The sequence below is a fragment of the Arthrobacter sp. HLT1-20 genome (assembly GCF_054510895.1).
In genome coordinates this window covers 1-51,983 of sequence record NZ_JBTNDR010000027.1, presented here as the reverse complement: position 1 = coordinate 51,983, position 51,983 = coordinate 1, and the positions used below count along the sequence as shown (strand labels likewise).

Below are 51,983 nucleotides of genomic sequence, written 5' to 3'. Positions count from 1 at the left end.
CGTCCCGATCATCCCGGACGAGGCCCGCACCTTCGGCATGGACGCGTTCTTCCCCACCGCGAAGATCTACAACCCCAACGGACAAAACTACCTCTCCGTGGACCGCGACCTAGTCCTGGCCTACAAGGAATCCATCTCGGGACAGATCGTGCACGCCGGCATCAACGAAGCCGGTTCCGTGGCAGCGTTCACCGCCGCCGGCACCGCGTACGCCACCCACGGCGAACCGCTGATCCCGTTCTACGTGTTCTACTCCATGTTCGGCTTCCAACGCACCGGAGATTCCTTCTGGGCCGCCGGAGACCAAATGACCCGCGGCTTCATCATCGGCGCCACCGCAGGACGCACCACCCTCACCGGTGAAGGACTCCAACACGCCGACGGGCACTCCCCGATCCTGGCCGCCACGAACCCGGCCGTGATCACCTACGACCCCGCCTACGGCTACGAAATCGGTGCGATCATGCGCGCCGGCATCGAGCGCATGTACGGGCCGGACAGTGAAGATCCCAACGTCATGTACTACATCACCGTGTACAACGAACCGATCAGCCAACCCAAAGCACCCGCGAACATCGATATCGACGGCATCACCAAGGGCATCTACCAGCTCAAAGCCGCCGAGATCGACGGGCCCCGCACCCAACTACTAGCCTCCGGTGTCTCCGTGCCCTGGGCCCTGGAAGCACAAAACATCCTCGCCACCGAGTGGGGCGTCGCCGCCGATGTATGGTCCGTGACGTCCTGGACAGAACTCCGACGCGACGGCCTCGCCGCCGAAGAAGAATCCTTCCTGCACCCCGAACGCGAAACCCGGATCCCCTACATCACAGCGAAAATGGCCGACGCCCAGGGACCGGTCATCGCCGTGACCGACTACATGAAAGCCGTCCCGGACCAGGTACGCCAGTTCCTGCCCAACGACTTCGCCACCCTCGGCGCCGACGGCTTCGGCTTCTCCGACACCCGCCAAGCAGCACGCAGGTACTTCAAAAACGACACCCACTCCGTGGTCGTCCGCACCCTGCAAATGCTCGCCAAACAAGGCAAGATCGACCCCAACGCCGCCACACAGGCAGCCACGAAATACGACCTCCTCAACGTCAACGCCGGCACCACCGGCAGCGCAGGCGGCGAAGGCTAACAGGGTGAAGGCTGGGCCGGTGCCATACTGGGGGGATTTGGCAGCGGCCCAGCCTTCCTTCGTTTGGCTCCAGGAGGGGTCTCACGTTTCCCAAAGCCAATCGAAGTTCTGTCCTGCCGTCACTGGGGGGATACCGGCAGGGCAGGACGGGGCAATGCTGTCCACTGCAGCACCACCTACCCATAGGGAGAGCCGCAGCAGGCAATCATGACGCCGTTTGGCCCGGGAAATTCATGACAGGCTGCCCGCCCAAGCAACACAAAAGCCCAGTCGCATGAGCGGCTGGGCTTTCGTGTTGGGGACGAGGGCCCCGAGGATACTGGCGAAAAACTAGTGCCGGTTGAGCTCGTCGGAGATCACCTGTGCGGCCTGGCGCAGCACCGGAATGGCGCGCTCGGAGAAGGCCAGGTCCACGCGCTGCACGGGGCCGGAGACGGAGATTGCCGTGGGTGTGGGCGAGTTGGGCACGGCCATGGCGAAGCAGCGGACACCCAATTCCTGCTCTTCCTCGTCAATGGAGTAGCCGCGCTCACGGATGAGCGCCAGGTCTGCCAACAGTTCCTCAATGGTCCCGATGCTCTTGTTGGTGGGGCGGGGCATGCCCTGGCGGGCGATGATGCCGCGCACCACATCGTCGTCGAGCTGTGCCAGCAAGGCCTTGCCCACGCCGGTGTCGTGGGTGTGTGCCCGGCGGCCCACCTCGGTGAACATGCGCATGGAGTGCGGGGACGGCACCTGGGCAATGTAAATGACCATGTCGTCGTCCAGAACAGCCATGTTGGCCGTCTCGCCCAGTTGGTCCACCAACGATTTCAACTGCGGCTGTGCCAATGCCCCGAGCTGCCGGGTGGCGCCTTCACCCAGACGGATCAATCGCGGCCCCAAGGCGTAGCGCCGGCTGGGAAGCTGGCGGATGTATCCCAGGGACACAAGCGTTCGCAGCAGCCGGTGGATGGTGGGCAGCGGCAGGTCGGTTGAGGACGACAGCTCGCTGAGCGTCACATTTCCGCCAGCATTTGTAATGAGTTCAAGCAGTTCAAAGACGCGTTCCACGGACTGTACGCCGCCGCTCGCTTTTGCAGCCATGGGCCCGACTCCTAGGTGTTTGATGTGCCGCCTGTTATCCGCATGGTGACACGAATATTTCAATTAACCAACTTACCCCATGGTTGCACGCCGCAAGGAAAGTTGGCGGTGGGCTTGAAATTCCACCAGATAGATAATAATATCCATAATACGAAAACAATCGTAAATGTCGACAGCCCTCCACGGGCCCCTAGAGAAGGAATTTCAATGGCGAATCCCAGTCCCGGCAACTCGATTACCTTGCGAGTCATGGCCCCCTCAAACTTCACGGTCACCAGCGAACTGGCAACCGCCGTAGCCGCAGCAGGTGCGGCCGTCACGGCCCTGGACGTCACCGAGTCCCGCCACGAGAGCATTGTTGTTGACATCACCGCCAACACCACCGACGACGCTCACGCTGAGCGCGTCAAGGAAGCCCTGGACGCGCTCGACGGCGTCAAGGTCCTGCACGTTTCCGACCGCACCTTCCTCATGCACCTCGGCGGCAAGCTTGAAGTCGTCCCCAAGGTGGCCCTGCGCAACCGTGACGATCTCTCCCGCGCCTACACTCCCGGCGTCGCCCGCGTCTGCATGGCCATCTTCGAAGACCCCGAGGCGGCACGCAACCTCACAGTCAAGCGCAACACCATCGCCGTGCTCACCGACGGTTCGGCCGTCCTGGGCCTGGGCAACATTGGCCCGGCCGCGGCCCTTCCCGTCATGGAAGGCAAGGCGGCGCTGTTCAAGCAGTTCGCCAACGTTGACGCCTGGCCGGTCTGCCTGGATACCCAGGACACCGAGGAAATCATCATGATCGCCAAGGCCATGGCCCCCGTGTACGGCGGCATCAACCTTGAGGACATCGCCGCCCCGCGCTGCTTTGAAATTGAAAAGCGCCTGCGCGAAGAATTGGACATCCCCGTCTTCCACGACGACCAGCACGGCACGGCGATCGTGACCTTGGCCGCCCTCCGCAACGCCTTGAAGGTGGTGGAGAAGAAGATCCAGGACGTGAAGATCGTCGTTGCCGGCGTCGGCGCCGCCGGCAACGCCATCATCCAGCTGCTCATCACCCAGGGTGCCACCAACATTGTGGCGTGCGGCCGCAGCGGCTCCGTTCACCGCAACGAGACCCACACCGATGAGCACCGGACGTGGTTGGCCGAAAACACCAACCCGGAGAACTTCGAGGGAACCCTCCATGAGGCCATGACAGGCGCAGACGTCTTCATTGGCGTCAGCGGCCCCAACGTTTTGGGCGAAGCGCAGATTGCCGCCATGGCGGACAAGGCGATCGTCTTCGCCATGGCCAACCCCACGCCCGAGGTTGACCCGGTCATCGCAGCCCGACACGCCGCCGTCGTCGCCACCGGCCGCAGCGACTTCCCCAACCAGATCAACAATGTGCTGGCCTTCCCCGGCTTCTTCCGCGGACTCTTGGATGCGGGCGTGTCGGACATCACACCGAATATGCTGGTGGCAGCAGCAGAGGCCATCGCCAACCGAGTCTCTGATGACGAACTGAACGCCAGCTACATCATTCCTAGCGTTTTCGACCCGCACGTGGCCGGCGACGTCGCTTCTGCAGTTGCTGCCGCCGCTGCAAGCAACACCACCGAAAGGACCCAGTCTTGAGCACACAAACCGTCACCGTTACGGACCCAACCCCCGTTCCCCGGGCAGCAGAAATCCTCACGGATGAGGCCATCGCCTTTGTTGCCGAGCTGAACAGCCGTTTCAACCCGGCCCGGAAGGACCTGCTTGCAGCGCGCGGCGTCAAGCGGGCCAAGGTCGCCGAGACTGGCAAGCTCGATTTCCTGCCGGAAACCCAGGAGGTGCGCCAGGGCGCTTGGAAAGTTGCCCCCGCCCCGGCAGCGCTAACCGATCGACGCGTTGAGATGACCGGACCTGCTTCACCGGCAAAGATGGCCATTAACGCCCTGAATTCCGGCGCCAAGGTATGGCTTGCCGATCTGGAGGACGCCAGCACACCGCTCTGGGCGAACGTTGTGGACGCCGTGCTCAACCTGCGCGACGCCGCCCTCGGCACCCTGGAGTACACCTCCCCCGAAGGCAAGGAATACCGTCTTCGCACGGACGCCCCCTTGTCAGTGGTGGTGACCCGCCCGCGCGGCTGGCACCTGGAGGAACGGCACATCCAGCTTGACGGCGAACCCACCTCGGGCGCCTTGGTGGACTTTGGCCTGCACTTCTTCCATACGGCCAAGGCGCTCATCGCCAACGGCCACGGGCCGTACTACTACTTGCCGAAGATGGAAAGTTACCTCGAGGCTCGACTCTGGAATGACATTTTTGTGTTTGCCCAGGACTACCTCGGCGTGCCGCAGGGCACCATCCGCGCCACGGTGCTGATTGAAACCATCCCAGCAGCTTTTGAGATGGATGAAATCCTCTACGAGCTGCGCGACCACGCATCGGGCTTGAACGCCGGCCGCTGGGACTACCTCTTCAGCATCATCAAGTACTTCCGTGATGCCGGCTCCGCATTCACCCTGCCGGACCGCGCCCAGGTGGCCATGACGGCACCGTTTATGCGCGCCTACACCGAGCTACTGGTCAAAACCTGCCACCACCGTGGCGCCTTTGCCATGGGCGGGATGGCCGCTGTCATCCCGAATCGCCGGGAACCGGAAGTCACGGCAGCAGCCTTCGCCAAGGTCCGCAATGACAAGACCCGTGAAGCCAACGACGGCTTTGACGGCTCCTGGGTGGCCCACCCCGACTTGGTGCCGATCTGCCAGGAAGTGTTCGACGCTGTTCTCGGCGAGCGCCCCAACCAGCTGGACAAGCAGCGCCCCGAGGTTAGCGTCACGGCGGACCAGCTGTTGGACGTTGCATCCGCTGAAGGCGATGCCACGGAGGCGGGCCTGCGACTAAATCTCTACGTTGCCGTCGCCTACACGGCCGTCTGGATTTCCGGCAACGGAGCCGTCGCCATCCACAACCTCATGGAGGATGCCGCAACAGCGGAAATCTCCCGTTCACAGGTGTGGCAGCAAATCCGCAACCAGGTCACATTGGCCGATACCGGCAACACCGTCACCCGTGAACTCGTTGAAAAGATCCTCAGCGAGGAAACGGCCAAACTGCGCGGCGAGGTTGGCGAGGAAGCATTCGCCAAGTACTACCAGCCGGCCAGCGACCTGATCGCGGACATCTGCCTCTCCGAGGACTACACCGACTTCCTCACCATCCCCGCGTACGAATTGGTGGGCTAGAAATGGCTGCCCACCTTTCACTGTCCACCGCGGACCTGGCGCACATTGACGGCTCGCTGGCCGCCACCGATGCGTTGCTGGAACGCAACTACCCGGGCGACGACGGCAGCCGCCAGCCGGTTCACACCGTCTACGTACCTGCCGACAAGTTCACCCCCACCCTCGCCGCAGATTGGGGACAGGAGGCCCTGTCCCTGGTCAATGACCACGGTGGCTTGGAACGTCTTGGCTCCCTGTTGGGCCAGGATGACGAATTGGCCTCGGCCGTGGCCCCCCGGGTTGCAGCCAAGCTGGCCGCCGAGCCCATTGAGGACCTGCGCCTGGACTTCGAGGACGGGTATGGAAACCGTGGCGACGAGGCGGAGGATGCTGCGGCAGTCACCGCCGCCCGCGCCGTGAACACCGCCGTCGAACAGGGCATGGCCCCGCCGTTCATCGGCATCCGCTTCAAGTGCTTCGAGGCCCCCACCCGGGCCCGCGGCATCCGCACCCTTGACTTGTTCGTCTCCACCCTGGTGGAAACGGGCGGCCTGCCCGACGGACTGGTCCTGACTCTGCCCAAGGTCACCACTGTTGACCAGGTGCGGGCCATGGACTTTGCCGTGGGACGCCTGGAGCAGATCCACGGCCTTCCCGCCGGCCGGCTCCGTTTTGAGGTGCAGGTGGAAACACCCCAGCTCATCCTCAGCCACGACGGCACCTCACCGGTGGCACGCCTGGCCCATGAGATCCCGGGCCGGATCAGCGCTCTGCATTACGGCACGTATGACTACAGCGCCTCCTTGGAGATCTCCGCCGAGTACCAGTCCATGGAACACCCCGTGGCGGATTTCGCCAAGGAAGTCATGCAATTGGCTGTGGCCGGAACGGGCATCCGCCTCTCCGACGGTTCCACCAACGTCATCCCCATGGGCGACGGCGTGGAATCCGCCTGGGCTCTGCACGGCCGCCTGGTGCGCCGCTCCCTGGAACGCGGCTACTACCAGGGATGGGACCTGCACGCCGCCCAGCTGCCCAGCCGCTTCAGCGCCACCTACGCGTTCTACCGTCAGGGCCTGCCGGCTTCTGCCGTGCGCCTGCGCAACTACGTTGAACAAACCCAAGGTGCCGTCATGGACGAACCCGCAACAGCGCGGGCACTGGCCAACTTTGTCCTTCGCGGCGTTGTCTGCGGCGCCGTTGGCGCCGACGAGGTTGCCGCACTGACAGGCATAGACATTCCCCAACTGACAGCCCTGGCACACCCGCGGCTGGCACTTTCCACTTCCAAGTAAGGAGTCAACGATGACTGGCAAGTACTATTCACCCCAGGGCGGCCTGCCGCCGCAAACCCACCTCACCACTGAACGGGCCATCGTCAAGGAGGCCTACACGGTCATCCCCAAGGGCGTCATGACCGACATCGTGACCAGCACCTTGCCGGGTTTCAGCAAGACCCGTGCGTGGATCATTGCCCGCCCCATCTCCGGTTTCTCCACCACCTTCTCCCAGCTGATCGTTGAGATTGCCGCTGGCGGCGGCGCACCGAAGGCCGAATTTGAGTCCGGTGTTGAGGGCGTTGTCTTTGTCACCAAGGGCAAGGTCAACCTGACGCTCGACGGCGAACTGCACGCGCTGGAGGAAGGCGGCTACGCCTACCTGGCAGCCGGTTCCACCTGGGGCCTGGAGAACATCTCCGATGACGTTGTCTCCTTCCAGTGGATCCGCAAGGCCTACGAGCGCCTTGAGGGCTACGAGGCCAAGTCCTTCGTGACCAGCGACGCCGAGGTGGAGCCCACAGCGATGCCGGACACCGACGGCGCTTGGAAGACCACCCGCTTCACGGATTCCTCGGACCTTGCCCACGACATGCAGGTCAACATCGTCACGTTCCAGCCGGGCGGGGTCATCCCGTTCCCGGAAACCCACGTCATGGAACACGGCCTGTACGTCCTGGAGGGCAAGGCCATGTACCTGCTCAACAACGACTGGGTTGAGGTGGAGGCCGGCGACTTCATGTGGCTGCGCGCCTTCTGCCCGCAGGCTTGCTACGCCGGCGGCCCCGGCCAGTTCCGCTACCTGCTGTACAAGGACATGAACCGCCAGATCCGCCTCACCTAGAAACTTTCCGGCCACACTCTCTCGCCACTACGACGGCGTATGGCCGGTGAGGTAAAAGCGCCCGCTTGCGCTTTTCATACCCCGTTGACGAACGGCGTGTGGAAGGCGCAGGCGGGCGCTTTTGCTTGCCAGCCCTGCCTGAATCAACCATTGACAGTCCTGTTAGGGTCAGCCTATGGATGAAAATATGGGGACGTTCATGAAGGATTTTGGCGCGCTGGCCCGGCTGGCGCTGTCCAGCATTGACCGGGTCGAGGGCGGCGATGAGCTGTTGCGAACACTGTCCGGCCATCTGGGTTTCCCGCCCAGGGAACTCTCGGTGGTGGTGGAGGAGGTCCCGAACCACCGATTGGCCGATTTGGACATCCTGCTCGAGGACATCGCGGGAAGGGACCCCCACGCGTCCCTGGTGGGGATTGGTGGCGGCGAGCAACGCAACCACATGTCCCTCAGCGACCTGCTGCAGCAAGCGCAAATGTATGCGGCTTTCCCCCTGTCCCCGCCGGATTTCACCAACCAGCCGGTTGGTCCCGATGAGCAGCGCCAAACAGTGGTGCTGGGGCTGCGGCTTTTCCACTATGACGGAGTGGCCATGGCCGTTCTTCAGCGGGAGGCCAAGCCCAGCTTTGGCCGCCAGTTCGCCACCGCCGAAGTTCTTGCCGCAAAACCGGGCGCCACCACAACCTTCTTGGCGGAGGTACGCCGTCGGATGGAGCACGAAAGCGTGTTCAAGGGCCAGATCATCTCACTCCAAGTCAGTGAATACGGTCCCAGTATTGGCGGGGTGACGTTCATCCGCAGGCCCGAACTGACCCGTCCGGACATCATCCTGGCCAACGGCGTGCTCGCCCGGGTCGAAGACCACACCTTGGGGATCGGCCGCCAAGCGAAGGCGTTGCAGGCGCACGGCCAGCATCTCAAGCGCGGCCTGCTGCTCTACGGTCCGCCGGGAACGGGCAAGACCCACACAGTCCGCTACCTACTCAGCCAAAGTGCCGGCACCACGGCTGTGCTGCTGTCCGGCGGCGCCCTGGCCCGCATTTCCGAGGCCGCCAAATTGGCCCGCGCCCTGGCCCCGTCCATTGTGGTGCTGGAGGATTGCGATCTCATCGCCGAGGACAGGAGTTTTGGCCACAGTCCGCAGCCCCTGTTGTTTGAGGTCCTCGACGCCATGGACGGTCTGGACAGCGATTCCGACGTCGCCTTTGTGCTGACCACCAACCGCGTTGACATGTTGGAGCGGGCACTCGCCCAGCGGCCCGGCCGTGTGGATTTGGCCGTGGAGATCCCGCTGCCCTCCGAGCACGAACGTTTGGAGCTGCTGCAGCTGTATTCACGCGTGCTGCGCTTTTCCACCTCGGCCCTGCAGGCAGCCGCCGCGCAGACGGCCGGCACCACCGCCTCCCTGGCGAAGGAACTCATCCGGCGGGCCGTGGTGGCCGCTTCTCTGGCGGGGGAAGATCCCGGCGACTCCCACCTGGCCGTTGCCGTAAATCAGCTCATGGACGACGGCGCGGCCCTCACCCGAAGCCTGCTGGGCAGTGGCCCCGACACTGGCAGGTAGGAGCACGCGCCATGCACTCACGGCGCCCGGTTCCGCTTTTCGCACCCGTTCCGTCAACGGGGCGGGAAAAGCGGAACCGGGCGCCTTTTGTGTCACGCGCCACTTCGATCTACCGATCCCCCTTGACTACTGGCCCCACCTTGCCTAAACTTTTCATAAAGCAGAAACTAATTTCCATACAGTGAAAATGTGGAATGACGCACAACAGGAACATGGACGTTCCTTTGGAAGGATTTACCGATGACGTACACAGTGAATTGCTCCATCCTCCTCACGGAGTTGCCCTTGCTGGAGCGCGCGGCCGCGGCTAAGGCTGCCGGCTTTGACGCCGTCGAGTTTTGGTGGCCCTTCGCCAGCTCCGTTCCCACAGATGCGGAAGTTTCAGCGTTTGAGCGCTCCATCACCGATGCCGGCGTGCAACTGACGGGCCTGAACTTCAACGCGGGCGACATGCCGGCAGGTGACCGCGGACTGGTTTCCTGGATTGGCCGCGAAGGCGAATTCAAGGACAACATCGACGTTGTTGCTGGGATCGGCGGCCGCTTGGGCTGCAAGGCCTTCAACGCCCTCTACGGCAACCGCCAGGACGGCCAGAGCGCCGAGGCCCAGGACGAACTCGCAGTGGCAAACCTGGTGGCAGCCGCCCAGGGCATCGCCGCCATTGGCGGAACCGTCCTGCTGGAACCCGTTTCCGGCACCCCGGCCTACCCGATCAAGAGCGCCGCAGATGCGCTGGCCGTCATCACCAAGACCCAGGCGGCCGGCGTCGACAACGTCAAGCTGCTGGCCGATTTCTACCACCTGGCCGTCAACGGCGACGACGTGGCGGCAGTCATTGAAAAGCACGCCAAGGACTTCGGGCACATCCAGATTGCCGACAACCCCGGCCGCGGCGCACCCGGCACGGGCGAGCTTCCCCTGGGCGAATGGATCAGCCGCAGCCGCGAGCTTGGCTACACCGGAGCCATTGGCCTGGAGTACAAGTCCCCGCAGGCCGAAGCCTTCGCCTGGGCCATCCGCCAGTCCGCCTGAACCGCCCCCACACTCTTACTCCACCCAAAGGATTCATCATGACAAACGTTGCAGTTATCGGACTCGGAATCATGGGCCTGCCCATGGCGGTCAACCTGGTCAAGGCCGGCCACACGGTGACCGGCTTCAACCGCAGCCAGGGCGCCATTGACAAGCTCGTCGCAGCTGGCGGCAACGGCGCCACCAGCATTGCCGACGCCGTCAAGGACGCCGACGCCATCATCACCATGGTCCCGGACTCCCCCGACGTTGAAGCTGTTGTCAGCGGCGCCGCTGGCGTCTTCGCCAACGCCCGCAAGGGTGCCCTCTGGATCGACGCGAGCTCCATCCGCCCCGACGTGGCCAAGCGACTGGCGGCCGACGCCGTTGCCGCAGGCATCCGCCCCCTGGACGGCCCGGTATCCGGTGGTGAGCAGGGCGCAATCGACGGAGTCCTTTCCATCATGGTTGGCGGCGACGCACAAGATTTCGCCGACGCCGGTGAAGTCCTGGGCGCCGTGGGCAAAACAATTGTCCATGTGGGCCCCTCCGGCTCAGGCCAGACCGTCAAGGCAGCGAACCAGCTGATCGTGGCCGTCAACATTCAGGCACTCGCCGAGGCAATCGTCTTCCTTGAGGCCTACGACGTGGACACCGACGCCGCACTGAAGGTTCTTGGCGGCGGTTTGGCCGGCTCCAAGGTCCTGGATCAGAAGGGCCAGAAGATGCTCGATCGCAACTTTGACCCCGGCTTCCGCCTGGCCCTCCACAACAAGGATTTGGGCATTGTCACAGCAGCCGCCCGCGAAGCAGGCGTGACCGTCCCCCTCGGCGCAGCTGTTGCACAGCTCGTCACAGCAATGGTGGCCCAGGGCGATGGCGCCCTTGACCACTCCGGCCTCTTCAAGCAGGCCGCAGCACTCTCAGGGCGCAAGTAGCCCACCAGCAACACCCACCAGCATTTCCGCCCCGGCCAGCCAGGGCATCGACACATTATTCAAAGGAGAATCACATGTCCAAGATGCGTTCAGTTGACGCCGCAATCCTGATCCTGGAAAAGGAAGGCGCCACAGAGGTTTTCGGCCTCCCCGGCGCAGCCATCAACCCCTTCTACGCCGCAATGCGCGACCACGGAGGCATCAACCACACCCTGGCCCGCCACGTTGAAGGCGCCTCGCACATGGCTGACGGCTACTCCCGCGCGGCCAAGGGCAACATCGGCGTTTGTACCGGAACCTCCGGCCCTGCCGGCACCGACATGATCACCGGGCTCTACGCAGCATGGGCCGACTCCGTGCCGATCCTGTGCATCACCGGCCAGGCCCCTGTTGCCAAGCTGCACAAGGAAGATTTCCAGGCCGTGGACATCGAGACCATTGCCGCACCGTTGACCAAGATGGCCATGACCATCAAGGAGCCCGGCCAGATCCCGGGCGCCTTCCAGAAGGCCTTCTACCTGATGCGCTCCGGCCGTCCGGGCCCGGTCCTGTTGGACCTGCCCATCGACGTTCAGATGGCTGAGATCGAATTCGACATCGACGCCTACGAGCCGATGGCCCCGAGCAAGCCGGCCGCCTCACGCAAGCAGGCCGAGAAGGCTTTGGACATCCTGTTGGCCGGCAAGCACCCCTTGATCGTTGCCGGTGGCGGTGTCATCAGCGCCGAGGCTTCGGAGCGTCTGGTGGAACTGGCCGAACTGCTCTCCATCCCCGTCATCCCCACCTTGATGGGCTGGGGCTCCATCCCGGATGACCACCCCCTGATGGCTGGCATGGTTGGCCTGCAGACCTCGCACCGCTACGGCAACGCCACGTTCCTGGAGTCCGACGCCGTCATCGGCATCGGCAACCGCTGGGCAAACCGCCACACGGGCGGCCTGGACACCTACACCAAGGGCCGCAAGTTCGTTCACGTTGACATCGAGCCCACCCAGATTGGCCGCGTGTTCTCCCCGGACTTGGGCATCGTTTCCGACGCCGGCGCAGCCCTGGACGTTTTGTTGGAAGCCGCCCGCGACCGCATGGCAGCCAGCACCGTTCCGGACTACAGCCAGTGGGCCGACGACTGCGCCACCCGCAAGGGCAGCCTGCAGCGCAAGACCCACTTCGACAACGTGCCCATGAAGCCGCAGCGCGTCTACGAGGAGATGAACACAGCCTTCGGCCAGGACACCACCTACGTTTCCACGATTGGCCTGTCCCAGATCGCCGGCGCGCAGATGCTGCACGTCTTCGGCCCGCGCCGCTGGATCAACGCAGGCCAGGCTGGCCCCTTGGGCTGGACCGGACCGGCCGCCCTGGGCGTTGTCCGCGGCAAGCCCGGCGAGACCGTTGTTGCCCTCTCCGGCGACTACGACTTCCAGTTCATGATCGAGGAATTGGCCGTTGGTGCGCAGTTCAACCTGCCGTACATCCACGTTGTTGTGAACAACTCCTACCTGGGCTTGATCCGTCAGTCGCAGCGCGGCTTCAAGATGGAAGCACACGTATCCCTGGCCTTCGAGAACATCAACTCCCCCGAGACCAACGGCTACGGCGTTGACCACATCAAGGTCGCCGAGGGCTTGGGCTGCAAGGCCATCCGCGTTGAGCGCCCCGAAGATATGGCCGGCGCCTTCGCCGAGGCCAAGAGAATGATGGAAGAGTTCCGGGTTCCGGTTGTTGTTGAGGCCATCCTGGAGAAGGTCACCAACATCTCCATGGGCACCGAGCTGGACAACGTCACCGAGATCGAGGACATTGCCGAGTACGCAACGGATGCGCCCACAGCCATCCTGACCTTGCAGGGCTAGGACCGGCTCATGCGAGTCATCCTCGCCCCTGACAAGTTCAAAGGATCCTTGTCGGCTCCCGAGGTTGCCCAGTTCCTGGCAGCCGGCTTGCGGTCCACCCACCAAGGCCTGGACATTGAGCTGATGCCAGTGGCCGACGGCGGCGAGGGCACCATTGACGCCGTCGTCGCCGCAGGATTCACCCGGGTCAGCGCAACGGTCCAGGGCCCCACGGGCGAGACTGTGGACGCGGACTTCGCCATTCGTGGCACCGTAGCAGTGATCGAGATGGCGTCGGCATCAGGGTTGGCAGTGTTGCCCGATGGCCACCTGTCCCCGCTGGCCGCCTCCACCTTCGGCACGGGGCAACTGGTCAGTGCCGCACTTGACCACGGTTGCACGGACATTGTGCTTGGCGTGGGCGGCAGCGCCTCCACCGACGGCGGGGCAGGAATGCTCGCAGCCTTGGGTGTGACGTTCAAGAACGCTGCCGGGCGGCACTTGCTGCCCGGCGGCGGGGCCCTTTCCACCGTGACAAACATCGACGTCACGGGCCTGGACAAGCGCCTGGGCGGGGTCAAGTTCACCCTGGCCAGCGACGTGGACAACCCGCTCCTGGGTCCCGAAGGCGCTGCAGCCATCTTTGGCCCCCAAAAGGGCGCAACCCCGGAACACGTGGTGCAGCTGGAGAACGCCCTTGAACGGTACTTCCGGATCATGGCCAACGCCCTGGGCACGGCCGCAGTGGACGCCATCGACGCCCCGGGCGCCGGCGCAGCCGGTGGCACCGGCTACGCCGCATTGGCCGTTTTGAACGCCAAGCGCCGTTCCGGCATTGACGTTGTCCTCGGCCTGACGGGTTTGGCGGATCGGCTCCACGGGGCCGATCTGGTCATTACCGGTGAAGGTAGCCTGGACGAGCAGAGCCTGTTTGGCAAGGCCCCCATGGGCGTGGGATCTGCGGCCCGAGCAGCCGGAGTCCCCGTTGTTGCCGTTTGCGGACGCACCACCTTGGACGCAGGCACCCTGCAGGGCGCCGGTTTTGCCCACACACACGCACTTACAGATATTGAACCCGACACCAGCCGTTGCATGAAGAACGCCGGCAGTCTGCTAACCCAGATCGGCGCCCTCATTGGTTCAGAACTGGCCCGCACAGGCCACGAACAGGAGAATTCCTATGTCTAGCATCGAAGAAAGCGCCTTCCACGGCACCGTTTATGACCTCGTCTTCCGCGGCCAGCGCGTGCTCACCACAGCCGGCATTGTGCCGCGTGAAGTGGGCGTCCGTGACGGCGTCGTCATCGCCTTGGAACCACTTGGCAACAACCTTCAGGGCCTTGAAGTCATTGAGCTGGCCGACGACGAAACCCTGATCCCGGGCCTTGTTGACAGCCATGTGCACATCAACGAGCCCGGCCGCACGGATTGGGAGGGGTTCGCCTCCGCCACCCGTGCCGCCGCCGCCGGTGGCGTCACAACAGTCATCGACATGCCCCTGAACAGCATCCCGGCCACCACCAATGTTGCAGCCCTGGAGTTGAAGCGCAGCGTGGCGCTGGACCAGGCGTTTGTTGACGTTGGATTCTGGGGCGGGGCCATCCCCGGCAACAAGGCGGATCTGCGCCCCTTGCACGACGACGGTGTGTTCGGCTTCAAATGCTTCCTGCTGCACTCCGGGGTGGACGAGTTCCCGCCCCTGGACGCGGACGAGATGGAAATCGACATGGCCGAGTTGAAGTCCTTCGACTCCATCATGATTGTCCACGCCGAGGATTCCCGGGCGATCGACAGGGCCCCCACGGCCGCCGGCGACCACTATGACAAGTTCCTGGCCTCACGCCCGCGCGGCGCCGAGAACCTTGCCATTGCCGAGGTCATTGAGAGGGCCCGCTGGACCGGCGCCCGGGCGCACATCCTGCACCTGAGCTCCTCCGATGCCCTGCCCATGATTGCCAGCGCCCGGCGCGACGGCGTCCGCCTCACCGTTGAGACGTGCCCGCACTACCTGACACTCATGGCCGAGGAAATCCCCGACGGCGGCACCGCCTACAAGTGCTGCCCGCCCATCCGTGAGGCTTCCAACCGCGAGAAGTTGTGGGAGGGCCTGCAGGACGGAACCATTGACTGCATCGTCACCGACCACTCCCCCAGCACCCTGGATTTGAAGGACCTGGAAAACGGCGACTTCGCCGTGGCCTGGGGCGGCGTCTCCTCGCTGCAGCTTGGTTTGTCACTGATCTGGTCCGAGGCCCGCCACCGCGGCATCGCCTTGGAACAGGTCATCAAGTGGATGTCCACGGCCCCGGCCGAGCTGGTTGGCCTGCACAAGAAGGGCAAGCTGGCCCCCGGTTACGACGCCGACTTCGCCGTGTTTGCCGCCGACGACGCGTTCGTGGTTGACGTTTCCAAGCTCAGGCACAAGAACCCCATCACCCCATACGACGGACGTGCACTCTCCGGAGTGGTTCGGCGCACCTTCCTGCGCGGTGCGGAAGTTGACTTCGTGACACCCACCGGCAAGCTGTTGCGCCGAGGAGAGATCACCGTGGAGCGAGAGAGCCATGTCTGAGTCCGTGCTGCTTCCAGCCTTGGGCGAAAGCGTCACGGAAGGTACAGTCACCCGCTGGCTGAAGGCAGTGGGTGACCGCGTCTCCATTGACGAGCCACTCGTGGAGGTGTCCACCGACAAGGTGGACACCGAGATCCCGTCCCCGTTTGCCGGCGTCCTTGCCCACATCCTGGTGCCGGAGGACCAAATCGCAGAGATCGGCTCCGTTCTGGCCATCATTGCCTCTGAAGCAGCGGCTCCGGTGGCCGAGCCTGCGGTGGTAGCACCCCCGGTGCTCGAAGCTGTCCAAGCCCCAGTGGTCGCGCCACCGGCCCCGGTCGCCGCGCCGAACGTTGCCGCACCAACACCCGCACCTGCACCGGCACCGGCACCAACGGGTCTCTACTTCACCCCCCTGGTGCGGCGGCTCGCCCGCCAACACAAGGTTGACCTGTCAAGGGTATCGGGCACAGGAATTGGTGGACGGGTTCGCGGGGACGACGTACGGAAAGCAGCAGCCGCAGCTGTTGCCACGCCGTCGGCACCGGCGGCCATCGCTGCACCTGCGACTCAGGCCCAGGCCAAGGCCGCAGCCCCGGCAGCGACCACGCTGCGTGGAACCGTGGTGAAGGCGCCGAGGATTCGTGCCGTGATTGCCTCGCGCATGCGGGAATCACTGAACACCTCAACCCAGCTCACGCAGGTGCATGAGGTGGATGTGACGGGAATTGTCCGGTTGCGGGCGAAGGCCAAGGCGCAGTTCGCGGCTGTTCATGGCGTCAAGCTGACATACCTGCCGTTCATTGCCCAGGCAGTCGCCGAGGCGTTGAAGGTGCATCCCATGCTCAACGCCGCCTTTGATGAGGCCGCCGGCACCATCACCTACCACGACGCCGAACACCTCGCCTTTGCCGTGGACGCCCCCAAGGGCCTGATGGTTCCTGTGGTGCGCGATGCCGGCTCGTTGAATCTGGCCGGGCTGGCTGCCGGCATTGCCGATGTGGCTGCCCGCACTCGGGACGGTTCCATCAAGGCCGAGGAACTCAACGGCGGCACCTTCTCCATCACCAATATTGGTTCGGTGGGTGCTCTCTTTGACACGCCCATCATCAACCAGCCCCAGGTTGGCATTTTGGGTGTTGGCGCCATCGTGAAGCGCCCCATGGTCATCACCGGCCCGGACGGCGATGACCTGTTGGCCATCCGGCACATGATGTACCTCTGCCTGACGTACGATCACCGTCTGGTGGACGGGGCCGACGCCGGCCGGTTCCTGCAAACCCTGACAGCGCGCCTGTCTGCGGCCGCCTTTGAGGCAGATCTGGGCCTCTAGGAACAAACTCCGCGCCCGCATGCCGCATGCCTCGGGCCGCATGCCTCGTGAACGTACAGTAGATGTTGATGTTTGCCGCCAACATCAACATCTACTGTACGTTCACGAGGCACTAGCGGAGGGCGGAGGCCAGCTGCGGCGCTAGACGCTTTGCCATGATGGCGTAGCCAGCGGTGTCCGGGTGCAGCGTGTCGGGAAGCCTGTCCTTGGCCTCTTGCACCGTCAGCACGGAGGCGCCGTCAATGAGGTGCAGCGCGGTGTCGCCCTTGTCTTGGAGAACGGTGACCACCTGGGCTGTGGCCTCCCGGTACTCGCGCAGCGTCCAGCCAACGGCATTGACGGTTTCTTCGCGTGGCAGGGACAGCACAGCTGTGATGACAACAATGGGCACGTGCGGATGAGCGCGGCGAATGGTATTCAGGAATCCCTGCAAGGTGACGGAGTAAGTTCGCTCGGAGTACGTTGCTGCGTTGTAGCTGTTGATGCCCACGCACAAGGAGATCAGGTCAACCGGAGTTTGCGCAATGGTATCTGCCACCACCGGATCCAATTGGCACTCCCCCGCCAAGCCCAGGTTGACCAGCTCCCAGCTATTTTCAAACGCAACCAAGGCCGGCCAACTCTGGGTGGGGCCGTCCGCCTGCTGGCAGTGCGTGATGGAACTGCCGTAGGTGAGCCAACGCGGTCCGGCCTCGCTGGCTGTGCCCACGGTTTCGCCGTCGAACACGGCCTGGCTCAGCGTGAAGTCGCCAAAGTGCGGCAGCCACAATTGGACCAGTGAGTCGGGTGCAAGGTTGCCCAGGTCGACGGTGTATGTGTGGGAGCCTACGGCCGGCAAGCGGTGGGTGCGCTGGCCGTTGACCAAGATGTCGTAAGGTGCACAATCCACCGCACCGTGACCGGCAATGCTCAGCGTTCCGCCGTTGGTGCGCCAGCTGGCCCGCACCCCTGCAGCCATGGCCGCGCGGTTGGCCAGCAAGTCGGTGAAGGGTGGCAGGAAGCCGGACGGATCCAGCCGCAAGAAGCGTTGTGCGCCATCCTCTGCGGCTTCAATTTTGAACATTCCTGACCACTGCGCAATAACTGAAACCATGTCCAAATCCTATCGAAATGTCAGTGGATCCTTGGCCGACAAAACCTCAGGGCCGGTCAGCATGGATGATCAACGAAGCGGGGGCTGTCGGCGCCGTCGGCACCAACAACCCCCGCTCCTTTGTGTTTGGGTGTTCCGCTAGTGGCGGGCACCCCGGGTTGAAACCTTGCGGATGGCGAGCAGGCCGCCCAGCACCAGCAGCAGGCCGCCAAGCAGGCCCACCGGCAGCAGGCCGAAGCCGGTGCTGGCTAGGCCGCCTGTTGCGGCAACCGTTGTTGACACGGCGGGATCGCTTGATGCGGATCCGCTGGCGGAGGCGTTGCTGCCAGTCACCTTGACGGCGAGGCTGACCTCAACGGCTGAACCGTTGGCACCCGTGCCCGCAATGACCACCGTGTGCGCACCGGCAGGAACACCAGCAGGCACCTTGGCCGTGAGGGACACAGTCCCATCAGCAGCAACCACAGCCGATCCCAGAATCACAGGATCCGAGTGCAGCGTGAACGTCGCCGTGGTACCCGGCTTGAAGTTCTTACCCGTCACCGTCAACGCGCCACCGGCAGTGACCGTGCCAGCGCCCAAGGATCCGGAGGGCTCCTCAGTGGCCGGAGCCGTCGTTGCCGGAGTAGTAGCAGACGGGCCCGTCGTGGGCGTTGCGGTCGGGCTGGCCGACGGCGTAGCCGAAGGAGTGGCCGAAGGAGTGGCCGACGGGGTCGCTGAGGGGGTAGCCGACTGGGTCGCCGAAGGAGTAGCCGAGGGGCTCGGTTCCGGAGCCAGTGTCAAAGCAAACGCAACACCGGTACCGGTCTTGGCAACATCCTTGACACCATTCTTTGCAACACCAGCCACAGACACAGCAGCAACCTGCTTGGCCGCCACATCAGCAGCCGTCACCGTGTGCTTCAGCGTGCCAACGGTGCTCGCACCAACAGCCAAAACCGACTCAGCACCCGTGGTCCCGGGCAGCGAAACACCCGTCAAGGCAACATTGCCGTCATTCCTGGCAGTCACGGCGAAGCTCACCACATCACCAACACTGGCGAAACCACTGGCATCCTTATCCTCAAGAACACCCCCGGCAACACTCACAGCAACAGAAGGCTTACGGTCAACGAGGTTAACTTCATCGCCTGTGATGGTGTAGTTCTGCGTGGTTGCTCCGGTTGCTGTTGCTTCCCACGTGGTCAGGGGTACAAAGAAGCCGTCAGCCAACTCGGCCGCAGTTACCTGGTGGCGCGGAGTGCCACAGGTGTAGCCGGCCCATACGCTGACTGAACCAAAGCGGCAGTTGCCGGCAGCCGTGGGCCCGCCAATGTCGGCGGGTACCAGCGGGTTGAAGTTGCCGGTCAAGGGAACCGACTTCACGGCCACGTTGCTGAGGCTGTTCACGACAAACTGGTAGGGAACCTGGTCGCCAACAGCGTAAGGACTGGTGGTGAGGTTACGTGCCGTGTCTGTTGCCGAACCCTTGATGTCGAGGCCAATGATGTTCGTGGTAGCACCGCCGGTGATGGTGACAGGGACGTTGCCTAGTGCGGCATCGCCGCCAACCGAAACTTTGGCAGTCAGGTTGAAGGTGCCTGCCTTGGCGTAGCTGGGAATCGTCACGGGAACACTGACAGTGGCGCTCTGGGCCGGTGCAACGGTGGGAACCGCAGCCGAACCAAATACCCAGCCGGCCTGCGTGGCGAAGGTGGCTGTGGCGCCTTCCAACGCGGTGTCACCAACATTCTTGACCGAAATCTGGGCCTGGACAGTTGCACCGTTGGCGCCGCTCAGGGCCGCGGCAGTAACCTGCGCGCCACAGAAGGGGCTCAGCCATTCGGTGTTGAACTTGGCGAACACAATGTTGTCGCTGTCGCCTTCATACAGCAGTCCGAAGGTGCCATCGCTGAGGGCCGTCACGGTGGAGTAGGCCATGTAGCCGGACTTGAACTGCTTGCCGGCACTCCAGGTTGCGCCGTCGTCGCAGGAGTAGCGGATGGTGCCGTTGTCACGAGAGCTGCTGTTGGCATTGGAGAACAACAGCATTTTTGCCTGCTCCGAACCCAACGCCGCGTCCGGGTACATGCGGGCGATCGAGGCGTTGTTGCGGGGATCCTTCAAAGTGGAGTTGTAGCTGATAGGGCCCCAAGTTTCGCCGCCATCCTTGGAAATGGCAACCTTGCGCCCACCCGCACCTGCGCTGTCACGGGAATTGAGCATAACGTCCCCGTTGGAGAGCTCAACCACCTTGTTTTCATCCATGGCGCTGCCCATGTTGGCGCCCTTTTTCCAGGTCTGTCCGTAGTCATCGGAGTACACGCTGTAGGCCTGAATAACTTCGCTGCCCGCAGTGTTGCGAACACGGCCGGCGAACTGCTGGATGAGGCGGCCCTTGCGCGCACCATATTTGAGCTGGATGCCCTCACCGGAGGAGGCGAATTCACCCACCACACCGCCCACATTGTTGACGCCACCAACTGTTGCACCGACGGGCTTGACCACGTCGGTAACCAGGGGGCCGTCAAAGTTCGCGTACTTGGAACCCGGCGCATAGTTTTGCGGCACGGGAAGAGTGGGAATGCTGCTCGGGTCGGTGGACCAGGTAAGGCCCTTGTCCGTGGAGACAGACACCTCGGTGCCAGTGACATCCCGGTTACTGTCGTCCGTGCCCAGAATGCTGCCAAAGAACCCCTGGTTCTTTGAGTAGACATGGAAGTTGAAGACGTTTCCGGTTTCCTTGTCCACCACATAGCTGGGGTCACTGAAGCCGTACTGCAGGTTGCCGCCCGTGCCGATCTGGCCGCGGGCAATGAAGGTGGGGGCTCCCCAGGTCTTGCCGCCATCGACACTGCGGCGCTGAATGATGGAGTTTGGTGCCGGCGAGTCTCCGCCGTTCGGGCGGCCGTCGTAGGAAGCAAGAACGACGCCGCCACCCAAGTCAGCCAGGGCCGGAATCCGGTAGCCGGGCGCCAGGGATGCGCTGATGGCGTTGTCACCCTTCTTGGCCAGGAACTGTTCCGTGTAACTCGGGGCCTCCGGTGTTGCGGCGGCCGGCGCGACTTCCTGGGCAAAGGCCGGGCCCATCATGGACGTCAGGAGTCCTGCTGCGAGCACTCCTGCCGCAACAGCGGCAGGCCCGCTCTTGGAGCGGCGCTTCCTATCGGTGAATTTCATCGATTCCTCTCGGTGGCCGGCAACGGCCGTCAAATTCGGACAAGCACGCACCCCACGCTTGGCGCCCCAAGACCTGGGACATAGGATGACCTACAACACACTAGCGTGTCATGGATCACTCGAGAAGGCATCGTCGAACTGTTACGCAAGCTGCCGGCAATTGCGACAGTCGACTTGCATGCTGGCGTCATTGCACTTAAACCCGATGGGGTGGGCCCCGGAAGCGATCTTCCGGAACCCACCCCATCGGGTTGGCCAGCCTTAGTGGTTGGCTGCCCTGCGTCGGGTGGCCCCGAACAGAACCAATCCGCCCAGAACAAGGGCCACGGCGAGCCCGCCAAGAAGGGTGCCATTGGCACCCGTGTTGGCCAGGCCGACTGCTGCGGCGGCCGTGGTTGAAGCAGCGGCGGAGCTTGTTGCATCGCCGCCGGCAGTTGCAGTGCTGCCAGACACCTTCACAGCGATGCTGACTTCAACAGCCTCGCCGTCGGTGCCCGTTCCCGCGATGACCACGGTGTGCGCACCGGCAGGAACATTCGCCGGCAGCTTGACGGTCAGCGAAACGGTTCCGTCGGCACGCACCACAGCCGACCCCAGAATCACAGGATCCGAGTGCAGCGTGAACGTCGCCGTGGTACCCGGCTTGAAGTTCTTACCCGTCACCGTCAGCTCGCCACCGGCAGTGACCGTGCCAGCGCCCAAGGATCCGGAGGGCTCCTCAGTGGCCGGAGCAGTCGTCGCAGGCGTCGTGGCAGTCGGTGTCGCAGACGGTGCGGCCGATGCGGTGGCCGACGGTGTCGCCGAAGGCGTCGCGGACGGGCTCGCCGTCGGGGTAGCGGACGGCGTCGCCGAAGGAGTTGCCGAGGGGGTCGCCGTCGGGGTAGCGGACGGCGTCGCCGAAGGAGTTGCCGAGGGGGTCGCCGAAGGCGTCGCCGACGGGCTGGCAGAAGGAGTTGCCGAGGGGGTCGGTTCCGGAGCCAGCGTCAAAGCAAACGCAACACCGGTACCGGTCTTGGCAACATCCTTGACACCGTTCTTAGCAGCACCGGCAACAGAAACAGCAGCAACAGCCTTTGCAGTCACATCAGCAGCTGTCACCGTGTGCTTCAGCGTGCCAACAGTGCTGGCACCAACAGCCAAATCAGCCGCGGCACCCATGGTGCCTGACAGGGAAACACCCGTCAAGGCAACATTGCCATCATTCCTGGCAGTCACAGCAAAGCTCACCACATCACCAACGCTGGCGAAACCACTGGCATCCTTGTCCTCAAGAACACCCCCAGCAACACTCACAGCAACAGACGGCGTACGAACCAAGACATCCACTTCGCCACCGGTGATGGTGTAATTTACGGTTTCCGAGCCGGTTGCTTCAACGCTCCACTTGGTCACAGGGACAAAGTAGCCGTTGGCAACATCAGCGGACGTCACAACGCGCTTGGCCGTAGTGCAGGTGTAGCCACCCAGTGCCGGAACGTTGCGGTAGCGGCAGTTGGGCGTTCCGTCGATGTTGAAGCCGGCAAATTCACCGGCAGTCGGGAAGACGGTGGAGACGGCATTGGAGGTGCTCTTGACAACAAAGTTGTAGGGCAATTCCTGACCAACCGTGTACGGGTTTGCAGCCAGGTCGCGCGCTGCATCATTGCGCGCACCTGCAATGGTGGCACCAAGAACCGGCGCGGGAGCGGTCACAACAAGGGCTGCAGTGGCGCTCTGCGCACCGGCCGATGCCGTAAGCGTGTAGCTCTTAGCAGCCGTTCCGGCAGGAACGGTGACTGTCTTCGTGGCATTTCCGGAGGCATCGGTTGTTGCGCTACCCAAGGAAATACCGCCGTCGAGAGTCAATGAGACAGCAGTGGTTGCCGCGAAGCCGCCAACAGTGACGCTGACGTCCTTGCCTGCCTCAACCGAGCCGGGCGAGGCAGAAACAGTTGCCGTCCCAGCCGCAACGGGAAGGCCCCCAATGTTGACTTCGGCGCCGCCGCCAAAGGCGTTGTTGGCGATACCGTTCAAGCCAACGAGCTTGACGTAGCGGCCGGCCTTGTTGCCAGCGATGGCTATGCGCTGGGGATCGGTTGAGGCAGTGAAGGCACCGTTTCCGACCTTCGTCCCGAACTCCGTGGGGCTGTCCGAAACGAAGATCTCGTAGTCCTTCATCTTGCCATTCGCACCGTTCTGGCGCTGGGTGTACTCGAAGCCGGTGACGTTGAAGCGCGAGCCCAGGTCGAACACCACGGAGAAGGGGTAAACGCCGGCGGTGCCGGACCACTTGCTGTGCCAGAAGCTGTTGTAATCCCCATCAAGCAGTGCTGCCGCGGGGCCGCTCGGGGCAGCCTCGCCCGTCAGCTCCTCGGAGGACACTGATTCAATGCTGAGATCATCCTGCGGGATCAGGTTCGCCATGGGCGGCGTGGCGCCGCACAGCGCGTCCGAGCAGGCCGCCACAGGTGCCGCCGAAACCGAGACGCCAGCGAACTTGGAGCCATTCTTGGCGGTGACGCTCAAGCCCGAGACCACCTTGTTTGCGGCAACATCTGCGGCGGTCAGGGTGTAGACGGAGGTTAGGGTCTTAATCTCACTCGCGGCCAGCTCAAAGGCGGGCTGCCCGGCAACCGTGACGCCCGTGAGCCTGACATTGCCGGTGTTGGTGACAACTGAGGTGTAGCTGACGGTGTCGCCCACAGTGGCGAAGCCGCTGGAATCAACATCCACCAGGGTTGCGCCCGTGTGGGTGGCGGTCAAGGAAGGCTGCCGGACCAGCAGGTCAACCTCGGCTCCTGTGACGGAAACGCTCTTGGTGAGCGCTCCGGCGGTCAATCGCCACGTGGTCTGGGGAACAAAGAATCCGTCAGCCAGGTCGGCTGCCGTGACCTTGTGGAGCGGGGAGTTGCACGGGTAGACAACACCCACATTGAAGGTGCCGAAGCCGCAGTTGCCGGTATCAGCAATTCCACCTTCGGATACGCGGCGCAGCGGATGGAAGTTGCCCGCGGTGGGGCGGTTTTCAACTGTGACGTTGCTGAGGTTCTCAACCCGGAAGCTGTAGGGAACCTGCTCGTCCAGGGCGTAGGGGGTAACGGTCACATCGCGGATGGGCGCCCTCAGGGAGCCCTGGACATCGACGCCCAGAATGTTCTCCGTGGCACCGCCGGTGATGGTGACGGGCACGGTGGCCGTGGCCTTCTGCGCACCACGGGCCACGTAGGCGCTCAGGCTGGCGGAACCAGCCTTGGCCGAGGCGGGGATCGCGACAGGAACGTTGACTACCACGGATGCACCCGCGGCTACATCGGGGACAACAACGGTGCCCAGGGTCCAGCCGGGCTTTGCCGCGAACGACGCCGTTGCACCAGACAATGCTGTGGTTCCGTTGTTGGTTACAGTCAATGCGGCATTGACTGTTGCACCGTTGGCGCCTGAAACAGCCGCCCCTGTCAGTGCCGCCGTCATGGTGCCGATGCAGTCGACACCCAGCCAGTCGGCGTCGAACTTGCCAAAGGTGATTGCGTTGCTGTTGCCCTCGTAGAGCAGGCCGAACTTGCCGTCGCTGAGCGCAGTCACCGTGGAGTAGGCCATGTAGCCGTCCTTGAACTGCTTGCCTGCGCTCCAGGTGGCTCCGTCATCGCAGGAGTAGCGGATGGTGCCGTTGGTCCGGGAGGTGGCGTTCGCATTGGAGAACAGCAGAATCTTTGCTTCGGCCGAACCCTGGACTGCGTCCGGGTACATGCGCGCAATGGAGGCGTTGTTCACAGGATCGCGCAGATCGGTGTTGATGGTGACCGGACCGTATGTGGCACCGCCATCCTTGGAAATCGCCACCTTGCGGCCGCCGTTGCCGCCGCTGCTGGCGCGGGAGTTCATCATGACGTCGCCGTTGGAGAGTTCAACAGTCTTGTTCTCATCCATTCCGGTGCCAACGAACGCACCGCGCGTCCACGTCTTGCCATGGTCATCGGAGTAGACGCTATATGACTGCATGTCCGTGCCGCCGGAGGGCTGCTTGACCTTGCCCGTGAACTGCTGGATCAGGCGGCCTTTGTTGGGGCCGTACTTGAGCTGGATGCCCTCGCCGGATGCGGCAAACAGGCCGGCCACGCCGCCAATGTTGGTGGCGTCACCGAGGGGCTTGGCCACGTCGGAGATCAGGGGGCCGTCGAACTCGGCGTATTTGGAGCCTGCGGCATAGTTGGCAGCCACGGGCAGGGCGGGCATGTTGCCCGGATCCATGGACCAGGTCAAACCCTTGTCAGTGGAAACAGCCACCGCGGCGCTGACCATCTGGCGGTCGGCGTCGTTGTTGGCAAAGTTGCTGCCATGGAAGCCCTGGTCCTTTGAGTAGACAAAGAAGGCGAAGACGTTGCCGGTGACCTTGTCAACAATGTAGCTGGGGTCACTGAAGCCGTACTGCAGCACACCGCGACTGCCCACCTGCCCGCGGGCAATGAACGTCGGGGCACCCCAAGTCACGCCGCCGTCAATGCTTCGGCGCTGAACGATGGAGTTCGGGGATGGTGAGTCGCCGCCGTCGGGCCGGCCGTCATAGGATGCCAGGACAACGCCGCCACCCAAATCTGCCAGGGCGGGAATGCGGTACCAAGCCTGGTTCGGCACGGTGGCCTTGTCGCCTGGCGTGGCCAGGGCCTGCTCAGTGTAGGTGCCAACTGCTGCGGCGGCTTGCGGGGCGGTTGCCAGCGCGAAGGCTGGGCCCATCACGGAAGCAAACAAGCCCGCGGCCAACACCCCCGCGGTAGCGGCCTTGTGCCCGCGCGCGAAGCGGAGCACCGTATCGGTGGATTTCATCGATTCCTCTCAAGTGGCCAGCGTTGGCCATCAAAAAATGCATGCACTCCATCAACATCCGCCGGCTCCCCAGGACCTCGGACATAGGATGACCCACCACACACTACCGTGTTATGCATCACAAATGTGAGATGTGTCGCACAATTTCGTCAGTATTACCGAGGGAGCCCGCGCTGAGCCACTTTTGACCCCCGACCCGACGGTCAGTATGCAGATAACGCCCTCTCACGGCGCCGAGAGGGCGTTATCTGCATAGTCACGTTGGTAGCGGCCGCGCCAGCCCATGCCGCAGAGAAATAACGAGCATCCACTTGCAACGAAGAAGGGGGGCACCCGCCCCTGGCGGGTGCGCCCCTCAACTAACCATTTGGAAATGCCTTGGCTGGGCGCGCCTAGTGGCGCGTGCGCCGTGACATGCGGAACACCAGGAATGCGCCAAAGGCCAGCAGCAATCCTCCGGCCATGCCGAACGGAAGGGCGCCGAAGCCCGTGTTGGCCAGGGGATTCTTCGCCGTTGCGTCCGTGCTTCCGGAATCCTTGTCCCCAGCGGGCATGGCCGACGGCGTTGCGGACTCAGACGGTGTGGCGGACTCTGTGGGCTTGGCCGACTCGGAAACACCAGGCTTTACGTTGAGCACCAGTGCGGCTCCTCCGGCATCCGCGGATACTGCGCGGGCGCCGTTGGCGGCAGCCACCTTGACGCTGACAGCCGACAATTTGCCGGCTGCAACATCGGCGTCCGTCACGACACGCTCAAAGGTGCCTTCAATGCTTTCGCCCACGGCCAACTCAGCGCCTTCTCCCTCGGCAGCACCCTGAACAGTTGCCAGGCCGGAGATATCCGTCAAGCGGACGTTGCCATTATTCGTGGCGGCGACGTCGTAGCTGACCACGTCACCGGCGCTGGCAAAGCCGTCGCCGTCAACATCGTGCACCTGACCCGCACCCACAGTGACAGCCAATGAGGGCTTGCGCAGCAACACATCAACTTCGTCACCCGCAATGGTGTAGTTCTTCGTCGCTGCGCCGGAGCCTGTGACTTCCCACGTGGTCAGCGGAACAAAGAAGCCATCGGCAATTTCCGCCTCACTGACAGCGTGCTTCGGAGTGCTGCAGGTGTAGCTGGCTCCAACATTCAGCACACCAAAGCGGCAGTTGCCCGCTCCTTCGGGCACGAACGGGGAGAAGTTGCCCGTGAGCGGCAGTGACTTGGCGGTGACGTTGCTGAGGCTGGTCACAACAAACTGGTACGGAAGCAGATCGCCTGCCGTGTAGGGGGTGGTGGCCAGGTCACGTGACTTGTCCGTGCGGGAGCCAACGATGTCCAGGCCGACTACGTTGGATGTGGAGCCGCCGGTAACGGTGACGGGCACAACCGCGGAAAGCGTGCTCTGGCCGTACTTGATGGTGGCCGCAATGCTTGCGGAGCCAGCCTTCAGGTAGTCGGGAATGGTCACAGGCACCGAAACAGTGGCGGTGGCACCCGGCTTGACGTCGGGGAGCGGCGTGGAGCCAAAGGCCCAACCCGGCACGGGCGCAAAGGATCCCTTGGCCCCGGCAATGGTGTTCTTGCCGTCGTTGACAACAGTCATCTCAGCCTGGACCGTTGCGCCATTGGCGCCCGTAAGGGCTTTTGCCGTCATGGAAACGCCGCACTGGATGTCCAGCCATTCGGCGTTGAACTTGCCGAATGTCATGGTGTTGTTGTCGCCCTCGTAGAACACACCAAAGGTGCCGTCGCCCAACGGGGTGAGCGTCGAGTAGCTCATGGTGCCGGACTTGAACTGCTTGCCAGAGCTCCAGGTGGCGCCGTCGTTGCAGGAGTAGCGAACGGTTCCGTTGGAACGCGAGGTGGCGTTGGCGTTGGAGAACAACAGCATCTTGGCCTCATCGGAGCCCTGCGCTGCGGACGGGAACATGCGGATGATGGAGGCGTTGTTGACCGGGTCACGCAAAGAGCTGTCGATCGTGACGGCACCGTAGGTCTCACCGCCATCCTTGGAGATGGCAATCTTGCGCCCGCCGTTGCCGCCACTGCTGGCGCGGGAGTTCATCATGACGTCGCCGTTGGAGAGTTCAACAGTCTTGTTCTCATCCATGCCGGTGCCCACAAAAGCGCCGCGCTCCCAGGTCTTGCCGTGATCATCGGAGAACACACTGTACGCCTGGTACGGGGTGGAACCATCAGCAAGCTTGACCTTGCCGGTGAACTGCTGAATGAGCCGCCCCTTGTTGGGTCCGTACTTGAGCTGGATGCCCTGACCGGATGCGGCAAAGACGCCCGCAACTCCGCCAACGTTGTTCTGTGCACCCACCGTGGTGCCCACGGGCTTGACGACGTCGGTAATCAACGGACCGTCAAACCCGGCAAATGCAGAGCCGGCCGTGTAGTTCGCGGGAGGAAGCACAGGCATGTTGGCGGGGTCCATGGACCAACTCAGGCCCTTGTCCTTGGAAACTGCGACGGCGGCACTGGTGATGTTGCGGTCGGCGTCGTTGTTGCCGTATCCGCCGCCCTGGAAGCTGACGTCCTTGGAGTAGACAAAGAAATTGAAGACATCGCCGGTGATCTCATCCACCACAAAGCTGGGGTCGCTGAAACCGTAGCGGGCAACGCCTGTGGCCGGCATCTGGCCGCGGGCCACGTAGGTGGGTGCGCCCCAGGTCTTGCCGTTGTCGGTGCTGCGGCGCTGGATGATGGAGTTCGGCTCCGGCGAGTCACCACCGAAGGGTCGGCCATCATAGGAGGCCAGCACAATGCCGTTGCCCAGGTGGGCCAGGGCGGGGATGCGGTAGTTGGCACCCAAGACCGGGTCAATGGCGTTGTCGCCTTTTTTGGCCAAAACCTGCTCAACATAGCTGGGCGCCTCAACAGCCGCCGGTGCTGGCAAGTTTTGGGGAGCGGCATCTGCCGGGGCGATCATGCTGGTCAAAAGACCTGCAGTCAGTGTTCCCGCGGCTGCAACGGCGCGGGCCTTCTTCCATCGGCGTGGAAAGTCGGTGGATTTCATGTGGTCCTTTCGGCGGCCTTCGTGGGCCGCGTGGCGGTCGCCATTTCATAACATGGACCACGCCTGACTGTGATTCATCAGACATGGAACGTCCCACAACCGTAGCGTGCCCCCAGTCACAAAACGACTTTGCTTAAGGCGTTACCCGTGGGTAGGATCAAAAACCCCGCGCACCCGAATGCGAGCTGCACCACGCAAATTCAGGAGTTCGCAAACACTTGCGTAGAATGGAGAGGCAAGCTCGCGGAGCGCTTCGACTCACCGGTTTTCAGGTCTTGACCTCCTGACCCAAAAGACGGCGTAAGACGGCAATCCGTGGCCACCCCTTTTTCACATCAGGAGTCCCCGGATGCCCCGGATCGTTGTCGATGTCATGCTCAAACCCGAAATCCTTGACCCGCAGGGAAAGGCCATTGTTGGCGCTCTTCCCCGCTTGGGCTTCACAGCGTTCTCCGCTGTGCGCCAGGGCAAGCGCTTTGAACTTTTTGTTGATGGCGAGGTGACCGAGGAAATCCTGGCGCAGGCCCGCAATGCAGCGGAAACCATGCTTTCCAACCCGGTCATCGAAGACGTAGTCAATGTTGAAGTAGTGGCGGACTAGTCATGACTGAAACCCCCTTGATTGGCGGGGCAACCTTTGCCCCCGTCGATTCCCGTTTGGCGGGAGCACGCATTGGCGTTGTCACGTTCCCCGGAACCCTTGACGATCGCGACGCCGCCCGCGCCGTGCGCGCCTCTGGCGCCACCCCCGTTTCGCTGTGGCATGCCGACACCACCCTTGGCGACGTTGATGCTGTTGTCATCCCCGGCGGATTCTCCTACGGGGATTACCTGCGGGCAGGTGCCATCGCACGCTTTGCCCCGTTGATGGGCCAGATCGTTGACGCAGCGAACTCCGACGCCAAGTTGCCTGTTTTGGGTATTTGCAACGGTTTCCAGATCCTCACCGAGGCGCACCTGTTGCCCGGCTCGATGATCAAGAACGATCACCTGAAGTTCCTGTGCCGCGACCAGGTGCTGCGCGTGGAGAACAACTCCACCGCATGGACCAACGCCTACGCAGCAGGCACCGAAATTACCATCCCGTTGAAAAACCAGGATGGCCAGTACATTGCGGACGAGAAGACCCTTGACGCCCTTGAGGCTGAGGGCCGGGTGGCTTTCCGCTACGTTGGCGGCAACCCGAACGGTTCACGCCGCGACATCGCCGGCATCTCCAACGCCGCAGGCAACGTGGTGGGCCTCATGCCGCACCCGGAGCACGCCATCGAAAACGGTTACGGCCCCGGCCACACCGGCACCGACGGATTGGGATTCTTCACCTCTGTCCTGAACACGCTTCTGGGAGGCAAATAAATGTCTGAGACCTCGACCACCGAGTCAGCCAAGAAGTTCAATATCGACACCGTTGCCAACGCTGCCGTGACCCCCGACGTCGAACTGCCGTGGGCCGAGCTGGGCCTGAAGCAAAACGAGTTCGACGACGTCGTGAAGGTCCTGGGCCGCCGCCCCACCGGCGCCGAGCTGGCCATGTACTCCGTCATGTGGAGCGAGCACTGCTCCTACAAGTCCTCCAAGAACCACCTGCGCCAGTTTGGCGAAAAGGTCACCGAGGAAATGAAGAAGGACATGCTGGTGGGCATCGGCGAAAACGCCGGCGTCACCAACTTGGGCGACGGCTGGGCCGTGACGTTCAAGATCGAGTCCCACAATTCGCCGTCGTTCGTTGAGCCCTACCAGGGTGCAGCAACAGGCATTGGCGGCATCGTCCGCGACATCATCTCCATGGGCGCACGCCCGGTGGCCGTGATGGATCCGCTGCGTTTCGGCGCCATCGACCACCCGGACACCGCCCGCGTCATGCACGGTGCTGTTGCCGGCATCGGCGGCTACGGCAACTCGCTGGGTCTGCCGAACATTGGCGGCGAAATGGTGTTCGACGCCGTTTACCAGGGCAACCCGCTGGTCAACGCGCTGGCTGTTGGCGTCATGCGCCACGAGGACATCCGCCTGGCCAACGCCTCCGGCAAGGGCAACAAGGTTGTCCTGTTCGGTGCGCGCACCGGCGGCGACGGCATTGGCGGCGCCTCGGTGCTGGCTTCGGAGTCCTTCGATGACACCAAGCCGTCCAAGCGCCCCGCCGTCCAGGTGGGCGATCCTTTCGCGGAGAAGATCCTGATCGAGTGCTGCCTGGAACTGTTCAAGGGTTCACTGGTTGAGGGCATCCAGGACCTTGGTGCCGCGGGTATTTCCTGCGCCACCTCCGAGTTGGCCTCCAACGGCGACGGCGGCATGGAAGTCGAACTGACCTCCGTTCTGCTGCGCGACCCCACCCTGACCCCGGGCGAAATCCTGATGTCAGAGTCGCAGGAACGCATGATGGCTGTTGTGACGCCGGAAAACATGGCCGCTTTTGAAGCCGTCATGGAAAAGTGGGCCGTGGAGTACTCATGGCTCGGCGAGGTCACCGGAACAGGCCGCTTGATCATCAAGTGGGAAGGCGAAGTCATTGTCGACGTCGACCCGCGCACCGTGGCACACGACGGCCCTGTCTACGACCGCCCATACGCCCGCCCGGAATGGCAGGACGCCCTGCAGGCAGACGCCTTCACCGGCTCCGTTCAGGATGCCGGCCGCCCGGCCACGGCTGATGAGTTGAAGGCAGCAGTGCTGGAACTCGTTGCGTCCCCGAACATGTGCTCAAAGGACTGGATCACCAACCAGTACGACCGCTACGTGGGCGGCAACACGGCTCAGGCCTTCCCCGACGACGCCGGCGTGATCCGCGTGGACGAGGAAACAGGCTTGGGTGTTGCCCTGGCCACCGACGCCAACGGCCGTTACACCTACCTGGACCCGTACCACGGCGCCCAGCTGGCACTCGCCGAGGCCTACCGCAACGTAGCCACCTCCGGCGCCGTGCCCATGGCCGTCAGTGACTGCCTGAACTTTGGCTCCCCCGAGGATCCGGATGTCATGTGGCAGCTGGCCGAAGCCATCCGCGGCCTGTCCGACGCCTGCATGGTGCTTGGCATCCCGGTCACCGGCGGCAACGTCTCGCTGTACAACCAGACGGGCACCACGCCCATCCACCCCTCCCCCGTTGTTGCGGTGTTGGGCAAGTTCGACGACGTCGCACGCCGCACGCCGTCGGGCTGGAAGGAAGACGGCCAGGCCATCTACCTGCTCGGCACCACGGCCGATGAGATGGATGGTTCCGAGTGGGCCAACATGCGCGGCCACCTGGGCGGTTTGCCGCCGAAGGTTGACCTGGCGCGCGAGCGCGAATTGGGCGAAATCCTGATCAACGCGTCCCGCGACGGCATGATCGACTCCGCCCACGACCTGTCCGAGGGCGGCCTTGCGGCCGGCCTGGTGGAGTCGGCACTGCGCTTCAACACCGGTGCCCGCGTGGCTCTGGATGAGGTTGCCCAGCGCGATGGCGTTGACACCTTCACCTTGCTGTTCTCCGAAACACAGGGCCGGGCCATCGTGTCCGTTCCCCGCAGCGAAGAAGTCCGCTTCAACGACATGTGCACGGCCCGGAACTTCCCGGTAGCCCGCATTGGTGTTGTTGACGCAGCCGGAGGCGCCTTGGACATCCAGGGCCTTTTCTCCACCCAGTTGGATGAACTGCGCACCGCACACGAGGGCACGTTGCCGAAGTACTTCGGCTAACGTTTCCGCAGCTCGCTTCTCGTGAGACCACCCAAAACCCCGGTCAACTCCTTCCGAGTTGGCCGGGGTTTTGTAGTGGGACATGTGTCACAATTGCCCCTCATTAGAACTAAAAGGGGCCCGATAGCGCAATATTCGCTGATCTGGCCGCAAGAGCGGAATGCGTCCCTTATTCTTATGAAGGCCCGCTGTGGGCTCACTTCCCACTGCCCAGGAGCCCCATGAGAACCCGTCGTTTGTCGCTGCCCCGATTGTCCGCGTTCGCGGTGGCGGGCGCCGTCCTGCTCGCAGCTCTCGTGCCGCTGCCGGCCCAGGCTGCCCCGTCTACGTATGAAGTAACCAAGAACATCCCCGTCGGGTCCCAACCAACGAGTGTGGCCCTTGATGCAACCAGGAACAGGGTTTACGTTGCCAACACCACCAGCAACACGGTGTCTGTCATCGACACTGTCACCGGAACGGTGGTGTCTTCTTTTTCTGCGATTCTGCCTCCCTCGGGTCAACCAGTTGCGATTGCAGTGAACTCAGTCACGAACAGGTTGTACCTGGCCAATCCGAACGGCAACACCGTAGTGGAGTTCAATGTGGCTAACGGTCTGGCGACTGGGTCCTTCCAGGTCGATTCTTTCCCGTACGCCATAGCAGTGAATGAGGCAACGAACAAGATCTACATCGCCAATACCGGTGGTTCGGTCTCGGTCATTGATGGGGTGACGCGCACGGTGGCAGTCCTCCCTACGGGCCCGGGCACCACTCCCAGCGGGGTTGCAGTGAATGAAGCCACAAACACCATCTACGCGGTTGACTACAGCAGCAGCAAGCTGTTTGAAATAGACGGCGTCACGAACGCGATCAAGGCCGGTGTGCCGGTTGGGACCACCCCGTTCGGGGTTGCCGTCAACGAGACCACGAACATGGTTTACACCACCAGCATCGGCCAAGACACAGTTACTGTGTTCGACGGCGCGAACCGCACAGTGGTTGGTTCGATCGCAGTGGGCCTGGACCCGTTCGGTGTCCAGGTGGATGAAGGCAGGAATACGGTCGTCGTCGCCAACATCACGGGCAACTCAATATCGGTGATCGATGGCGTCACCAAAACTGTGACCTCCACAGTGCCTTTGGGCTTCATGGCACGTTCGCTTGCCATGAATGCCGCAACCAACACTGTGTACTCCACCCGCAGCGACAATAAATTGACCGTACTAACGGCCATGTCCCCGCCAGCCATAACCGCTACCACCCTCGCTGGCGCCATAGTTGGCACCGCCTACTCCGCCACTGTTTCTGCAACTGGTACCGGACCCATCACCTTCGCCGTCACTGCAGGTGCACTGCCCAACGGGCTTTCACTGAACACCACCACGGGTATCATCTCGGGAACACCCACGGCGGCTGGCACAGCCAACTTCACGATTACTGCAACGAACGCCGCAGGAGGCACCGCCCAGGCCTTCACCATCACCTCCAGCCTGGCACCGACGATCACCACCACCTCCCTGGCCGGCGCAACGGTTGGCACCGGCTACTCGGCCACGGTTGCAGCAACGGGGACCACACCGATGACCTTCGCCGTCACTGCAGGCGCGCTGCCCGCAGGGCTTTCACTGAACACCACCACAGGCGCCATCGCCGGAACACCCACAGCAGCTGGTTCAGCCAACTTCACCATCACCGCAACGAACGTGGCTGGCAGCAACGCCAAAGCACTCAGCATCACCACCAGCCTGACACCGACCATCACCACCACCTCACTTGCAGGTGCAACGGTTGGCGCTGCCTACTCGGCCACGGTCACAGCAACGGGCACCGGACCCATCACCTTCGCCGTGACCGCTGGCACCCTGCCTACCGGGCTGACACTGAACACCACCACCGGTGCCATCGCCGGAACACCTACAGCAGCTGGCACGGCCGAGTTCACGATCACCGCAACGAACGTGGCAGGCAGCAACGCCAAAGAGCTCACCCTCGTGACGAGCCTGACACCGACCATCACTACCACCTCACTTGAGGGTGCAACGGTTGGCGCTGCCTACTCGGCAACCATCGAGGCAACGGGCACAGCACAGCTGACCTTCACTGTCTCCGCAGGTGAGCTACCTGCAGGGCTGGCCCTGGATGCTGCCACAGGTGCCATCACGGGCACGCCTACCTCGGCTGGCTCTGCCGAGTTCACGATCACCGCAACGAACGTGGCAGGCAGCAACGCCAAGGAATTCACCATCACCACAAGCCTGACACCTGCCATCTCCACGGAATCACTCGCTGGCGCCACAGTCGGCAAGGCATACTCCGCCACCGTTGAAGCAGCGGGCACCGGCCCCATCGCCTTCGCCGTAACCACGGGTGAACTACCTGCAGGGCTGGCCCTGGATGCTGCCACAGGTGCCATCACGGGCACGCCTACAGCAGCTGGCACGGCCGAGTTCACGATCACCGCAACGAACGTGGCAGGCAGCAACGCCAAAGAGCTCACCATCACCACAAGTCTGGCCCCTGTGGTCACCACCAGCCCGACACCGGTGGCCACCGTCAAGCCCTCCCCGGAAGCGCCGCTGGCCAATACTGGAATTGACGCCCTGCCGTGGCTGGCTGGATCAAGCATCGTCTTGCTGGCAGGAACCATACTCATCCTGATGACGAGCGCCCGCCGACGCCGCTCAGCATAGAAGAAGCGGCGCACTCCGGACAGCACGGAGGACGTTGCTCGACCTAGGCCCACGCACCCCCTCCCAAAACCCCGGCCAACTCGTTCCGAGTTGGCCGGGGTTTTGTAGTGGACCGCGTGTCACATTCGCGTTACAGGAGAGCAAAAGTAGGCGGAGTGGCGCAATGTTCGTCCGATCCGGCCACTCCGACGTCATCCTTACACTAGTCTTATGAAGGCCCGCTGTGGGCTCACTTCCCACTGCCCAGGAGCCCCATGAGAACCCGTCGTTTGTCGCTGCCCCGATTGTCCGCGTTCGCGGTGGCGGGCGCCGTCCTGCTCGCAGCCCTCGTGCCGCTGCCGGCCCAGGCTGCCCCGAATGCTTACTATGCCAGCGCAGCCATCGCCGTTGGCAACCGGGCGACGGACGTCGCCTTCAACGCAACGACCAACATGATCTATGTTGCCAACACCGGAGACAACACGGTATCGGCGATCAACGCGACTACCGGAGTGGTCACCAGCACGTTTTCTTCTGGCCTTTTGCCAAACCCCCCTCAGCCAAGCTCCATTGCAGTGCATGAAGGCTCTAACGCGGTCTACGTCGCCAACTCTGATTCCATTCTCGCCACCCCGGGCTTCAGCAGTGTGTCGAAAATCGACATCGCAACAGGGACATTGACGCACATCCCCGTTGGCCTTTACCCCTACGCCATGGCCGTGAATGAGACCACGGATAAGATCTATGTGGCCAACCTGAGCCATTCCGTGTCGGAGATCGATGTCGCAACGGGTACGGTTGCCACTTTCAATGTCGGTATCTCGACGTCGCAGCCCACCGCGATCGCGGTGAACGAGACAACGAACACCATTTATGCGGTGGACTACATTGGCAGCCAGTTGTTCGAAATCGACGGCCTGACGCGCGCGGTGAAACCCGGCGTCACCGTGGCAACCAATCCCTTCGGAGTTGCAGTCAATGAGACCACCAACACCGTGTACGCCACTGGCTTGGGCAACAACGCGCTGACGGTCTTCAATGGCACCACCCGAGCAATCACCACGACCATCCCTTTGGGCTCGCAGCCATTTGAACTTCAGGTGGACGAGGGCAGGAACATTGTCTTTGTCGCGAGAGCAGCCAACAACTTCGTGGCGGTGATCGACGGCGCCACGAATACAGTGGCAAGCGCCGTCAACGTGGGTGCGACTACTCGTGCCATTGCATTGAACACCGCCACCAACACCGTCTACGCCACCCGGGCCGACAACAAACTGTCAGTCATTTCGCCCATGGTGGCACCAGTCATCACCACCACCTCCCTTACTGGTGCAACGGTTGGTACTGCCTACTCGGCCACGGTCACAGCAACGGGCACCGCACCCATCACCTTCGCCGTCACTGCAGGCGCACTGCCGGCAGGGCTTTCACTGAACACCACCACAGGCGCCATCTCGGGAACACCCGGCGCAGCCGGTTCAGCCAACTTCACCATCACCGCAACGAACGCGGCTGGCAACAACGCCCAGGCATTCACGATCACCACCAGCTTGGCACCGACCATCACCACCACCTCCCTTGCAGGTGCAACGGTTGGAGTTGCCTACTCAGCAGCCATCAAGACAACGGGTACGGGACCGATCACTTTCACGGTCTCCGCAGGTGAGCTGCCCGCAGGGCTTTCACTGAACACCACCACAGGCGCCATCTCGGGAACACCCACCGCAGCTGGTTCTGCCAACTTCACCATCACCGCAACGAACGCGGCAGGCAACAACGCCAAGGAATTCACTATCACCACCAGTCTGGCACCGACCATCACCACCACCACACTGCCCAACCCCACGGTCGGAACGGCCTACTCCCAGACAATAGCGGCCACAGGTACCGGGCCGATCACCTTCACCGTGACGGCGGGCGCCTTGCCCACCGGCTTGACCCTGAACACCGCAACGGGTGTTATCTCGGGAACAACTACCTCATCCGCCCCGGGGACGTTCACCATCACGGCTACCAACGTGGCCGGTAGCGAAAGCCAGGAATTCACGCTTAGCCCCATCGTTGATGCGCCGTCCATCACTACCTCAACACTCCCGGCAGGTCAGGTGGGCCAGGCGTATTCTGCAACCATCACCGCTGTCGGCAGCGGGCCCATCACCTTCTCCATTAGCTCCGGGAATCTACCCGAGGGTCTCACCCTGAACCCGAGCACTGGAGACATCACGGGGACTCCTTCCTCTGGCGCTGAGGCCACCTTCACCGTTACGGCCGCAAACATCGCACTTTCCAGTGGGAAAACACTGAGCATCACCATCACCGAAGCGTCGGCCATCACCACGGAATCACTCGATGGCGCAACGGTCGGCAAGGCCTACTCGGCCGCGGTTGAGGCCACGGGCACCACACCGATGACGTTCGCCGTCTCCGCAGGCGAACTGCCCGCGGGACTTTCGCTCGATTCCGCCACGGGTGCCATCACGGGAACACCCACCACCGCAGGATCCGCCGAGTTCACCATCACCGCAACAAACGTGGCAGGCAGCAACGCCAAGGAATTCACGATCGTCACGAGCCTGACGCCTGCAGCCACCACCAAACCGACACCGGACTCCACTAAAAGCCCGACACCGGCCGTCACCACCGAAGCATCCCTGACAGCACCGCTGGCCAAGACTGGAACTGACACCCTGCCCTGGCTTGCCGGATCAGCCATCGTCTTGCTGGCAGGAGCCATGCTCGTCCTGCTGACAACCTCCCGCCGACGCCGCTCGGCCTAAAGGAACCACCCGCCAACACCGCTCCTGAGCGGGCAGTCTTTTGAATTGCCTGGGCTCGTCGAGAGCAATAGGAAACCCCCGTCATCTCACCGGAGATGACGGGGGTTCCGTGTTCCAGATAGTCGACCGTACAGCGCCGACTACGTGTGGGAGGCGTTCCGACGTCGGCTGACGATCGACAGGGCGCCGGCCAGCAGGAGGGCTAGGCCACCAAGCAGAAACGGGGTGGTTCCTGCGCCTGTATTGGCCAGATTCTTGCCGGCCTGGTTGTTGGCGTCCTGGTTTCCAGCCGGGGTGTCGCTAGCTGTGGATGTTCCGGATGCCGAGGCAGTGCCTGAAGCTGCGGAAACCGTCAATTTGGCGCTGGTTTCAGCTGATTCCCCATTCGCACCGGTGCCTGTGATGATCAGCGTATGCACGCCGGCCGGGATGGATGTTGGCAACTTTGCCGTCAAGGAGACCACGCCGTTGGCAGAGACCACAGCGGTCCCCAAGACAACCGGGTCCGAATGCAAGGTAAAAGTGGCCGTGGTGCCCGGCTTGAAGTTGCTTCCTGTCATGGTCAACTCACCGCCGGCAACCGCCGAGCTGCCACTCAATGACACGGTGGGCTCACCGACCACGGGGGCCGTCGGCGCAACCGTCGGGACGCCCGTAGGAGCCACAGTCGGCTCAACCGTTGGCGCAAGAGTTGGAGCAACAGTGGGCTCAACCGTCGGAGGCACTGTCGGTGCAACCGTCGGTGCCACTGTCACGGCAAAGGTCACGGAGACAGGCACTTTTGAAACGGCACCTGTAGCTGTCACCGTCGTACTGCCAGCGGGGCAGCTAGCTGAGATGCCGATGTTGGCCGTGAAGATCCCGGCGGCGTTGGCGATGGCTGTGGCCGGAACTGCCAGACAGCTGCCAGCAATGGTGACGGTCTCGCCGCCAGCAAAGGTGGTGCCAAGGAGCATCGCAGAGGTACCCGCCGCGACGGCGTCGGCAGGGCCACTGAGCTGCGGGGCGAACGCCTGGGTGAACGGCGCAACGTCCACAGCCTTGGCCAATGCCGCGTAGCCAGCAACGCTCAGGTGGATCTTGTCACCACTGTCGTAGACGGGAAGTATGCGCTCCGGATCGGCCGGGTCGGCCACCGCCGCGGAGAAGTCCACCACGGCGTCGAACTCGCCACTGGTCATGATCCAGTTGTTGGTGGTGGTGCGCACCAGTTCGCGTGCTGCGGTGAAGGAGGCCACACCCTTGGTGGGTGTCATGGTGGCTCCGTATACCTTCAATCCAGCGGCACGTGCCTGCGCGATGATGTTCCGGTAGCCCTCGATCAGGCGGTCGCTGTTGGCGCCGTCGGGAATGTCATTGATGCCTTCAAAAAGGAACACGGATGTCACGCCAGGAACGGCGGCCACGTCGTAGGCGAAGCGCGTGGTGGCAGCCATGCCTCGGTTCTTAGCACCGCCAGCCTCATAGGTCACCCGGTTGGAGCTGATGCCTGCGTTGACCATGGCGATGGACGAGTCACGGGCATTGATCTTGTCGGAGAGCTGCGCCGGCCAGTTGTTAAAACCGTTGGTGCTCGAGCCCCAGCCGTCGGTGATGGAGTCTCCCAGGGCCACCATTGAGCCCTTGGCCGTTGCGGAAATGACGTCGATGCCCTTCAGGAAGAAGAACTGCGAGGCTCCCTGGGTGAAGCTGGTGTTGGCGGTGTCTGCGGTGTGGTTGCCGTCGGCAATTCCGTTGGAGACGATTCCGAGGTTGTGATAGGGGGAGAGCGGGATGGTTCCGGAGACAAACACGCTGACCAACAAGTTGGTGTCGGTCTTCACGGGCACGTTCAAGGCGTCGCTGACAACCTCCCCACCGGCGGGGATGGTCACTGTGGTGGCACCGCCAAACTTGAACGACGACGGCGCGGAGCCGGCAGTAAGCCCCGTGCCCTGGTAGCCAACAGTTGCCGATCCAACAACCAGCGGCGCGGTGCCAAAGCGGTTGGAGAGAGTGATCCGCTGGGCATTGCCCGCCAAGTTGGGGCGGACCACCATGCGAATGGTCTTGTCGGTCAGGGCCGGGCCGCCATCGGTGAGGGCTGTTCCCCAAGCCGTGACACGGGTGATGCCGTTCTTTGCCAGCACCCAGCGCTGAGTGGCGGCAGCTCCTGCCACGTTTGAAACCACATCAAGTGAGGCGGCATCGGCAACATCCGCGGCTCGCCCCGAACCAACATTGACCAGTGTGTAGCCATCGTCTCCGGCGGCCATCCGCCAGCGCTGGCCGGGGATGTCGGCGCAGTTTTCCTGCGTCAGGGCAGCCCCGGCGGCAACTGCATCCTGAAGGCACAAACCACTGTTGTTGCTGCTGAGCTTGTAAACACCCGGCGCAGTCTGCGCCACCCACCAGGACTGCCCGGCGGTGCCGCGCGGGGCATCCTCCACAATCTTGGTGCCAGCAGCAATGGACACTCCGTTGACATGGAGGTTCTTGGCCGTTGACACATTCGTCAAGGAATAAGCCCCGGGTGCAACTGCCGTGGGGAGCGTTGCCGCCTGGACCGGTTGGGAACCAGCTGGAAGTACCACCGCCCCGGCAAGGGCAAGGGCCGAAACGGCCACAGCAACGGATAGTTTGCGCATCAATTACTCCTCAAGAAGGAAGACGGATTCGCACGGTCCCAGATCTAGTGCATGTGATTGGCGTCACCGAACGGTTAGATCATGTTATCCATGACATCGATGGATGTCCTATGTCCGATGAATTATTACGCCGATCCTGTGGCGTGACTATGCAGATCACGCCCTCAACCAGCACTGTTGAGGGCGTGATCTGCATAGTCACGGAACATTGGGGCTAGAACCCACCCACCAGTCCACGAGCAGCCTGCAGGTAGGAACGGGTGACACCCGCCTGCGTCAGCTTGGTCACCGGGGACCCCAGGGCATAGATGAATCCGGCGGGCTTACTGAAGGCCAAAAGCCTGAAATAGACGCCGCCGTCGGACGTCCTCATGGCAATAAAAGCTTCTTCGCCAAGCGCCGGATGCCCGGGCAAGGTGCCGTAGCCAAAACCGGCCATCTGAACGTCAGCCCCGTCCGGGCCGGCAACGGTGCAAGGCTCCATGGCCCACACCACCTCGCATGGCACCGGGAGGCGGAGGTTTCCCACACCAAATCCACTGACCACCGTGGCACCCACGGCTGCCCGCGGCGGAGCGCTCACCTGCAGGCCGGCCCGGCGTTGAATCTGCCAGGTCATGATGCCCTCGGCCAGCGCATCGAAGGCCTCCTGGCCGGCACCCACCGCAAGAGTCTTGTCCACATGGGCAAACCCTGCCGGCCAATGCGCGGACTCCGCGGACTTTTGCGCCACCAAACGCGTCAGCCCAAGGTACGGGTAGTTCAGGGTGCCACGGCTAGCTCTTGGCGACATATGCGCTCCACTCCAATGCAAGTTGTTGTTTCTTGGGCAGGCCCGCCACCACCAGGTCGTAGGAGTCTTCCAGCATCTCCAACACCATGGCCCCGTCCACAACAGAGGTGTCCACGGTGTTCCAATGCCTCTTGTTCAGGTGATATCCGGGGGTGATTCCGGGGTTGGCTGCGCGCAATGCGGGCGCCAGCTCGGGGTCACACTTGAGACTGATGAGCAGCGGGGTGGCCTCCAGGTTACCTAGGGCAAAGATCTTCGCGACCCACTTGTCCCCGCCGCCGCTGCTGGGGGCCTTGACCTTGAAGACGCTGATGTCCTCGCCGAAAGGGAAGTCTTCAAAGCAGCCGGTCAAGGCCAGCGCTGCGGTTTTCAACGTTGCTGCGCTGATGCTCATGTGGCGGCCAGCACCTGGTAGTGCAGAACAGCAAATTGTCCCTGCTGGCTGGCGCTGCGCAGCACCAAGCGGTCCGGGCCCACTGTGCGCGGCAGCAGCGGGGCGCCCGCGGCCAGGGCAGCCGGTGCAACGCTGAGCGAGATGTCCGTCAAAGCGCCGCAGTCCAAGAACTGGCCAGCCAAGTCCCCGCCGCCCACAACCCACACGTCCAGGTCCCCTGCCGCGTCCTTGATCCGTGCCAAAACGTCTTCCACGGCGCCGCTGACAAAACGGACGTCCGCGCCCGCAGGGACGGGCAAAGTCCGCGAGGTGAAGACATAGGTGGGTTTGCTGCCATAAAACTGCTGCCACTTCTTTGGCTCGGCCAGCAGGTTTTCGGCGCGCAGCACCCATTCATACGTGGAGGACCCTTCCACAAAGACACCCACGGAGTCCATGAATGCCGCCATGTCCGGGGCGCCGGCGTTATCCACCGCAAAGAGCCACTCCAGCGAATGGTCCTGATCGGCAAGGTAGCCGTTCAATGAGGTTGCCGTGTTGTAAACAATTCGTGTCATGGCAACAACGCTACCCGTTGCATGGCCAGCCGGCAGGCAGAAAAGCTACTTGGTGCGCAGGTAGTCCTCCAGCAGCACAACCTTGAGCCCGGCGGCTTTTTGCGCCTTCAAGAATGCGGCAAGGTCCGCCGGGAATTCGGGGCGGAAGTGCATCAGGACAATATCTCCGGGGCGTAGTCCGGCACCGACTTGGTAGTCCATGCCACCACCGTTGGCCTTGGTTTCCCAATCGACCACGGCTTTCATGCCACACTCGGCCACCGCCTGGCGCGTGGCATTCGTGTAGGGGCCACCCGGCGGGCGGAAGAACACGGGACGGCGCCCGTACTGCTGTTCGGCAAAGTCCGCCATGCCACAAATTTCGGCCTTCTGCTGTTCGTAGCTGAGGTTGATGAACCCCAAATTGTGGCTCATGGTGTGGTTCTCGATCAGGTGCCCGGCGGCCGTGTACTTCTTGTAAAACTGCGGGTCCCCCGCAATGAACGTGTTCGCCAAAAAGAGCGAGGACTTGATGCCGTTCTTCTCCAGCAGCGCCAGGTCCGAATCCCGCTTCACGGCGCCGTCGTCAATGGTCACGAAAACCACTTTTTGCTCAGTGGGGATCTTTGTCAGCACGGGGGCCATCCCGTTTTCAATGGGCGGCAGCACGTAGTCCGGAACCAGTCCGTCCAGGGTGTCCACGCGCCCGGTTGCCGGGTTGGTGGCGGGGGCTGTTGTTGTCATGGCCGACGACGGAGCCGGGCTTGGGCTTGGCGTGGCGCTTTTCGCCGGGGTGCTGAACGCAGCGGCACTGGGGGTGCTGGGCGGCGTGCTCGCGGGGCCAGCCGGCACCACACGTGCCTGCTGTGAGGGCATGGTGTTCACCCACCAGATGCCTGTTGCCACGAGCGCCACAGACAGCACAAGAATGGCAACCGCAATCAAACGGCCCCGGTGGCGGGAATGATCAAGATGACGAGGCATAGGGTTCTTCCTGAAATTCGGCGCTTGCGGCTTACAGCCCCAGCTTTGCTGACTCGATTTTGGGGCAGGCATCCATGACGACATCGAGTCCTGCAAGGAGGGCGCGCTGCGCTGCCTGCTCATCCACAACACCCAATTGCAGCCACACAGCCTTGGCGCCATTGGCAATGGCTTCGTCAACCACTGCACCCACCCGGCTGGAATTGACGAAGCAATCAACCACGTCAATATTACCGGGGACATCGGCAAGTTTCGTGTAACCCTTGGCACCGTGGACGTCGTCGCCCTTAAGGCTGACGGGAATGATTTCCTGGCTCAGGTGCCGCTGGAGAAAATGGGCAACACCCACTGCCGCACGCAGGGGGTTGTTGGACAGGCCCACCACCGCCCACCGGCCCGGAGTGGTCAGGAGCCGGCGGATAACGTCTGGATCATTGAACTGTGCCATGCCTTGAGCCTAGCGGCTGCAGGGACGCATCCGGATGAAGGCTTCGGCGGTTCGTCTGCGAGGAACCGTCCCAAGTTAACTAGGCGTCGGAGCGGACTTCTTCAACCTCTTCAAAGAGGTCAATGTCATCGTCTTCGGTGTCATCGAAGTCCACATAGTCTTCGCTGGTGAGTTCCTCGGCATACAGGGCCCAGAATTCATTGGGCGCCGCAGCAGCAGGGTCTAGGGCTTTCAGTTGCTCCACGAACGATTTTTTGACGGCCGAGAAGTCCTCGTCGTCCTCGGGGCCCACAGTATCCCTGTCAATGGCGCCCCAGGCGGCCACAATCTTTGGCAGTGTCTCCAAGGACGACGCAATCAGTGATTCATCGTCTTCACAGACGTAACGCACCGATCCGTTTGAACGGTCCACCACCACAAACTGAAAGTCGCCGTCATTGCAGACAACTGCCCGGCCAGCGGCATCGTCGGCGAACGGCGGCTTGAGCCATTGCCCGTCCAGCGGCACATCCTCCAACGCTACTGGGAACATGGTTTCCAGTACCGCCCAAATCTTGGCGTCGTTCATGATTTCCTCCTGCCCTTAGTCCCGACACTAATCACAGCGATATCTTTCGTCAACGGTGACTTAGCCTGCGGGGACCACCAATGTGCTGCTTTCAAAGCGCCGGTTGCGCAAAACGGGCAGGAATTCGCGAACTTCCTCCACGCGCCGGTGCGTGGCATCCGCTGTGGCAATGCCTTCGGGTTCTTCATTGAGGAAGTCGGCAGGGATGCCCATAGGGTCCAGAATCGCCGAATGGCCAATGCAGTGGTCGCTGGAGGTGCCGGCCGCCGCCACCCAGCACGTGTTTTCAATGGCGCGGGCCTTCAGCAGCGTCTCCCAATGGTCAACCTTGTGTTCGCCCTTGAACCAGGCCGCCGAAACGCACAGCAGCTCCGCCCCGGCCACTGCCAAGGACCTGGCCAGCTCCGGGAAACGGAGGTCGTAGCAGGTCATTAAGCCCACCTTGAATCCGCCAATGTCCACCACGGTGATGCCGCGGTCGCCGGGCTTGATCCTTGAGGATTCCTTGTAGGAGAACGCGTCGTAGAGGTGCAGTTTCCGGTATGTGCCCAGGATTCCGCCGTCGTCGTCCACCGCCACCACGGTGTTGTAGGGGCGTTCCTCGCCACTGGATTCATAGCCGCCGGCAATGACGGCAATACCGGCGTCGGCGGCCATGAGAGAAATGCCCTGCACAAAGGTGGTCCACTGGGCGTCAACGGCCGTGGCGAAGTCGCCGGCCACCCTGCCAACTGAGAACATGGCTTCCTCCGGGAAAAGGATCAGTTTGCTGCCCTCTTGCGCCGCAGCAACGCAGAGCCGGCGCATGGTGGCCAGGTTCTGTGCAACTTCGCCGCCCGGATTGAACTGCCCAACACTGACCTTCATGACATCTCCTTCGACCCACCAACACCATCTGACATCCAGCCTAGTCGTGATGGGCTCCGGGAGACCACGGGCTGCCAAAGTATGATGCTCGAATGAAGACCATTGGGCTGCTGGGCGGGATGAGCTGGGAAAGTTCGGCACTATATTACAAGCTGATCAACGAACTGGTCCGGGAGCGGCTTGGCGGCCTGCATTCGGCCCGCTGCATCATGGCATCCGTTGACTTTGCTGACGTTGAACAACTTCAGGCCACGGGGCAGTGGGAACGTGCCGGGGAACTCCTGGCCGAGGAGGCGCGGCGGCTGGAAGCCAGCGGCGCAGATTTCATCCTCTTGTGCACCAACACCATGCACAAGGTGGCCGGTTCCATTGAGCGCGCCGTGCACATCCCGCTCCTGCACCTGGCCGATGTCACCGCGCAGGCTGTGGCGGCCTCGGGTTTGAGCACCGTGGGCCTGCTCGGCACCGCATTCACCATGGAGCAGGACTTCTACCGCGACAGGATTTCCGGCCACGGGCTGACGGTGTTGATTCCCGACGCCGAGGCCCGCCATCTGGTCCACAGCGTCATCTACGGCGAACTGGTGTTGGGCGTAGTAACGGAAGCCTCCCGGGAGCGCTTTGTCCGGATCATCGAGTCCCTGGCGGCTCAGGGTGCCGAGGGGATCATTTTAGGGTGCACGGAGATCGAGCTGCTGATCGACCAAAACAGCAGCCCCCTGCCGGTCTTCCCCACCACCAGGATTCATGCCGAGGCCGCGGTTCGGCTGGCCCTTCAAAGCTGAGCCGGGTAAAACAAAAGGCGTGTCCGACGCCGGAACTCAAGTTCCGGCGTCGAACACGCCTTTATGCTGTGGCTGGGCCCACGCGCCCGGGGATCCAGCAAATCGCGTCAGCGATTTACTGGGTGGGCGTCGGGACTAGTCGTTGATGAGGTCGTAGCGCACGATTGTCTGATCACGGGCCGGGCCAACGCCAATGGCGGAGAGCCGGGTGCCGGACATGGCTTCAAGCGCCAGCACATAGTTGCGTGCATTCTCCGGCAGGTCTTCCAGGGTGCGGGCCGTGGTGATGTCCTCGGTCCAGCCCGGGAAGTACTCGAAAATGGGCTTGGCGTGGTGGAACTCGGTCTGCGTCATGGGCATTTCATCGTGACGGACGCCGTCGACGTCGTAGGCGACGCACACGGGGATTCGCTCAATGCCTGTCAGCACGTCCAGCTTGGTGACAAAGTAGTCCGTGAAGCCGTTGACGCGGGAAGCGTGGCGGGCCAAAACGGCGTCGTACCAACCGCAACGACGGGGACGGCCGGTGTTCACACCAAACTCGCCGCCAGTCTTTTGCAGGTAGATGCCCATGTCATCGAAGAGTTCCGTGGGGAACGGACCGGCACCAACACGTGTGGTGTAGGCCTTGATGATGCCCACTGCGCGGGTGATGCGGGTGGGGCCAATGCCGGAACCAACCGACGCGCCACCGGCGGTCGGGTTGGAGGAGGTCACGAACGGGTAGGTGCCGTGGTCAACGTCCAGGAACGTTGCCTGACCGCCTTCCATGAGCACCACTTCGCCGCGATCCAGTGCCTCATTGAGCACATAGGTTGCGTCAATGACCATGGGGCGCACACGCTCGGCAAAGCTGAGGAAGTACTCCACAACCTCGTCCACTTCAACGTCCCGGCGGTTGTAGACCTTCACGAGCAGCTGATTCTTCTGCTTCAGCGAACCCTCCACCTTCTGGCGCAGGATGGACTCGTCAAAGAGGTCCTGGACGCGGATGCCCAGACGGGCCACCTTGTCCATGTATGCCGGGCCAATGCCGCGGCCCGTGGTGCCAATGGCGCGGCTGCCCAGGAAACGCTCGGTGACCTTGTCCAATACCTGGTGGTACGGGGCCACCAAATGGGCGTTTGCAGAAATTCGCAGCTTGGACGTGTCCGCGCCGCGGGCCTCAAGGCCCTCGATTTCCTCAAACAACGCCTCAAGATTCACAACACAGCCATTGCCAATAATGGGTGTCGCGTTGGGGCTCAAAATTCCGGCAGGAAGGAGCTTGAGCTCATACTTCTCACCGCCTACGACCACTGTGTGCCCGGCGTTGTTTCCACCGTTGGGCTTCACTACATAGTCGACCAAACCACCCAAAAGATCTGTGGCCTTGCCTTTACCTTCGTCACCCCACTGGGCGCCGACGATTACGATTGCTGGCATGGGACCCTCCCCCTTGCTCATAAGTTGAGCCGGGCACTGCAGAGGCCGGTGGTTGTTCCACCGTGCAGTGTCCGGGCACGAAAATGCCCCTTGGAAACCACCGGCCTTCATCAGCAAAGGCTTACGAAGGCAGTCAGTCAAGGGGGTCTTACCTCCTAAGTTTACTTCACGGCCCTAGCTGGCGCACATTGACCGCGCAGGGTGGACAGTGCAGGGACCGCCCATGCCGGACGGGTCAATGAAAAATGCCGCCGTTCCCGCTTTTTGCCACCGGTATATCCGGTGGCAAAAAGCGGGAACGGCGGCATTTCTTGTTGCAAGCTACAGAGCGGCTTCGATCGCGGCGGTTGCCAAGGGATCGGAGTCGTTCAGGAACGTAGCAATGCGTGCGGCTTCATCGGACTCGCCAATCGCTCCGGCAGCGCGGCCCAACGCGTACAGCGCACGCAGGAAACCGCGGTTTCCCTCATGCGAGTACGGCACCGGGCCGGTTCCGCGCCAGCCGTTGCGACGCAGGGCGTCCAGGCCGCGGTGGTAGCCCGTGCGTGCGTAGGCGTAGGACTCAATGGTGCGGCCCTCCGCATACGCCTCGTCAGCCAAAATGGCCCACAGGAGTGAGGACGTGGGATTGGCGGCAGCCAAATCCACTGCCTCATCCCCCGCGTCCAACCGTGCCTGAATGTCTTCCTCGGCCGGGAGCAAGGTGGGCTCCGGGCCCATGAGGTTCCGGCGGAAATCTTCGCTCATGCTACTTGAACGTCTTGCCTGCGGAGCCGAGCTGCGAGGCAGCCTCAACAACGCGTGCTGCCAGGCCCTTTTCGGCCGAGGCGCCCCAAACGCGGGGATCGTAAAGCTTCTTGTTGCCGACTTCGCCGTCAACCTTCAGCACGCCTGCGTAGTTGGTGAACATGTGGTCAACCACGGGACGGGTGTACGCGTACTGCGTGTCGGTGTCGATGTTCATCTTGATGACACCGAAGGCAACTGCGTCGGCAATTTCCTGGTCGGAGGAGCCGGAGCCGCCGTGGAAGACCAGGTCGAACGGGTTTTCCTTGCCGATCTTGGCGCCAACGGCTGCCTGGATTTCCTTCAGGAGTTCCGGGCGCAGCTTGACGTTGCCGGCCTTGTAGACGCCGTGCACGTTGCCGAAGGTCAGGGCCGTGATGTAGCGGCCGTATTCGCCGGAACCCAGTGCTTCAACGGTGGCCAGGCCGTCTTCGATCGTGGAGTACAGCTTGTCGTTGATGGCGTTCTCCACGCCGTCTTCCTCGCCGCCAACAGCACCAATCTCAACCTCAAGGATCATCTTGGCGGCGTGGGTGCGGGCCAGCAGTTCGCGGCCGATGCGCAGGTTCTCTTCGAGGGTTTCGTGCGAACCGTCCCACATGTGGGAGTTGAAGATGGGGTCGCGGCCGGCGGCTACTTCACGCTCGGAAGCTTCCAGCAGGGGCAGAACGAAGCCGTCCAGCTTGTCCTTGGGGCAATGGTCCGTGTGGAGGGCCACGTTGATGGGGTAGTTCTTGGCAACTTCGCGTGCGAATGCGGCGAAGCCCAAGGAACCGGCAACCATGTCCTTGACGCTGGCGCCGGACCAGTAGGCTGCGCCACCGGTGGAAACCTGGATGATGCCGTCAGTTCCGGCGTCGGCGAAGCCCTGCAGGGTTGCATTGAGCGTCTGGGATGACGTCACGTTGACCGCCGGGTAGGCGAAGCCGCCAGCCTTGGCGCGGTCGATCATTTCGGCATACTTGTCCGGTGTTGCAATGGGCATTGAGAGCTCCTATGGGCTGAACGGTACTAAGAGGCTGGCAACAGGCCCGCCTCCCGCATGGCTCCTCCCATCTTAGCGATTGCGCTCACAGTGTCGAAGAAGATGAAGCTTGCGCCCAACTTGTGGACATTCTTTGCTGTTCGACGCCGGACTGTCTGCGATGCTGTGATGTTACGGTGTGGGGTTGGTGGACCGGGAACGAGATTTTCCGCCAAAGGCCACATGCAAACCTGAGCTGTTGCTTGTCGCGGCTTGTCGGGTCTTGGCGGCGACCTGTTGCGGCGTGCCGGATCCGTCGATGATGTGCCACCCTTTGGACAGCGCAAGCTCCAGGTACTCCTCGCGCGACGATCGCAGATAGGACAGGGACTCGCTGTCTTCCCCGCGTGCAAGGATCCTGGCGTGGGCAATGTCGGCCGGTACATCAATCAGGATGACAGCATCCGGTTCCGGCAGCCGGGAAAGCAGCCAGGGCATCAACAACCCTTGAGGCAGCCCCCGGACCGAACGCAGGACCAACTGGCACGCCACATGGCGATCCATGACGGTGGTGCCGGTAAATCCCGCGGCCCGGGCGTGGGCCACAAGCACGTTGAGGAAACGCACGATCGACTCCAAACGGTTGGCCCATGCCGGCGTCAGTACGATTCCGAAACGATCGGCCACCCGCGACATCCAGCGACGTCCGGCCGGGTTGCGCAGGAGCTGGGCAGGCGACCCGGCATCCCTGAGTTCGGCCACGAGAGTTGTCCCGACTGTTGTCTTGCCCGCTCCGTCGATGCCCAGCAGTACGACGGAGCGGGGGCGCGGCGAATCAGCGGGGCATTCATCGACCTGCTTGGGAATCGGTAGCGTGTCGGGTGCTGTGGTCGCTGTCGTGGACGTGGCTGGCAAAGGGCTCCAGAGGGTTGGATTGCAGTGTTCTCTGTCCAGTTCAACGACCAAGCCCGGCGAATCGATGCCAGCTCGGTACTGTGTGTTCCCTGTGAATGGATCTAGGCTGGTCCCGAACCCGAGTCGGGCTGGCGTCCCCGTTGCCAAAGCTGGCAACGGGAGACTGTGAACTGGAGCATTGCGACTACGAGATCGCTGCCTGCCTGGACGACGCGGATTTAGTGCATGCAATGATCGCTCAACGTCACGACCTTGGGACTAGCCAACCTCTTGGTTAAACACGTGGCGGCGTACCCATGCGTGCATGGCGATGCCTGCCGCGGATGCTGCATTGATGGAGCGGGTGGAGCCAAACTGCTCAATGGAGAGCGTGGTTTGGGCCGCCGCGTGGACTTCCTCGCTTAGCCCGGGGCCTTCCTGGCCGAACACCAGGACACAGTTCCGGGGCAGCTCGTAGGTTTCCAGTTTTTCCGAGTCCGGGAAAATATCGATGCCGATGATGGCCAGGCCCTCGCCCTGCGCCCAGGCCACAAAGTCCTCAACTGTGGGGTGGTGGCGGACGTGCTGATACCTGTCGGTGACCATGGCGCCGCGCTTGTTCCACCGGCGCTTGCCAATGATGTGAACTTCCTTGGCCAGGAACGCATTGGCCGTGCGCACAACCGTGCCGATGTTCATGTCGTGCTGCCAGTTTTCGATGGCCACGTGAAAGTCGTGGCGGCGGGTGTCCAGCTCGGCAACAATGGCTTCCATGGTCCAGTACCTGTAGTGGTCCAGCACGTTGCGGCGGTCGCCCCCGGCCAGGAGTTCCTGATCCCAATGATCGCCCTGCGGCCATGCACCTTCCCACGGCCCAACACCCACTTCATGGTGCGGTTCAACGTATTCGGGCGCCTCTGTGGACTTGGCTTCGGCGGGGGCGGGGGAAGTGGTGTCGCTGGAATTACTCACTAGTTAACTTTAGCCGCTGCACCGCAGGCGCATACCCGGCCCGGCTGTGCCACGGCGCCCGGGCGGATCTGCAAGACTGGTGCTAGAGAAATCCGGCCACATCAGGAGGAACCATGAGTAAGGCGCAGAACCGCCAGCCCGCAGACATCGAATGCTGGCTCACCGACATGGACGGCGTGCTGGTCCATGAAAACAAGGCAGTCCCCGGTGCAGCCGAACTGATCCAGCGCTGGGTGGACACCTCCAAACGCTTTTTGGTGCTGACCAACAATTCCATTTTCACCCCGCGGGACCTGGCCGCCCGGCTGAGGGCGTCGGGACTTGAGGTGCCGGAGGAGAATCTGTGGACCTCGGCTCTTGCCACGGCGCAGTTCTTGAAGTCCCAGATGCCGCACGGGCGGGCTTTTGTCATTGGCGAGGCCGGCCTGACCACGGCACTGCATGAGGCCGGCTTCATCCTCACCGACCAAAACCCGGACTATGTGGTGTTGGGCGAGACCCGCAGTTACTCCTTTGAGGCCATCACCCAGGCCATTCGGCTGATTGGCAACGGCGCACGGTTCATCTGCACCAATCCGGATGCCACCGGCCCGTCCCGCGAGGGTCCGCTGCCTGCCACGGGTGCCGTTGCCGCCTTGATCACCAAGGCCACGGGCCGTGAACCGTACATTGTGGGCAAGCCCAACCCCATGATGTTCCGTTCAGCCATGAACAGGATCGAGGCCCACTCGGAGACCACAGCCATGATCGGCGACCGCATGGATACGGACATCATCGCGGGCATGGAGGCGGGGCTGCATACCGTTCTGGTATTGACGGGCATCACCCAGCCCGCGGACATTGACGCGTACCCGTTCCGTCCGGACCAGGTATTGAACTCCGTGGCGGATCTGATCGCGGAGATTTAGCCCGGACCCCCATCCCGCCCTGGGGGGGGGGGGGGGGGGGGGGGGGGGGGGGGGGGGGGGGGGAGGGGGGGGGAGAGGGGGATGAC

36 protein-coding genes and 1 pseudogene are annotated in these 51,983 nt (G+C 62.8%); 19 read left to right on the top strand and 18 right to left on the bottom strand.

Annotated elements, in window-relative coordinates:
- Positions 1 to 1,144, top strand: a 1,144-nt coding sequence (locus ACX80Q_RS13890) for a transketolase-like TK C-terminal-containing protein (protein WP_459331121.1), incomplete at its 5' end; no start/stop codon positions are given.
- Between the two features lie 330 nt (positions 1,145 to 1,474).
- Here ACX80Q_RS13890 and ACX80Q_RS13885 read toward each other — a convergent pair.
- Entirely contained in the window at positions 1,475 to 2,230 is a 756-nt protein-coding gene (locus tag ACX80Q_RS13885; RefSeq protein ID WP_459331120.1) for an IclR family transcriptional regulator, read from the bottom strand.
- Between the two features lie 207 nt (positions 2,231 to 2,437).
- On the opposite strand from ACX80Q_RS13885, the gene ACX80Q_RS13880 reads away from it, so the two are divergent.
- From ACX80Q_RS13880 to sucB, 11 genes and pseudogenes are all read left to right on the top strand, one after another.
- Entirely contained in the window at positions 2,438 to 3,844 is a 1,407-nt protein-coding gene (locus ACX80Q_RS13880) for a malic enzyme-like NAD(P)-binding protein (RefSeq protein WP_459331119.1), read from the top strand.
- On the top strand, positions 3,841 to 5,448 hold the full coding sequence (aceB, locus tag ACX80Q_RS13875; RefSeq protein WP_459331118.1) for a malate synthase A: 1,608 nt from the start codon (positions 3,841 to 3,843) through the stop codon (positions 5,446 to 5,448). The genes ACX80Q_RS13880 and aceB overlap by 4 nt, the downstream gene beginning before the upstream one ends.
- 2 nt (positions 5,449 to 5,450) lie before the next feature.
- On the top strand, positions 5,451 to 6,722 hold the full coding sequence (locus ACX80Q_RS13870) for a DUF6986 family protein (protein WP_459331117.1): 1,272 nt from the start codon (positions 5,451 to 5,453) through the stop codon (positions 6,720 to 6,722).
- Between the two features lie 10 nt (positions 6,723 to 6,732).
- The gene (locus ACX80Q_RS13865; protein WP_459331116.1) at positions 6,733 to 7,548 is read left to right on the top strand and encodes a bifunctional allantoicase/(S)-ureidoglycine aminohydrolase; all 816 of its coding nucleotides are present in this window, start codon (positions 6,733 to 6,735) and stop codon (positions 7,546 to 7,548) included.
- Between the two features lie 175 nt (positions 7,549 to 7,723).
- Entirely contained in the window at positions 7,724 to 9,112 is a 1,389-nt protein-coding gene (locus tag ACX80Q_RS13860; protein WP_459331115.1) for an AAA family ATPase, read from the top strand.
- A 240-nt stretch (positions 9,113 to 9,352) separates the two neighbouring features.
- Positions 9,353 to 10,144 carry a hydroxypyruvate isomerase family protein gene (locus tag ACX80Q_RS13855; protein ID WP_459331114.1) on the top strand — a complete coding sequence of 264 codons (792 nt, stop codon included), beginning with the start codon at positions 9,353 to 9,355 and terminating at the stop codon, positions 10,142 to 10,144.
- Positions 10,145 to 10,182: 38 nt separating this feature from the next.
- Positions 10,183 to 11,061 (top strand): 2-hydroxy-3-oxopropionate reductase, encoded by an 879-nt coding sequence (locus ACX80Q_RS13850; RefSeq protein ID WP_459331113.1) that lies wholly within the window; start codon positions 10,183 to 10,185, stop codon positions 11,059 to 11,061.
- Positions 11,062 to 11,135: 74 nt separating this feature from the next.
- Entirely contained in the window at positions 11,136 to 12,914 is a 1,779-nt protein-coding gene (gcl, locus tag ACX80Q_RS13845) for a glyoxylate carboligase (protein ID WP_459331112.1), read from the top strand.
- Positions 12,915 to 12,923: 9 nt separating this feature from the next.
- Positions 12,924 to 14,081, top strand: a complete 1,158-nt coding sequence (locus tag ACX80Q_RS13840) for a glycerate kinase (protein WP_459331111.1) — start codon at positions 12,924 to 12,926, stop codon at positions 14,079 to 14,081.
- Entirely contained in the window at positions 14,074 to 15,465 is a 1,392-nt protein-coding gene (allB, locus tag ACX80Q_RS13835) for an allantoinase AllB (RefSeq protein WP_459331110.1), read from the top strand. The genes ACX80Q_RS13840 and allB overlap by 8 nt, the downstream gene beginning before the upstream one ends.
- A pseudogene (sucB, locus tag ACX80Q_RS13830) lies at positions 15,413 to 16,777 on the top strand (2-oxoglutarate dehydrogenase, E2 component, dihydrolipoamide succinyltransferase); the annotation flags it as partial. The gene allB and the pseudogene sucB, both read left to right, overlap by 53 nt.
- 112 nt (positions 16,778 to 16,889) lie before the next feature.
- Here the strand turns inward: sucB and ACX80Q_RS13825 are convergent.
- The 4 genes from ACX80Q_RS13825 to ACX80Q_RS13810 all read right to left on the bottom strand — a co-directional run bounded on the left by ACX80Q_RS13825 (position 16,890) and on the right by ACX80Q_RS13810 (position 28,840).
- Positions 16,890 to 17,870 (bottom strand): GDSL-type esterase/lipase family protein, encoded by a 981-nt coding sequence (locus ACX80Q_RS13825; protein ID WP_459331109.1) that lies wholly within the window; start codon positions 17,868 to 17,870, stop codon positions 16,890 to 16,892.
- Positions 17,871 to 18,008: 138 nt separating this feature from the next.
- Positions 18,009 to 21,029 (bottom strand): exo-alpha-sialidase, encoded by a 3,021-nt coding sequence (locus ACX80Q_RS13820; protein ID WP_459331108.1) that lies wholly within the window; start codon positions 21,027 to 21,029, stop codon positions 18,009 to 18,011.
- 261 nt (positions 21,030 to 21,290) lie between these two features.
- Positions 21,291 to 25,829, bottom strand: a complete 4,539-nt coding sequence (locus ACX80Q_RS13815) for a discoidin domain-containing protein (protein ID WP_459331107.1) — start codon at positions 25,827 to 25,829, stop codon at positions 21,291 to 21,293.
- A gap of 392 nt (positions 25,830 to 26,221) precedes the next feature.
- A complete protein-coding gene (locus tag ACX80Q_RS13810; protein ID WP_459331106.1) occupies positions 26,222 to 28,840 on the bottom strand; it encodes an exo-alpha-sialidase in 2,619 nt (872 codons plus the stop codon).
- Positions 28,841 to 29,189: 349 nt separating this feature from the next.
- Between ACX80Q_RS13810 and purS the strand changes: the two genes are divergently transcribed.
- The 5 genes from purS (at position 29,190) to ACX80Q_RS13785 (ending at position 37,946) form a co-directional block, all read left to right on the top strand.
- The gene (gene purS, locus ACX80Q_RS13805; RefSeq protein WP_103465358.1) at positions 29,190 to 29,441 is read left to right on the top strand and encodes a phosphoribosylformylglycinamidine synthase subunit PurS; all 252 of its coding nucleotides are present in this window, start codon (positions 29,190 to 29,192) and stop codon (positions 29,439 to 29,441) included.
- A gap of 2 nt (positions 29,442 to 29,443) precedes the next feature.
- Entirely contained in the window at positions 29,444 to 30,196 is a 753-nt protein-coding gene (gene purQ / locus ACX80Q_RS13800; protein ID WP_459331105.1) for a phosphoribosylformylglycinamidine synthase subunit PurQ, read from the top strand.
- On the top strand, positions 30,197 to 32,518 hold the full coding sequence (purL, locus tag ACX80Q_RS13795; RefSeq protein ID WP_459331104.1) for a phosphoribosylformylglycinamidine synthase subunit PurL: 2,322 nt from the start codon (positions 30,197 to 30,199) through the stop codon (positions 32,516 to 32,518).
- 221 nt (positions 32,519 to 32,739) lie between these two features.
- The gene (locus tag ACX80Q_RS13790; protein ID WP_459331103.1) at positions 32,740 to 35,190 is read left to right on the top strand and encodes a putative Ig domain-containing protein; all 2,451 of its coding nucleotides are present in this window, start codon (positions 32,740 to 32,742) and stop codon (positions 35,188 to 35,190) included.
- Between the two features lie 254 nt (positions 35,191 to 35,444).
- Positions 35,445 to 37,946 (top strand): beta strand repeat-containing protein, encoded by a 2,502-nt coding sequence (locus tag ACX80Q_RS13785; RefSeq protein WP_459331102.1) that lies wholly within the window; start codon positions 35,445 to 35,447, stop codon positions 37,944 to 37,946.
- A 140-nt stretch (positions 37,947 to 38,086) separates the two neighbouring features.
- Here the strand turns inward: ACX80Q_RS13785 and ACX80Q_RS13780 are convergent, their stop codons facing one another.
- The 8 genes from ACX80Q_RS13780 to ACX80Q_RS13745 all read right to left on the bottom strand — a co-directional run bounded on the left by ACX80Q_RS13780 (position 38,087) and on the right by ACX80Q_RS13745 (position 45,163).
- Positions 38,087 to 40,573: a GDSL-type esterase/lipase family protein gene (locus ACX80Q_RS13780; RefSeq protein ID WP_459331101.1), complete on the bottom strand. Its 2,487-nt coding sequence runs from the start codon at positions 40,571 to 40,573 to the stop codon at positions 38,087 to 38,089.
- A 214-nt stretch (positions 40,574 to 40,787) separates the two neighbouring features.
- Complete coding sequence (locus ACX80Q_RS13775; RefSeq protein WP_459331100.1) at positions 40,788 to 41,366, bottom strand: DUF1990 family protein; 579 nt, start codon at positions 41,364 to 41,366, stop codon at positions 40,788 to 40,790.
- On the bottom strand, positions 41,350 to 41,760 hold the full coding sequence (locus ACX80Q_RS13770) for an MmcQ/YjbR family DNA-binding protein (protein WP_459331099.1): 411 nt from the start codon (positions 41,758 to 41,760) through the stop codon (positions 41,350 to 41,352). Before ACX80Q_RS13770 ends, ACX80Q_RS13775 begins: the two co-directional genes overlap by 17 nt.
- The gene (locus tag ACX80Q_RS13765) at positions 41,757 to 42,317 is read right to left on the bottom strand and encodes a dihydrofolate reductase family protein (RefSeq protein ID WP_459331098.1); all 561 of its coding nucleotides are present in this window, start codon (positions 42,315 to 42,317) and stop codon (positions 41,757 to 41,759) included. Before ACX80Q_RS13765 ends, ACX80Q_RS13770 begins: the two co-directional genes overlap by 4 nt.
- Positions 42,318 to 42,362: 45 nt before the next feature.
- On the bottom strand, positions 42,363 to 43,280 hold the full coding sequence (locus tag ACX80Q_RS13760; protein WP_459331097.1) for a polysaccharide deacetylase family protein: 918 nt from the start codon (positions 43,278 to 43,280) through the stop codon (positions 42,363 to 42,365).
- A 31-nt stretch (positions 43,281 to 43,311) separates the two neighbouring features.
- Positions 43,312 to 43,728, bottom strand: a complete 417-nt coding sequence (locus ACX80Q_RS13755; RefSeq protein WP_459331096.1) for a CoA-binding protein — start codon at positions 43,726 to 43,728, stop codon at positions 43,312 to 43,314.
- A 79-nt stretch (positions 43,729 to 43,807) separates the two neighbouring features.
- Positions 43,808 to 44,296: an SUKH-4 family immunity protein gene (locus tag ACX80Q_RS13750; protein ID WP_459331095.1), complete on the bottom strand. Its 489-nt coding sequence runs from the start codon at positions 44,294 to 44,296 to the stop codon at positions 43,808 to 43,810.
- Between the two features lie 60 nt (positions 44,297 to 44,356).
- Positions 44,357 to 45,163 (bottom strand): carbon-nitrogen hydrolase family protein, encoded by an 807-nt coding sequence (locus ACX80Q_RS13745; protein WP_459331094.1) that lies wholly within the window; start codon positions 45,161 to 45,163, stop codon positions 44,357 to 44,359.
- 92 nt (positions 45,164 to 45,255) lie between these two features.
- On the opposite strand from ACX80Q_RS13745, the gene ACX80Q_RS13740 reads away from it, so the two are divergent.
- Positions 45,256 to 45,948, top strand: coding sequence for an aspartate/glutamate racemase family protein (locus tag ACX80Q_RS13740; protein WP_459331093.1), 693 nt, complete (start codon positions 45,256 to 45,258; stop codon positions 45,946 to 45,948).
- Positions 45,949 to 46,083: 135 nt separating this feature from the next.
- On the opposite strand, the gene ACX80Q_RS13735 is transcribed toward ACX80Q_RS13740, so the two are convergent.
- From ACX80Q_RS13735 to ACX80Q_RS13715, 5 genes are all read right to left on the bottom strand, one after another.
- Positions 46,084 to 47,373: an adenylosuccinate synthase gene (locus ACX80Q_RS13735; protein WP_459331092.1), complete on the bottom strand. Its 1,290-nt coding sequence runs from the start codon at positions 47,371 to 47,373 to the stop codon at positions 46,084 to 46,086.
- A gap of 321 nt (positions 47,374 to 47,694) precedes the next feature.
- Positions 47,695 to 48,120, bottom strand: coding sequence for a DUF3151 domain-containing protein (locus ACX80Q_RS13730; RefSeq protein WP_459331091.1), 426 nt, complete (start codon positions 48,118 to 48,120; stop codon positions 47,695 to 47,697).
- Between the two features lies 1 nt (position 48,121).
- On the bottom strand, positions 48,122 to 49,144 hold the full coding sequence (gene fbaA / locus ACX80Q_RS13725) for a class II fructose-bisphosphate aldolase (RefSeq protein WP_459331090.1): 1,023 nt from the start codon (positions 49,142 to 49,144) through the stop codon (positions 48,122 to 48,124).
- A gap of 171 nt (positions 49,145 to 49,315) precedes the next feature.
- Positions 49,316 to 50,038: a dTMP kinase gene (locus ACX80Q_RS13720; protein ID WP_459331089.1), complete on the bottom strand. Its 723-nt coding sequence runs from the start codon at positions 50,036 to 50,038 to the stop codon at positions 49,316 to 49,318.
- A 258-nt stretch (positions 50,039 to 50,296) separates the two neighbouring features.
- Positions 50,297 to 50,902 (bottom strand): TrmH family RNA methyltransferase, encoded by a 606-nt coding sequence (locus ACX80Q_RS13715; protein ID WP_459331122.1) that lies wholly within the window; start codon positions 50,900 to 50,902, stop codon positions 50,297 to 50,299.
- 200 nt (positions 50,903 to 51,102) lie between these two features.
- Between ACX80Q_RS13715 and ACX80Q_RS13710 the strand changes: the two genes are divergently transcribed.
- Entirely contained in the window at positions 51,103 to 51,897 is a 795-nt protein-coding gene (locus tag ACX80Q_RS13710; protein ID WP_459331088.1) for an HAD-IIA family hydrolase, read from the top strand.
- Positions 51,898 to 51,983: the final 86 nt, after the last annotated feature.

Excerpts from the sequence above, each read along its gene's own strand:
- ACX80Q_RS13885 (WP_459331120.1), bottom strand. The coding sequence starts at position 2,230 with ATGGCTGCAAAAGCGAGCGGCGGCGTACAGTCCGTGGAACGCGTCTTT.
- ACX80Q_RS13880 (WP_459331119.1), top strand. The coding sequence starts at position 2,438 with ATGGCGAATCCCAGTCCCGGCAACTCGATTACCTTGCGAGTCATGGCC.
- ACX80Q_RS13870 (WP_459331117.1), top strand. The coding sequence starts at position 5,451 with ATGGCTGCCCACCTTTCACTGTCCACCGCGGACCTGGCGCACATTGAC.
- ACX80Q_RS13865 (WP_459331116.1), top strand. The coding sequence starts at position 6,733 with ATGACTGGCAAGTACTATTCACCCCAGGGCGGCCTGCCGCCGCAAACC.
- ACX80Q_RS13860 (WP_459331115.1), top strand. The coding sequence starts at position 7,724 with ATGGATGAAAATATGGGGACGTTCATGAAGGATTTTGGCGCGCTGGCC.
- ACX80Q_RS13855 (WP_459331114.1), top strand. The coding sequence starts at position 9,353 with ATGACGTACACAGTGAATTGCTCCATCCTCCTCACGGAGTTGCCCTTG.
- ACX80Q_RS13850 (WP_459331113.1), top strand. The coding sequence starts at position 10,183 with ATGACAAACGTTGCAGTTATCGGACTCGGAATCATGGGCCTGCCCATG.
- gcl (WP_459331112.1), top strand. The coding sequence starts at position 11,136 with ATGTCCAAGATGCGTTCAGTTGACGCCGCAATCCTGATCCTGGAAAAG.
- ACX80Q_RS13840 (WP_459331111.1), top strand. The coding sequence starts at position 12,924 with ATGCGAGTCATCCTCGCCCCTGACAAGTTCAAAGGATCCTTGTCGGCT.
- allB (WP_459331110.1), top strand. The coding sequence starts at position 14,074 with ATGTCTAGCATCGAAGAAAGCGCCTTCCACGGCACCGTTTATGACCTC.
- ACX80Q_RS13825 (WP_459331109.1), bottom strand. The coding sequence starts at position 17,870 with ATGGTTTCAGTTATTGCGCAGTGGTCAGGAATGTTCAAAATTGAAGCC.
- ACX80Q_RS13820 (WP_459331108.1), bottom strand. The coding sequence starts at position 21,029 with ATGAAATTCACCGATAGGAAGCGCCGCTCCAAGAGCGGGCCTGCCGCT.
- ACX80Q_RS13815 (WP_459331107.1), bottom strand. The coding sequence starts at position 25,829 with ATGAAATCCACCGATACGGTGCTCCGCTTCGCGCGCGGGCACAAGGCC.
- ACX80Q_RS13810 (WP_459331106.1), bottom strand. The coding sequence starts at position 28,840 with ATGAAATCCACCGACTTTCCACGCCGATGGAAGAAGGCCCGCGCCGTT.
- purS (WP_103465358.1), top strand. The coding sequence starts at position 29,190 with ATGCCCCGGATCGTTGTCGATGTCATGCTCAAACCCGAAATCCTTGAC.
- purQ (WP_459331105.1), top strand. The coding sequence starts at position 29,444 with ATGACTGAAACCCCCTTGATTGGCGGGGCAACCTTTGCCCCCGTCGAT.
- purL (WP_459331104.1), top strand. The coding sequence starts at position 30,197 with ATGTCTGAGACCTCGACCACCGAGTCAGCCAAGAAGTTCAATATCGAC.
- ACX80Q_RS13790 (WP_459331103.1), top strand. The coding sequence starts at position 32,740 with ATGAGAACCCGTCGTTTGTCGCTGCCCCGATTGTCCGCGTTCGCGGTG.
- ACX80Q_RS13785 (WP_459331102.1), top strand. The coding sequence starts at position 35,445 with ATGAGAACCCGTCGTTTGTCGCTGCCCCGATTGTCCGCGTTCGCGGTG.
- ACX80Q_RS13780 (WP_459331101.1), bottom strand. The coding sequence starts at position 40,573 with ATGCGCAAACTATCCGTTGCTGTGGCCGTTTCGGCCCTTGCCCTTGCC.
- ACX80Q_RS13775 (WP_459331100.1), bottom strand. The coding sequence starts at position 41,366 with ATGTCGCCAAGAGCTAGCCGTGGCACCCTGAACTACCCGTACCTTGGG.
- ACX80Q_RS13770 (WP_459331099.1), bottom strand. The coding sequence starts at position 41,760 with ATGAGCATCAGCGCAGCAACGTTGAAAACCGCAGCGCTGGCCTTGACC.
- ACX80Q_RS13765 (WP_459331098.1), bottom strand. The coding sequence starts at position 42,317 with ATGACACGAATTGTTTACAACACGGCAACCTCATTGAACGGCTACCTT.
- ACX80Q_RS13760 (WP_459331097.1), bottom strand. The coding sequence starts at position 43,280 with ATGCCTCGTCATCTTGATCATTCCCGCCACCGGGGCCGTTTGATTGCG.
- ACX80Q_RS13755 (WP_459331096.1), bottom strand. The coding sequence starts at position 43,728 with ATGGCACAGTTCAATGATCCAGACGTTATCCGCCGGCTCCTGACCACT.
- ACX80Q_RS13750 (WP_459331095.1), bottom strand. The coding sequence starts at position 44,296 with ATGAACGACGCCAAGATTTGGGCGGTACTGGAAACCATGTTCCCAGTA.
- ACX80Q_RS13745 (WP_459331094.1), bottom strand. The coding sequence starts at position 45,163 with ATGAAGGTCAGTGTTGGGCAGTTCAATCCGGGCGGCGAAGTTGCACAG.
- ACX80Q_RS13740 (WP_459331093.1), top strand. The coding sequence starts at position 45,256 with ATGAAGACCATTGGGCTGCTGGGCGGGATGAGCTGGGAAAGTTCGGCA.
- ACX80Q_RS13735 (WP_459331092.1), bottom strand. The coding sequence starts at position 47,373 with ATGCCAGCAATCGTAATCGTCGGCGCCCAGTGGGGTGACGAAGGTAAA.
- ACX80Q_RS13730 (WP_459331091.1), bottom strand. The coding sequence starts at position 48,120 with ATGAGCGAAGATTTCCGCCGGAACCTCATGGGCCCGGAGCCCACCTTG.
- fbaA (WP_459331090.1), bottom strand. The coding sequence starts at position 49,144 with ATGCCCATTGCAACACCGGACAAGTATGCCGAAATGATCGACCGCGCC.
- ACX80Q_RS13710 (WP_459331088.1), top strand. The coding sequence starts at position 51,103 with ATGAGTAAGGCGCAGAACCGCCAGCCCGCAGACATCGAATGCTGGCTC.